Here is a 42,379-nt window from a genome sequence, read left to right as displayed (position 1 = left end):
GCCGCCCAACCTGCCGTGAAAAAATAAGCCTGACTCTGCCTGTATGCCGCCCTGCGGCCGAACCGTTTGCCGGTTGGGCCCGGGGCGGCTTTGTTTGGGGGCGGGAATAAAGCTTGAACCAGTGGGGGCTTCCGTTGAGTAAAGGAATAAACGGATAGAGTGCCTCTTGTTGGATAGGGATATAAAAGATAAAGGGAATAAGGATATGTACTTAAAAGCATTTGACGGAAAACGGAATGGGGCAACTGTGCAGAGGGGGTATTCTTTGGTCCAGCTGTTGGTGGTGGTGCTGCTGGTTTCGATCTTGGCGACGGCGGCCTTTACGGCCTATCGGGAATCGGTCCGCTCGGCCAACCTGCGTGCGGCGCATGCCGCGCTGCTGGAAAATGCGCGCTTTATGGAGCAGTTCTATGCGAAAAAGGGCAGCTTTAAGCTGACGTCGACGAAGTGGCCGGAATTGCCGGTGAAGGAGGCGGGCGGTTTCTGTATCAGGATGAGCGGTCAGGCTAAGGGCATCCTGGAGGGTAAGTTTACCTTGAAGGCGGTGGCGCTGGACAGGGAGGCGGAGCCGAGGGTGTTGCGCTTGAACGAGTCGCTGACGGCGGTGGTGTGCGGGAAGATGAAGGGGAAGGGCAGCTGTGCGGACGGTGAGGAGATATTTAGGGGTAATGATGCGGAGTGTAAGCCTTTTATGGGGTAGAAATCTGATAGAAAGGGGGGGAGGCGGATAAAGAAAAAAGGACGTGCGCGGGTACGTCCTTTGGGGAGAGGGGTTATTCGCTCCAGCTGACCCAGCCCAGCATCCAAGTAAGGAGAATCAGACCACCAAATACGATGCGGTAGTAGGCAAAAGGCACATAGTTTTTACTGGAGACAAATTTCAGCAAAGCTTTTACTGCCAATAAACCGGCGATAAATGCTGCGATAAAACCGATGGCAATTTGTCCGACATCTTGCAAGGTAAAGAGTTTGTAGTTTTTTAAGATGTCGTAACCTGTGGCCGCAATCATCATTGGTACAGCAAGGAAGAATGAAAATTCAGTAGCCGTTTTACGTTCCAGCCCCCACAGCATACCACCCATGATGGTACTGCCTGAACGTGATGTCCCAGGGATAAGGGCACAAATTTGGGCGCATCCTACAACAAATGCGTCAATTGGGCGCATATCATCGACATGGTTGACTTTAGGTTTTGCTGTTGCTTGGCGTTTTTCAACCCATAAAATGAAGAAGCCTCCCAGTACCAGCATGGTAGCAACGGTAATCGGGTTGAAAAGATGCAATTTAATTTGTTTACTGAATAAGAGGCCAACAATCGCAGCGGGGATGAATGCGATAAATAAATTCAGCACAAAGCGATTGGCTGTTCGCTCTTTGCCTAGTCCTTTTATGATATGGGTAAATCGTTGGCGATATTCGAATACGACGGCTAATACGGCACCGAGCTGGATGGCAATTTCGAATACTTTACCGTTACTTTGGAAATTCATTAAGTCGCCGAATACAATCAAGTGACCGGTACTTGAAATAGGGAGGAACTCGGTTAAACCTTCGATAATACCGAGAATAAGTGCTTTAAATAAAATCAGAATGTCCATAAGTTTTCAGACGGCCTTGAGGCCGTCTTTCTTTTGTTGAATAGTTAAAGTGGTTTTGAGGATTGTTCGCGACGGGCTTTGACGATGAGGTCATCTATGGTTTTCATACCGACTTTCCAGTCGCCACCATTGAAATTGACTTTGTATTTACCACCGACAATGACAGTTGGTGTGTTTTCAATTCGATAAGTTTCCGTCAATTGCTGCATTTTTGCAGCAGCCGACGCGGCAGCAGGGCTATTGTAGGCTTGAAGCAGTTTTTGACTGTCAAAACTTGTCTGTTTACCAACCCATGATCGGAATACATTTGCATCAGCCAGGTTGATTTTTTGTTCGTAAACTGCTTTGAAGATGACTGGATTGGCCTGATATTTTAAACCTGAAAGATTGACGGCAGCGGCTACTTTAGCCAAGCCTAACATTTCAGGCATCCAAACGACGTGTTCTGTCCGTAAGGAAACATCTTTGGCAAAGGTTTTGCTGTGTTGCAACAAAACTGGATCGAGATGGTAACAATGGACGCAGAAGTAGCCGAAAAATTCTAGCACTTCAATTTTTCCGGCTTGTTGCTGCGGAATAGGGCGACTGAGGACAGTATAGTCCACGCCCTCGGTAGCAGCCTGCGCACTCAGACTGAGCAGGCTCAGGCTGAGTGCGGAAATGGTTTGTTTTATATGCTGCTTCATCAGTGATTCCATTATTTGCTAGAACGAATCAAGCTGTTGATATTATGGCCTTGCAGGTTTTTTTGCAGTTTTACAGCGGCTTCCTGCGGCATGGTATTACTTTGAACTCGGTAAATGGTTTTGTCGCCGTTTTGCGATTCAACCACTTTGGAAGAAACACCTAAAATAGCTAGTTTTGCACGTTGTGAGTCTGCGCTGGAGCGGTCTGCATATGAACCAAGTTGCAGGAAGGCTTTTTTACCGCTGTTCACAGCTGCTTCGGCTTTTTCTGCTGACTGTTTACTTGCAGTGTTGCTGCTTTCTTTTGTTGTAGAGGCATTTGCTGCTTTACGTGCTTTTTCGATGCTGCCGCTGTTGAGGATTTGCTCAGGTGTCGGCTTGTTTTGTTTTTTGGCTTCGGCTGCTTTTTTCTCAGCCAATTTGCGCTCGGCACGCTCTTTTTGTTTGTCGGTCAGTTGGTCGGCTGCTTTTTTATCTTTTGCAGTTTTATCAGTAGCTTCTTTTTCAGCTTTGGCTTTTTCTGCGCGTTTTTTCTCTAATTCGGCTTTTTTCTCGGCCAGTTTTTTCTTGGCGGCTTCTTTTTCTGCTTCCGTTTTTGCGGCTTTTTCTTTGGCTTCGCGTTCGGCTTTATCGGCGGCAGTTTTGTCTGCTCTTTCTTTGGCTTCGCGTTCAGCTTTGTCGGCGGCGGCTTTTTCAGCTTTTTCTTTAGTTTCGCGTTCGGCTTTTTCTGCTTCAGCTTTATCCGCTTTTTCTTTGGCTTCACGTTCTGCTTGTTCAGCTTTTTCCTGAGTTTCTTTGGCAGCCTTTTCAGCCTCTTCTTTAGCTTTGGCTTCTTTCTCTGCTGCTTCTTTTTCAGCAGCTTCTTTTTCTGCTTTGGCTTTTTCTTCATCTGCTTGGGTAGATGAAGTGTCGGTAGCTGGGCGTTTCTCTGCTTTGTCCTGAGGTTTCAGGATTTCAGGTTCTTCGCTTTGTTTAGGCTGAGTCAGCTCTTTGAAAACGTTTTGGTTGCCTTGGTTCAAGAAGAACAAAATACCGGCAATAATACCTGTTGCCAGTATCAGGCCGAAAAAGAAACCGGCCAAGCCTTTGCCATATTGTGTAGATTTTTTCATGACTTACCTTGTAATAATGTGTTCAGACGGCCTGAGGGGAGACTGTCTGAGTTTAGATTCGATATTTTATCAATAACCGTTATGGACGGCAAAATCCTGATGCTTTGTTTACTCTAGTTTTACTTAAACATAAAGATTCAGGCCGTCTGAAAAGTTAAAGGGCGCGACGGAAGCCGATGGCTTTCATCACATGGGTTTTGCTGACTTCTTCGTCGCCTGCCAAATCAGCCAGCGTACGGGCAACGCGCATGATGCGGTGGAAGCTTCGAGCGGAAAGGGACAGTTTTTCGAGCATGGTTCCCAAGGCTTCTTGCGCTTCTTTTTGGATGCGGGCTTTACCATCGAGCTCGCTGATACTCAGTTCGGCATTGACTTTGCCTTGTCTGTTGTATTGGATTTTGCGTGCGGCGGTAACGCGTTCCAATACTGTGGCACTGGATTCGCCTGCTTCTTGTTGCATCAATTCGGCAGCAGAAAGGCTGGGTACTTCGATGGTTAAATCAATACGGTCGAGCAATGGCCCTGAAATTTTGTTGCGGTAGCGGGCAACACTTTCAGGCGTGCAACGGCAAGGTTTGGACGGATGGCCAAGATAGCCACAAGGGCAGGGGTTCATGGCGGCGACAAGTTGGAACTTGGCCGGATAAACTGCTTGGCGTGCGGCGCGGGAAATATGGATTTCGCCGTTTTCCAAAGGTTCGCGCAATACTTCTAATACTTTACGGTCAAACTCGGGTAATTCGTCTAAAAACAACACACCGTGATGCGCCAATGAGATTTCGCCCGGACGTGGGTCTGAACCACCGCCTACCATGGCTGCCGAGCTGGCGCTGTGATGAGGGCTACGGAAAGGACGGTTGCTGTCGAGTTGCTGTTGATGGTTGGGCAGGAGCGAACGCAATGCCCATACTTCGACCAATTCGTCTTCGGTCAAAGGCGGAAGGATACCGGGCAAACGTTGCGAAAGCATGGATTTGCCTGTACCCGGCGGACCCATCATCAGCAGGCTGTGTCCGCCTGCCGCTGCGATTTCCAAAGCGAGGCGGGCGGTATGCTGGCCTTTAACATCGGCTAAATCAGGAATTTTACTTTGTTCAGAGGGCCTTTGCGTCAGCTTGCATTCGGTTTGTGTCAACGGTTCGATGCCGTTTAAATGGGCGGCCACTTCGCCTAAAGAACGCGCTCCATAAACCGCGATACCGCGCATGACGGCAGCCTGTTCGGCATTTTCTTGCGGCAAGACGAATGAACGGCCGGCCTGCATTCCCTGCCATGCCATGGCCAGCGCGCCGCGCACGGGACGCAGCAGGCCGGACAGTGCCAATTCTCCGGCAAACTCATATTGCACGAGCTTTTCAGGATTGATTTGTCCCGATGCGGCAAGAATGCCTAAGGCAATAGGCAAATCGAAACGGCCGGATTCTTTTGGGAGGTCGGCCGGTGCGAGGTTGACGGTAATTTTCTTGGCGGGAAAGTTGAAGCCGCTTTGGATGATGGCGGCACGTACACGGTCGCGGCTTTCTTTGACTTCAGTATCGGGCAAACCGACGATATTGAAATGTGGCAAGCCGTTGGCAAGGTGGGCTTCCACTTCGACCAACGGCGCATTCATGCCGCTTAAGGCGCGGCTGTAAACCAAAGCAAGCGACATGTTTCAGACGGCCTTATTCGGCAGCTTCAGTTTGTTGTTTGATTTCGGCAACAGCTTCTTCCGCAGCAGCTTCGGCAGCTTTCAAAGCAGCTTCTTCAGGCTCTTGAGCGGCTTCGAGTTTGGCCAAACGGGCTTCCAATTCGGCCAGTTTGGTACGGGTTTTAATCAAAACCTGTTGTTGGATGTCGAATTCTTCGCGGGTCACCAAATCCATGCGGTTGAATGCGCTGCCGAGCATGGCTTTAACGTTTTTTTCCATGTCTTTGGCAGGGCTGTTGGCGATGGTTTCGCTGATTTTGGAGCTGACTTCTTCAAAAAGTTGTTTGCCGAACATAATCCGTATCCTTTATTCAGAATGTATATAGAAATTCAAGTGGCTATTGTATAAGGAAAAAGGCCGTCTGAAAACGGGAATTTTGAGACGGCCTTTGCTTTCTATCGTAAATATTCCGTGTATTTTAACGTTCAACACGGGCTTCAAAAATAGGCATCAGCCACGCGCCGCCTGTGAAGCCTTTGCATGAACCGGTGGTGTGTTCCTCACTGCGGACAAACGTTTTACCATCCCACACCGCTGCATTGCCAGACCAGCAGTCGCCGATCCCTCGGCCTTTGAAGCTGCCGCTAAGGGTGGCTGTTTTCTCATCGAATCCGCCGTGCCCGCCGTATGTCATTGGCGGCAGCACTTGTTCAATTTTGGTCAATTCTTTATCGGCAATGGCATAGTAGCCGCTGGTTTGATAAGCACCGCCGATACAGATGGCCGAAATCAAAACCTGACGATCGTTGAGCGGATGGACATACAGGCTGCGGTTCCAATCCATTTGCTCTTTATTGTGCAGGGCGTAACAGTAATTATCGTCGCCTTCGGAAACGCGGTTGCTGTCGCTCAAGAGTTTCATGACGGCGCTGTGGCGTGGTGTGCCTTGTTCCAGCATATCGCCCTCTTTTTTCGGCACGGCAACGGCGCGGATGACGGGTTTGGGCTGCGGGCTGAGGACTGCCTGACTGCTGCCGCCTTTGCGAATCAGCGCGGAAGGCGTATTCAGACGACCTTGGAATTCGTCCGCTTTCAACATCGCCGCCGCTGCGCCTTTGTCGGACAAGTGCCATTCATATTTTCCAGAACGGATGCTGATTTTGCTCTCTTTTTTCAATGCTTCGAGTAAGGCGCTGGTTTGCGCGCTGCTCAATTTGCCTGTGCCTTTTTTGTTCAACGCCAATTTGCCCAGTGATTTGCCGTTCAGCATCAATTCGCTACGGGCTGCCACGCAGGCGAGTTGGCGGTCATCGTCGTTAAATGGCAGCAGGGAAACTTCGCCAATTACTGCGGCATTCGCCCCTGCTTGTCGGGTAAACAGGATAGAAACCGGCGGTTCTATTTCATCTGCTTGGTATCCGGCAAGACGGCAGGTGCCGGTATTGTCGCAAGCAATGTCCCAGTCTTTGTAATTTTGATAAAAGCCTTGAGGCGGAGCAGCCAGTGCGGTGGCAGGCAAAACAGCCAGCAGCCATTTTTTCATGATGCATTCTTTCAATTTTATTTATGTAGATTCACAAAGACAGCATAGCAATCCAAGGTTTCGTTGCGCTGTTTTTGTGAAAATACGATGTGCCGTTCGTAAAAAGGTTTTGAATTTTTAGATGTAAAAAGGCCGTCTGAAACTCCCGTTCAGACGACCTTTATTATTTTTTTACACGCCTGCGGCTGCTTTTAATGCGGCTGCTTTGTCGGTGCGCTCCCAAGTAAATTCAGGCTCCTCGCGGCCGAAGTGGCCGTAGGCGGCGGATTTTCCGTAAATTGGGCGCAGCAGGTCGAGCATTTGGACGATGCCTTTAGGGCGCAGGTCGAAATGTTCGCGAACCAGGGCGATCAGTTTTTCTTCGCTGATTTTGCCGGTACCAAAGGTATCGATGGAAATCGAAGTTGGTTCGGCAACGCCGATGGCGTAGGAAACTTGGATTTGGCATTGGGTTGCCAAACCGGAGGCGACGATGTTTTTTGCAACGTAGCGGCAGGCGTAAGCGGCGGAACGGTCCACTTTGGACGGGTCTTTGCCGGAGAATGCGCCGCCGCCGTGCGGAGCTGCGCCGCCGTAGGTATCGACGATGATTTTGCGGCCGGTCAAACCGCAGTCGCCTTGCGGGCCGCCGATAACGAAGCGGCCGGTCGGGTTGATCAGGTATTTGGTTTCGTCGGTCAGCAGTTCAGACGGCAGAACCGGTTTGATGATGTGTTCGATCACGGCGTTTTTCAGCTCTTCGTAACCGATAGACGGATCGTGTTGAGTAGACAGGACGACGGTGTCGATGCGTTTTACTTTGCCGGTTTCGCTGTCGTAAACCACGGTCAGTTGGGCTTTGGCGTCAGGACGCAGCCAAGGCAGGCGGCCGTCTTTGCGCAATTCGCTTTGGCGTTGCATCAGGCGGTGGCTGTAATAGATGGCAAACGGCATCAGGGTAGGGGTTTCGTCGCAGGCATAGCCGAACATCAAACCTTGGTCGCCCGCGCCTTGATTCAAGTCGATGCCTTCGCCTTCGTTCACGCCTTGGGCGATGTCGGGGGATTGTTGGTCGTAGTACACGCCGACTGCGCAGCCGTTGGCGTCAAAGCCCAGCTCGGAGGAGTTGTAGCCGATGCGTTTGATGGTTTCGCGTGCGACTTTGATGTAGTCCACTTGGGCAGTAGTAGTAATTTCGCCTGCCAATACGCACAAGCCTGTGTTGACCAAGGTTTCAGCGGCAACACGCGCTTTGGGGTCTTGCGCCAAGATGGCATCCAAAATCGCATCGGATACTTGGTCGGCAACTTTATCCGGATGGCCTTCGGATACCGATTCGGAAGTAAACAGATATTCGCTCATTGCTATTCTTTCATTAAAAACAGGCTGCTGTGTTTTCAGACGGCCTTTTATTTCGGACAGCGGAAATCATAACAAAAACTCCGCTTTTTCTCTATACAAGTGAGAAACATTCGCACTTGCCTGCTGTTTCGGAATCCTGTTGCGCGTTTCTTACAGGCAAAAAAATTCCCGCATTAAGCGGGTTTGGATTGCTCTGGCGAGCCACATCGGTTTTTCAACCGTCCACCTTACCTTTCCGTTTGAAAAGCAGGTTGGCATGGAATTCCCAACTCTTAATGCAGCGCGGATAGTAGCAGAAAAGCAGGTGTGCCGCAATATATTTGCCCGAAGTCTGTTTTGTTCAGACGGCCTGTTTCGTTTACAATCTGTCCACTTCATTTTGGTAAAACCTTATGCAAACGCTTGTTACCTTTGTTTTTAAATTTTTGGCCGCGCTGCCTTTGGCTTGGTTGCACAAATTAGGCAACCTGCTGGGCGGTTTGGGTTTCCGCGTGCTGTCGAAAGATCGCCGGCGTGTTTTTGAAAACATGAAACTTGCCGGTTTGAACCCGACGGACGAGGCAGTGAAAAAAGTTTTCCGTGAAACGGCAAAAGGCGGCTTGGAATTGCCGGTGGCGTTTTTCAGACGGCCTGAGGAAATTGAAAACCTGTTTGTCAGTGTCAACGGTTGGGAACATGTTCAGACGGCCTTGAGTGCGGGCGAGGGTTTGCTGTTTATCACACCGCACATCGGCAGCTATGATTTGGCGGGCCGCTACATCAGCCAGCAGCTGCCGTTTCCGCTGACGGCGATGTACAAACCGCCGAAAATCAAGGCTTTTGATGCGGTGATGCAGGCAGGGCGTGTGCGCGGCAAGGGCAAGACTGCGCCGACCAGCATTCAGGGCGTCAAACAAATCATCAAGGCCCTGCGCGGCGGCGAAGCGACCATTGTGTTGCCGGACCATGTACCGTCTCCGGAAGAAGGCGGCGACGGCGTGTGGGTGGACTTTTTCGGCAAACCTGCCTACACCATGACGTTGGCGGGCAAGCTGGCGCAAGTTAAAGGCGTGAAGGCTTTGTTTTTCTGCGGCGAGCGTCTGCCCGACGGTAAAGGCTTTGTCTTGCACATCGAGCCTTTGCGCGGCGAGTTGAACGGCGATAAGGAGCACGATGCGCGCGTGATCAATGAAAATACCGAATATTGGATACGCCGTTTTCCGGAACAATATTTGTTTATGTACAACCGCTACAAACATCCCGAAGGTGCGCCTTTCCCTCCGCCGGAGGTATAGGCTTGCCGAATGTAAAAAACCTGCTTGGACTCAAGCAGGTTTTGTATTTGGTCGGAATGAGAGGATTCGAACCTCCGACCCCTTCGTCCCGAACGAAGTGCGCTACCGGGCTGCGCTACATTCCGAATGTGGGGAATTATAGGATAGGAGAATCCGGTTTGTACAGGGGTCGATAAATAATTAATAATTGGCTGCTGATGGGTTTGTTTTAGGTCGTCTGAAGCGATGTGTTTCAGACGACCTGTGTTTTTGTTTGCCGCTTCTGCTGAAGCATTTGTCCTAATGGCATTATAATGTGGGCAATTGTTTTTTAGATTGTCTGCTATGTTTTATCTTTATCAGTCTGACCGTTTGGAAGCGCTTGCCGAAATGTGCGCGCATATTCATCAGGCCTTGCCTTTGGATGCGGTATTGGCACAGGAAGAAGTGGTGGTGCAGAGCCAGGGGATGCGGCGTTATCTGAATGTGTTTTTCGCGCGCAAACTCGGCGTGGCGGCAAATTTGAAGTTCAGCCTGCCGGCCGGTTTGGCGTGGCAGCTGATGCGTAAATTGGTTCCCGATGTGCCGCCGCTCAGCCCGTTTTCTCCTGAGGTCATGCGTTGGCGTTTGCTGGATTTGTTCCGCAGCGAAGCGTTTCAGACGGCCCCGGAATACGAAAACGTGCGCTTGAAGCTGGAAAGTTATTTGCACAGCTCGGCATCGGCGGATTATCAGCTTGCCGGACAGATGGCGGATATTTTCGACCAATATTTGGTGTACCGTCCGGATTGGATTGATGCGTGGCAGGCTGGGAAACTGCTGGGTTTGGGCGATGATGAGGATTGGCAGGCGCGGCTGTGGCGCTATTTGGACGATGGCAGCCAATCTGCGCCGCACCGCGTGGCCTTGTGGGAAAAGCTGTTGGCGCAGTTGGATAAATCGGTCTTGCCGCAAAGGTTGTTTGTATTCGGTATTTCGACAATGGCGCCGATGTATCTGCAACTGCTGCACCAAATTTCCAAGCATTGCGATGTGTTTGTGTTTGCGCTCAACCCGAGCAGCCAATATTGGGGCGAGGTTATCGACGAGGCGCAGATTTTGAAAAGGGGTGATGAGGCGGACTTGTCGCAGGTAGGGCATCCGCTGTTGGCTTCTTTGGGCAAGCAGGGACGCGATTTCTTTGATTTTCTGTCGGAAGTGGAAACCGAGCAGGATATTCAGGTTTATGAAGAGGGAAAAGACGATACCTTATTGCATTGCCTGCAAAACGATATTCAAAACTTAATCATGCCGTCTGAACGCTTGTATCAACAGGAAGAAGGCGAAGTAGGCGCGCAGTCGGCTTTGGTTCAGGTCCACGATGCGGACGGCAATCCAGTGTGTGTCGAGCCGGATAAGCTGCTGAATGACGGCTCGGTCAAAATCGTCGCGGCGCACAGCCCTTTGCGCGAATTGCAGATTTTGAAAGAAGAGCTGTCGCTGGTGTTGCAAAAAAATCCCGACTGGCAGCCGCACGATATTGCCGTGTTGACACCAAACATCGAGCCGTACAGCCCGTTTATCGAAGCCGTTTTTGGACAAGAGCAGGCAGGCAGTCAGGCTTTGCCGTATTCGATTTCGGATGTGAAACTCAGCCGCCGCCAGCCGTTGCTGTATGCTTTGGCGCAAACTTTGGACTTGCTGGAGAGCCGGTTTGAGGTGGATAAAGTTTTGCCTTTGCTGGAAAGCCGGTTGGTACTGCAACGCTTCGGTTTGAGCGAGGAGGATGTGCCGCTGCTGCATGAGACTGTTGCCGGATTGAATGTGCATTGGGGTTTGGACCAAACCATGCGCGAGGGCAAAGACAACCTCTTTACTTGGCAGCAGGCGGTAGAGCGTTTGGCCTTGGGCTGGATGCTGCCTGAAGGCGGCAACGGTATGTGGCAGGGTGTGAGCGCGTGGCATAGTAATGTCAACCAGTTGGACGTGTTCAGCGGTTTTGCCGAATTTATCCGTACTTTGGCTGATATGGCGGCGCAATGGCAAGAGCCTGCCAATGTGGAAAGTTGGGTGCAGCGTTGCCACGAATTGCTGGAGAAACTGTTTGCTCCGGATACGGACGACCAATACGCCAAGCAGCAGTTTGAGCAGTCTTTGGCGAAATGGCAGGAAGAGGCGCAGTTGGCCGAATTTGACGGATTGTTGCCGTGTAAAACCGTTATCCGCCATATCCGCCGCTTTTTGGACAGCGAAAGCCAAGCCGGATTTTTGAGCGGCGGCATTACTTTTTGCAGTATGGTGCCGATGCGCAGCCTGCCGTTTAAAATGGTTTGCCTGTTGGGTTTGAATGACGGCGATTTCCCGCGCAATACCAAAGCGGCAGTGTTCGACCTGATTGCCAAACATCCGAAAAAAGGCGACCGCGCCCGCCGCGACGACGACCGTTATCTCTTCCTCGAAGCCTTAATCAGCGCACGCGAAATGCTGTATTTATCTTATATCGGCCGTGACATACGCAATGATGCCGAGTTTGCGCCGTCTTCGTTAATCAGTGAGCTGTTGGATACCATTGCCGCCATGACGGGAAAAAGCGGGCGCGAGTTGTCGGAGAAATGGGTGAAACATCATCCGTTGCAGGCGTTTTCACGCCGTTATTTCCAAAAGGACGTGCTTTCAGACGGCCTCTTCAGTACGCGCCAAGATTATGCCGATGCGTTGAACCAACCGCCAGCGGAAGCGCAGCCGTTTTTCCTTGAGGCTTTAAGTCAGGAAGAGCCGGGCAAAACCATTCAGCAGGGCGAGCTTATCAGTTTTTGGCGCAACCCTGTCAAAGTTTGGCTGAAGAGAAATTTAAGCTGGGATCAGCCGTATTTGGACGGCGCATGGGAATCTGCCGAACCGTTTGAGCCGCAACATGAAGGTCGGATTGCCGATGCCTATTTGGATGCGCGGCGAAAAGGGGAAGATTTTGAAGATACGGCCATTCGGCTGAATGCAGAAAATCTGATGCCGGTGGGCGAGTTGGGCGGTTTGTGGCAGAAGCAGTATCAAATATCTGCGAAAAACGTAGATGCCGAGTTGATACGCAGCGACAAAAGGCCGTCTGAACCTTATGAAGCACACTTTGACGACTTGGTGTTACAAGGCACCATCGGCAATCTTTATGAATGCGGTCGTATTGTGTTCCTAAACCAAAAAGACAATGCACCCAACCGCATTGCCCGTTTATTGGAGCATTTGATTTTTTGCGCCGTCGCCCCTAAATCCGTTGCCAACCGACAAACCTATATTGTCAGCTTGGGGCAGACCGAAACCTATGCCGCCATCGGGCAAGAGGCCGCGAGAGAGCTTTTGAAAGAATGGTTGGTATATTTCCGAATCGGACAAAATACCCCCTTGCCGTTTTTTGCCAAAACCAGCCTTGCCGCTGCGGAGGAGTACGGCAAGAAAGAGGATTGGGATGCCGCCTTGAGAAAAGCCCATGAGGTTTTTAACGGCAATAAAATGAACAAAGCGCAGAAAGAATATACCGAAGTGAAGCTGGTGTTTGGTCATTCGGACGAAGCGCCGCTTGAAGAGCCGCTATTTGAAAACCTCGTCGTCAATCTGCTTGTTCCGCTTTTGAACAGCGCGGCAGGGAAAAACAATGCAACAGAACAGGAGTAAAGCATGGCCACTTATACAGAATATTTGGATTTTGATACCGAAGAAGACAAATTGAAACAGCAGCAACTCTATCAGGCGACCGAGCTGTCGGCGCAAACGGCAGCGGCGGTCAAAAAGATCAGCCGTCCGCAAAACTGGCTGCTTGCCGCTGCGCCATATTGTCCCGATTGCCGCGTATTTGTGCCGTTTATTCAGAAAATGGCGGAGCTGAACCCCAATATCCGCGTCAACTATATTGCCCGCAGTGATTTTGACGACAGCAGCCGTTTCGATAATTCGCGCCAACAGGAAATCGTCCGCACCAACCAAAAAATCCCTGCGCTGTTTTTAATCGGACATGAAGAGGCAGGGCCTGTGTTTAGCGAGTTTCCGCAAGTGGTGTTAAATCAAATTGCGGCAGATGAAACCCGTCGCACGGAATTGCGCGATACATACCGTGCCGGCGAGTTTAATGCCGATATTGAGGCTCAGGTTGTAGCGGCCTTGGCATGGGCAGACCAGCGTTGTTGAGCAAATATTGCCGGTGTGTGAAGCCATATTTTGAACCGCTTTGATATTTTGTAATAAAAAGGCCGTCTGAAAAGATTTCAGACGGCCTTTTTCCATGCTTAACGCTTGATTAAATTTCGATTTTATTCGGCGTAAAGGTTTGCCATTTGTTGCAGGCCGGGCAGTGCCAGAAGAAGACTTGGGATTTGAAGTGGCAGTTGCGGCAGCGGTACATGACACTTTTTTGCAGCTGGCGGCCGATAATGGAACGAATCATATCGGTATCGGCTTTCCACTCCGGATTCATACTGCTGAGTTTCAAACCAAGCAGGCGGTACACGCCGTTGAGGTCGGGTTTTTGGCGGACAAGTTCGACAGCGATTTGCGCCGCTTCAGTTTCGCCTTTGAGCAGCAGGGCTTTCTCGTAGATGACGTTGATCAGGTCAAGATCGGGAAAGGTTTGCATATAGCCGATAAGGCGGTTGAGGCCTTCTTCCTGTTTGCCTTGCGCGGCATAGGCTTCATAGAGTTTCTCGCCGACCATGCTCAAATAGGCGTGGTTTTGCTGCTCGATGGCGGAATACGCTTCCACGGCGGCAGGGAAGTTGCCCTGACGGTATTCGATGTCGCCGAGAATGATGTTGGCGCGCGTACATTTTTTGTTGGCTTCGAGTGCTTTGCCGATGTTGTAGCGGGCGGCGTCGAAGTTGGATTTAAATAGCGCGGCTTGGGCGATTTCGCAATAGAACTGGGCGATTTCAAACTGGTAGGTTTGTTCGTCATGACTTAAGAGCTGTGCCATTTCGATGGCTTTTTCCCAGTCGCGGTCTTGTTGGTAAATACTCAAAAGGTGTTGGCGGGCTTCGCGTGCCATATCGCCTTCCTGCAAGCCGAGGAAGATTTGTTCGGCACGGTCCACCAAGCCTGCGCTTTGGTAGTTTTGCGCCAATTCAAAAAGCACGCGTGCGCGTTTTTCGTTGACGGTGTCGGGCGAATCGAGCAGGGCGCGGTGCATATTGATGGCTTTGTCGTTTTCGCCGCGTTGGCGGTAGAGCTTGCCTAAGGTCAGGTTCAAATCGTATGACTGCGGCTGCTGGTCGATGACTTCTGCCAATTCGCGCGCGGCGCGGCCGCTGTTGCGGTCAACGAGGGCGTCAAGGCTTTTGTAAAAGCCGGCAGGTATGCTTTTGGCCTGTTTCAGGACGGTCTTCATATCGACGCGCGCGGCAAACCAGCCCATGGCGAAGAAAACGGGGAGGAGGACGATGGGCAGTAAGATGACCCACAATTCGTTGTCCATGGTATTCCTTTATTGATTGGTGGCGTTACGCTTTGGGAGCGGTCTCGGAAGCCGTTGCCGGTGTTTCGGTTTTGACCGGAGTCAGGTCTTTTTCGGAAAGGTGGGCGTATTTTTTCACTTCGGCACGCAGGCGGTTGTTTTCGCTGCGCAGGGTCAGAAGACGGCCGAAGAGGGCAAACATACCAAATACGATGCCGATAATAAAGGCGCCGAAAAGCACGACAATCAGCGGCAGATTGACGTTTTGGCCGGGTAGGTAGAAGAAGGATACGGTGTGGGTATTGGTGATGGCCAGCAGGAGGAAAACAAGAAGAATCAGGATTTTGATGATGGTATAGATGAGTTTCATGGGTTGCTCCGGGTGGGCCGCGGTTGGTGCAGGCCGTCTGAAAAATGGTATCAGTTTAAACGATTTGCCGGATTTCGGATAGGACGGCATGTTTCAGACGGCATGGGAAGAGTACCTTTAATGCTGACGGGTACTTGTCAAACCCATATTGAAAGGCGTATTGTTCAGTCTTTAGTTATTATCTTACAAATCAGAATAAGAAAGGCAATCATCATGAGCAGACCAGTCCCAGCCGTATTCGGCAGCGTTTTCCACGCTGAAATGCCCGTTATCGCTTATCGTGAAGGTAAATGGCAACCGGTAGAATGGCAATCTTCCAAAGACCTGACACTCGCCCCGGGCGCACACGCCCTGCATTACGGCAGCGAATGTTTTGAAGGTTTGAAGGCATTCCGTCAGGCAAACGGCAAAATCGTGATGTTCCGCCCGACCGCCAACATCGCGCGTATGCAGCAAAGCGCAGATATTCTGCACCTGCCGCGTCCTGAAACGGAAGCTTATTTGAATGCTTTGATCGAATTGGTCAAACGCTCCGCCGAGGAAATCCCTGACGCGCCTGCCGCTTTGTACCTGCGTCCGACTTTGATCGGTACCGACCCTGTGATCGGTAAAGCCGGTTCTCCTTCCGAAACAGCCTTGCTGTACATTTTGGCTTCTCCTGTCGGCGACTATTTCAAAGCCGGTTCGCCTGTTAAAATCTTGGTGGAAACCGAACATATTCGTTGCGCTCCGCACATGGGCCGCGTGAAATGTGGCGGCAACTACGCTTCCGCCATGCCTTGGGTATTGAAAGCCAAAGCAGAGCACGGGGCAAACCAAGTGCTGTTCTGTCCGAATGGCGACGTTCAGGAAACCGGCGCGTCTAACTTTATCCTGATTAACGGCGATGAAATCATTACCAAACCGTTGACCGACGAATTCTTGCACGGCGTTACCCGCGATTCCGTACTGACTGTTGCCAAAGATTTGGGCTACACCGTTACCGAGCGCAACTTTACTGTCGATGAGCTGAAAGCAGCTGTGGAAAATGGCGCAGAGGCGATTCTGACCGGTACGGCTGCGGTTATTTCTCCGGTAACTTCTTTTGTGATTGACGGCAAAGAAATCGAAGTGAAGAGCCAAGAGCGCGGTTATGCAATCCGTAAGGCAATTACGGACATTCAATACGGTTTGACAGAAGATAAACACGGCTGGTTGGTCGAAGTTTGTTAAGTAGAACGCAGTGAATATAAAAGGCCGTCTGAAATATTTTTTCAGACGGCCTTTTTTTATTGGTTTTTTGATGGGGAAAACGATAATAAAATGCTAAATTTTTTAAACAAACGGTAGTATTTTTAGATAATCGGTATATAATGCGCAGGCATGTTGTAAAAATACATATTGGAAATATCGAATTTTATTGATTTTTAGAAGAAGTTAAAAACAGTTATAGATATTTATTCTGTATATTTTGTAAATTTAGTTAAATGGGGAATGCTAAAAACATATCGTGTTAGAATTTCCCTCCTTTTTGGTTTCGCGGGATTCACTCTGTCAAGCCAAAAAGGAAAACGATGCAAGATAAAACCATTTTTATTTTGCTATAAAAATCAAAAATAACTTAACTTTGGATGAACTAATCAATTAAAAAGGGACTCTGATACATTTCCGTCAAAAATAACCGGACACATGGTACGCGGACAGATTGCCTATATAAAGTCATCCGAGGGTTCTGTCTGACACCATGACCGTTTCCAATCAGAAAACCGGCAGAAGGGGAAACGCTGCCGAGTTTCTCAAAGCGGCCAACTTCAGTTTGGCTTTTATACAGGCAATTACTGTTACGACAGAATCCGTCTTACCTCTTTAATCAATCGACTTTTTTGTCGCACGTTTGTGCGGTGGGAAAGGCGATATTCGATACAAGGAAATACGCTGATTATGTCACATAAACTTGCTCCTCTTGGCCGTACCCACATTCGTCACGGCTCATCCACACCTGAAGCAAATTCCAAATCATCTTCTCCTCTAAAAGAATGGATACACACCCACAATTGGGGGGATATGCCGTCGGTTTCTCCTGAGCTTAAGCAATTAAGCGGTAAAAATACGGTAACGAGAGAAGTAGTGCATGTGGCGGAGGCAGCAAGATTTGACAGTTCTTCATCATCTTCAGACGGCCTTGTGACCAAAATGCATGTTGCACGGGCCAGCGTTGCTTCTGTAAGCAGCGTTTCCAGTAAACATACCATTGCGCCTAAAGTAGCGAGCAAACACGTTGTTTCAAAAGAACCGGTAAACAAGTCGGTTAATCAATCAATGGAAAAAGTCCTGGCTGAAAGGCAAAAAGTTTACGAAGAAGCCAAAGCAAAAAAAATAGCCGAGGCTGCTGCAGCCAAAGCAAAAGCTGTCGAGCGCGCAAAAGAAGCGCATAAAGCGGCAGTCGAAAAAGCGGTTGCAGAGCGTAAAGCCAAACTCGAAGCCGCACGCAAAGAAAAAGAGGCGGAAGACAGAGTTGCCGAAGAAAAAGAAACCGTTGAGATTGTCCATAAAAAGAATCTGAAGGATTCAGACGGCCATGACAAAATAGCGGGCGTTTCTTCCGGTAAAAAAGCAATCAATAGCCACGACGGCCACCTCAGTTCAGGTAAAGCAAACAAAATTGACGACCATGCCGAAGGCAGGGAAGGTTTATCCGGAAAATACCGCGTGTATGAATCCAAAGAGTATGGCAATTACGTTCGTGTGAATGATTTTGGTGCCGATGCGCAGGGTAAAAAAGACAGCCTTCAGGCATTTAAGGCAGCTTTAGAGGCGGCGCACAAAGAAAAAGCAATGGTCTTCTTGGATGGTACTTACTATATTTCCAATCAGATTGTGATGGATAAAACCGTCTCCGGCGCGCGCGGCTTGTTTGGTTCGGGCATGGGCAAAACCAAAGTAACGTTTGATAAGGCGCAAACAGGCGAATTCAATCCGGACACCAACCATGACGATATCCGCGAATTTGCCGGTATCTTGATCGATGGGCAAAACAATAAAACCATTGCCGATTTGTCGGTTCAATATACCAACCCTGATTTTTACCGCAAAGGCTTAAGCTATTTTGGCAAGGTAAACGGTATTTTGGTCAACGATGCGGACAATACTTTAATCAGCAAAGTTGAGGTTTCCGGTGCCAACCGCGCTGGTGTGATGTTTACCTCGACCGCTTCTTTGGAAACGGAAAAAGGTCAAAAGCTGACCTTTAAAGAGCGCGTGCAAAGCGGCGAAATCGATGAAAAATACGAAGCGCTGCCTTTGGGTGAAAACAACCGTATTGTCGATTCGTATCTACACCACAACCGCGTTGCCGGTGCGCTGATCGGTTTCCAACAAAACTTTATCGGCGAGGGCAACCGTTTGGATTGGAACGGCCACGAAGCGGATGGCGGGACAGGCTACGGTATGGCTGTGGCTGCCGGCAGCTACAATTACGGCATCACATACCGTAAAAATACGACCGACCACAACTACCGCAAGGGTTTGGATGTGCATGATGGTACAGGTATTGTCATTGAAAACAATGTGTTAACGGGTGACCGGCTATATGGTATTGTTGCCTACAACCGCCAGTTTTCTATGGATAAAGTCAAAATTACCGGCAATACCATTATTCAAGATCCGAGCTTCCGTTTGAATGTTGATGATGACTTAGGCAAGTACTACCACATGTATTCAGGTATTCAGGTGCAAACCAATACCCAATACAGAGATTTGCACTCGGCTGACAAAGGCTATTTTGATATCAGCGATAATGTCATTAAAAATCTGACGGTTTATCAAAATAATATTCAGACCTACGCGATTGAGTTCCGTAACCATGAAAGCAAAATGGATTACACGCTCAATATGGCAAACAACAAGATCAGCGGCGAATCCACTAAATATCTGATTGCCGTCATCAACGATACCTACGACCGCGTTTTATCTAAAAACGGCATGGGCAGCGGTACCATTACCATCAGCGGCAATGATGCCGATATCGGCAAGATTATGAAAGGCGCGGTACCGGTTTATGTGGAAGAACACCATGGCAATGTCGCTATGCATGGTGCGGTAACGATTCACAACAACAAAATTTCCGTGCGTGAAGAATCTGCCGGCTACGTCGAATTTGCTTATTTAAAGAGCAATGCCAAAGAATACAATATCACCAATAACACATTGAAACTTGGCGGTGATTTGAATGATGCTTTGATAGACGTACACAGTACCAACCCTAAGGGTAAGGCATCTTTAAATGTGGCCAACAACAAAATCCTGACGGACATTAAAGGCAAGTTGTATGATTCATGGCTGCGCTTTGAAAATGACATCAACACGTATTCTGAAGGCAATAGCCATAACGGCGCGGCACTGAAAAAGGTGAATACGACCGGCAGTAAAGTGGCATTGAGCGATATTTTGTCAGAAGCCAACCATATTGTTGAAACGACTAAAGAGACTGTGTATCACCATACTCAGAACGTGTATACATCAGGAGTGGAAGAACATCATACAACGACAGGTATTTTGTAAGTTGTTGAAGTCGTAATCTTTATGTTTTAAATATCGATAAATAAAAAAAGGCCGTCTGAAAATTTTCAGACGGCCTTTTCATCTAACTCACATTATTTAGCCAGTTCGGCACGCAATTTGTGGGTTACGTTCATCATCACTTGGAGTTGTTCCAGAGTTTCTTTCCAGCCACGGGTTTTCAGGCCGCAGTCCGGGTTAACCCACAGACGTTCAACCGGTACAACCTCGATGGCTTTGCGCAACAGGTGCTCAACTTCAGCTTCAGTCGGTACGCGCGGGCTGTGGATGTCGTAAACGCCCGGGCCGATGTCGTTCGGGTATTTGAATTCGCCGAACGCGGTCAAGAGTTCCATGTCGGAACGTGAAGTTTCGATGGTGATCACGTCAGCATCCATAGCGGCGATGGCCGGCAAGATGTCGTTGAACTCAGAGTAGCACATATGAGTGTGGATTTGGGTGCTGTCTTCGCAACCGGTAGAGGACAAGCGGAAAGATTCGCCGGCCCAGTTCAGGTAAGCATCCCAATCGGCACGTTTCAAAGGCAGACCTTCGCGGATGGCAGGTTCGTCAATTTGGATGACTTTGATGCCGGCTTTTTCCAAATCCAATACTTCGTCGTTCAGAGCCAGTGCGATTTGTTTGCACACGGTAGAACGTGGAATGTCGTTGCGTACGAAAGACCATTGCAGAATGGTTACAGGGCCGGTCAACATACCTTTCATCGGACGTTTGGTCAGGCTTTGTGCGTAAGTAGACCAAGCCACGGTCATGGCTTCAGGACGGCTTACGTCACCGAAGATGATAGGTGGTTTCACGCAGCGTGAGCCGTAGCTTTGTACCCAGCCGTATTGAGTGAATGCAAAACCGCTCAACAATTCGCCGAAGTATTCGACCATGTCGTTACGCTCGGCTTCGCCGTGTACCAGTACGTCCAAGTCCAGTTTTTCTTGCTCTTCAACCACCAAGGCGATTTCTTTTTTCATCGCAGCTTCGTAATCAGCGGCAGACAGTTCGCCTTTTTTGAAGGCGGCGCGTGCTTGGCGGATTTCGGTGGTTTGCGGGAAAGAACCGATGTTGGTAGTCGGCAGCAGAGGCAGGTTCAACCATGCTTGTTGCGCTTTGATACGGTCGGCAAATGGAGATTTGCGTTGGTCTGCGTTGGCAGGCAAATCGGCCAGGCGTTTGGCAACGTCTGCACGGTGGATTTCGCTGCTGTTGGCGCGTGAGTCGGCGGCAGCTTGGCTAGCGGCGAGTTCTTCGGCAACAGAGTCACGACCTTCGTTCAATGCGGCTTTCAGAACGCGCAATTCTTGGGTTTTTTGCAGGGTGAATGCCAACCAAGAGTACAGATCAGGTTTGTTGGCTTTCAGTTTTTCTTCCACTGACAAGTCAAATGGGGTGTGCAGCAGAGAGCAAGAGCTGGAAATCCACAAACGGTCGCCCAGTTTGGCTTGCAGAGGCTCAACAGTTTCCAAAACTTTGTTCAGGTTGGCGCGCCAAATATTGCGGCCGTCGATAACGCCGGCAGACAGAACTTTGTCGTAGTCGGCAAATGCGTCCAGTTGCTCAGGAGCGCGTACCAAGTCGATGTGCAGGCCGTCAACAGGCAGGGATTTCAGCAAAGCAGCGTGTTCGGCAACGGAACCGAAGTAAGTGCTCAACAGGATTTTGGCGTTTACTTTGCTCAAAGTGGCGTAAACGTCTTTGTAGGCTTCCACCCATTCTTTAGGCAGGTCGACAGCCAAAGCAGGCTCGTCGATTTGAATCCATTCGGCACCGGCCTCAACCAAAGCGTTCAGGATTTCAACGTAAACAGGCAACAGTTTAGGCAACAGGCTCAGACGGTCGAATTCGACAGCGCCTTTTTCTTTACCTACCCACAGGAAAGTCAATGGGCCGACGATGGTCGGTTTGGCTTTCAGGCCCAAAGCTTGGGCTTCTTGCAGTTGTTGAACGTAGTGTTTGGCGTTGGCTTTGAATTCGGTATCGGCGTGGAATTCAGGCACTAAGTAGTGGTAGTTGGTGTCGAACCATTTGGTCATTTCGATAGCGAATTGGTCTTTGTTACCGCGGGCCAGTTGGAAGAATTGTTCCAAAGACAGGTTTTGGCTGTCGAAGCCGAAACGGGCAGGGATGGCACCGGTGGCAACTTGCAGGTCGAGGATGTGGTCGTAGAAAGTGAAATCGCCTACGGCAACGTAATCAGCGTTGGCAGCGGCTTGGTGTTTCCAGTTTTTCTCGCGCAAGTCTTTAGCAACAGCCAGCAATTCTTGCTCGCTGATTTCTTTGCGCCAGTATTTTTCTTGTGCGAATTTCAATTCGCGGAAGGCACCGACGCGCGGGAAGCCTGAAAAATGCAATGTTGTCATGTTAACTCTCCTAGTTGGAATTTTGAATCAGGCCGATATGGCCTGAATGTTCGATATTGTAAATCAGAATGGGGAGGCCGTCTGTTTTATTAACGCGGACGCACGCCCAAAATATGGCAGATGGCGTAAGTCAGTTCGCTGCGGTTGAGGGTGTAGAAGTGGAAGTCTTTGACACCTTCGCGCGAGAGGACTTTGACCATGTCGATGGCGATGCTGGCGGCAACAAGGTTGCGCGTGCCTTGGTCGTCATCCAAACCTTCGTACATTTTAGACAGCCAGCTTGGGATTTTGACGTTGGTCACTTGGGCCATTTTGGTCAATTGTTTGAAATTGGTTACGGGCAGGATGCCGGGAACGATTTCAACGTCAATGCCCATCATCACGCAACGGTCGCGGAAGCGCAGATAGCTTTCCACGTCGAAGAAGAATTGGGTAATAACGTTGTTTGCACCCGCATCGATTTTGCGTTTTAGATTGATTAAGTCGGCTTGTGCGGATTTGGCTTCCGGGTGCACCTCTGGATAGGCCGCTACGGAAATATCAAAGTCGGCAACGGAGCGCAACAGCTTGACCAAATCTTCGGCATAGAAAGGTTTTTTCTCGTAGCCGGGCGGCTCGTCGCCACGCAGGGCGACAATGCGGCGGATGCCGCTGTCCCAATAATCTTTGGCGATTTGGCGCAACTCGTCAGGGCTGGCGTCGATACCGGTCAGGTGGGGGGCGGCGTCAAGGCCGGTTTCTTGTTTGATGCGTTTAACGATACTGTGTGTGCGGTCGCGTTCGCCGGAGTTTGCGCCGTAGGTTACGGAAACGAATTTCGGATGCAAGGTTTGCAGGCGATGGATGGAATCCCACAGCATGGTTTCCATTTGTTCGTTTTTCGGCGGGAAAAATTCGAACGAAACATTGATGTCGCCTTTCAAATCAGAAAGGCTGTTGTTTAAAGCAGCGATTTCTCGAGCGTGATTCATGGTTATGCACCTTCTGCATATCTTTTATTTGTTGTCAGACTGCATAATAAATTTGAGGTTGGTATGAGTCAATTTCGAAATTTTCCGAAATTGTATGAATAGATTTAATAAAGACCTCAGGCCGTCTGAAAAACAGCCTGAGGTTTTATTTGATGAAAAGGGAAAAGGTTATTCCGCTTCATCTATCCAGGCTTGTTGCACGGCTTCGAGAATGCGCTCGCCACAACGCGCCGGATCATCGTCAAATTCAGGCAGAGCCATAATCAAATCACGCAGTTGGGTAAAACGCACGGTTTTCGGGTCGATGCTGTCGCCGTGTAAATCGTAGAGTTCTTCGGCGATGCGTTGAGTATCTGTCCATTTCATGATGTGCTCCTTTATTGGGTTTCGACTATTGCCAATTATTTTAATCAAGAAGAAGTCGGACTGCCAGATTGTTTTACGGAAGATGGGCAGATAAATGATGGCGCTATTTTTTAACAAAATAGCATAGTTGCGTTAAAATACGGCAAGACACTTAAAACTCACGGCAATCTGCTGTTTTATACTTTCTATTCCGTTTTGAATGATTTGGTTTCCATGCAAAATTTACATTTCGCTATGCAACCAAATTTTTTGGAATGGCTCTTAAGACAATCCATCGCTTAAAAATAAAAGGAAAAAAGATGAATAACGCACTCAACGCCAAGCTGTCCAAACTGATTTACGCGCTCGCTTCCGATGATCCGGAATATCTGTCCAAAACAGGTGCATTCGACCGTTTGCTGTTGTTGGTTCGCGAATTTTATCGGATGCTGGACGAAACAGAAGGTTTGAAGCAGCTGGTGTTCCGTCTGTATTACGGCAAACACTATGGCTTGATTAAACTGGATGCTGCTTCACCCAATGACGATGCAGGCGCATTGAGGTTGAAACGTTGGATGGTTTATTCGCGCATCGCAGAGCGTATCGAAAATTGCGGCAAGCATTTGTCGGTCGTGCTTGAAGATGCGGTGTTGGAAAATGGCGTGGACAAATCGCGTTATATAGAGGAAGCCAATGCTATTATCGAGCGTTTCGGTTTGGCAAGGGATGAGGCTGCACTTTCAGCCATCGAGGCAGAGGAGGCGTTGAAGGCAGAGGCCGAACTGCCGACAGTCAACAAATCTCAGAACGCTGCTCCCCGTTATAACGGCAATCTACATCAAATCAGAATGCAAGAAAAAATTGAAAATTACTCCGCTACGCAGAAAGTGGCCTCCATGCAAATTTCGCGTATGCGTTTTATTTTTCCTCATATCAAATAGTTTGCCGCATAAGCAACAGGCCGTCTGAAAACCATGAATTTGTGGTTTCAGACGGCCTTTTTCATTAAGCCTTGTTTTAATGGTCTTCACGCGCGTGGTTGATGGTGTATTTGGGGATTTCTACGACCAAATCTTCATCGGCAACAACTGCCTGACAGCTCAAGCGTGAATCGGCTTCCAAACCCCATGCCTGGTCGAGCAGGTCTTCTTCCAGTTCACTCGGCTCTTCCAAGCTGTCAAAACCTTTGCGGATGATGACGTGACAGGTTGTGCAGGCGCAGGATTTTTCACAGGCGTGATCGACTTCGATATCGTGGTCGAGCAGTACGTCAAGGACGGTTTGACCTTCCGGTGCGTCTTCGATAACCGCGCCTTCGGGGCATAATGTCGCGTGTGGGAGTACGGTAATTTTTGGCATTTTTATTGTCTCGGTTGTTTAAGAGTGGTTGTGGTTAAAGTGGTTTCAGACGGCCTTGGGTATTCAATATTCAGGCCGTCTGAAAAATGGGTTTATAACATGATGCCTTTACTTTTTAAATTTTCCAGACATTCGTCCAAGTAAGCATCATCATGTTCAGCATAAATCGGCGAAGTAGCTGTTTCAGCCGCGTGCGAATGGTATGGGGCAATGGCTTTGCCGCGATATAGCGGGTCTTTCCATAAAACATCCGGTTTGTAACCACGCTTTTCCATCTCTTCCATAATCAACGCGTGATACAGGTAGAGTTTGTAGGGTGAGTGGATAAAAACGTAATTAACCGTCGCATGCGGCCTGCCCCAGCCCGCTCCGCGTAAAGCAGCGCATTCGCGGTGTTGCCCCAAAAGCTGGGCACGGGGGAGTAGGGGGATAAGGGTTTGGTGCCAGAGTCGCATAGAAGTAATCAGGTTGTTTGGGATATTAGATTTTCAGACGGCCTCTTTATCCAAGGCCGTCTGAAACCATTTGCCGTCAAATATTATCAACGCTTTGCCCTGTCAGCGCACGTTGGATGTTGCGGTTCATTCGTTTGGCGGCGAAGTTGTCGGTGCTGTGGCTGAGTTTGGCGACGGCGGCGCGGATGTCTTCGGCTTTGCCGTCTTTCAGACGGCCTTGTAAAGTGGCGATGTCTTGTTGAATCTGTTGCAATTCTTCGGCTTCCAATAAATCGCTGTCCAACTCAAGGGCGGCATTGACGGCGTCGGTCAGGCTTTCGGCTTCGACTACGGCTTCGGCGCGTGCGCGTGCAGCCATGTCTTCGGCAGCGTTGCTCATGCTGTCTTTGAGCATTTGGGTGATGGTGCTGTCGTCCAAGCCGTAGGAAGGTTTGACTTCGATTTGCGCCTGTACGCCGGTGCTTTGTTCTTGTGCGGAAACGGACAGCAAACCGTCGGCATCAACTTGGAAGGTAACGCGGATACGCGCTGCGCCTGCGGCCATGGGCGGAATGCCGCGCAGGGTAAATTTGGCCAGGCTGCGGCAGTCGGAAACAAGTTCGCGCTCGCCCTGTACGACGTGTATCGTCATGGCAGTTTGACCGTCTTTGAAAGTGGTGAAGTCCTGCGCGCGCGCGGTAGGAATGGTGGAGTTGCGCGGGATGATTTTCTCAGCAAGGCCGCCATAGGTTTCCAGGCCGAGTGATAAAGGTGTAACGTCAAGCAGCAGCCATTCGCCGTCGGTTTTGTTACCGGCAAGGACATTTGCCTGTATGGCGGCACCGAGTGCAACCACTTCGTCTGGGTTGAGGTTGTTCAACGGAGTTTGTCCAAAGAAGGTGGCGACCGCTTGTTGAACATGCAACATGCGGGTCGAACCGCCGACCATAATCACGCCTTTAATGTCGGCTTTGGTCACGCCTGCGTCTTTCAAAGCCTGTTTAACGGGTTCGATGGTTTTTTGTACCAAATTTTGGGTCAGATTGTGAAACTCTTGGCGGGTAATGACAGTATGGACTTTATGGCCGTCTGAAAGTGTGGTTTCGATGACGGCTTCGGTTTGGGTGGTCAGTTTTTCTTTGGCGGCACGGACAAGGGAAAGCAGAAGCTGACTGTCTTGTTCGTTGAGTTTGGAGAGGTCGTTTTGTTCCAGCAGGTGGCAGAATAAGCGATGGTCGAAGTCGTCGCCGCCCAATGCGCTGTTGCCGCCAGTGGCTTTGACTTCAAACAGCCCTTTGGTCAGTTGCAATACGGAGACGTCGAACGTACCGCCGCCCAAGTCGTAAACGACAAACGTGCCTTCCGAGGCATTGTCCAGCCCGTAGGCGATTGCGGCGGCGGTCGGCTCGTTGAGCAGGCGCAAGACATTCAAACCTGCCAAACGCGCGGCATCTTTGGTGGCTTGACGTTGGGCATCGTCGAAATAAGCGGGTACGGTAATGACGGCGCCGACCAAATCGCCGCCCAATGTTTCTTCTGCACGCGATTTGAGGGCTTTGAGGATTTCTGCCGATACTTCGATAGGCGTTTTCGCACCTTGACGGGTGTTTAATTCGACCACGCGCTCATTGGGGGTAAATTGATAGGGCAGGTATTGCGCGTCTTGTGTAAGGTCGGTAAGGGTGCGGCCGATCAGGCGTTTGGCGGAGCTGACCGTATTCAGAGGATCGGTTTTTTGTGCGAAAAGGGCATTTTTGCCGACTTCGACTCCGCCATCCAAATAACGGACAACCGAAGGCAGGGTGGTGCGGCCGTCTGAATCGGGCAGGCAGACTGCGCTGCCGCTGCGTACGGTAGCAACTAAGCTGTTGGTTGTGCCTAAATCAATGCCTACGGCGAGGCGGTGTTGATGGGGGGCGGCGGACATGCCGGGTTCGGAAATCTGCAAAAGAGCCATGATTGTGTGCCTTCTGATGCTGTATTTATTAGGATGGGGCAGATTTTAGCAGATTTTTGGCAGATAGTTGAGTGGTTTGCTAGGAAATAACCCTAAGGCCTAATGTTGTTTTTTAATTGAAAAGAAAGTGGATTTTGAATCCGGACTTGTATTTTTTAAGAAATGCGGATAAAATTCAGCCTCTTTGCCTTGCCTTTTACTTCGCATGGTGAAAGGCTGTTTTTAATCATCCATAAGGAGATAACATGCGTCATTACGAGATCGTGTTTATCGTTCATCCTGATCAAAGCGAGCAAGTGCCTGCTATGGTTGAGCGTTACAAAACCATGATTACTGAAGCCAACGGTAAAATCCACCGTTTGGAAGACTGGGGCCGTCGTCAATTGGCTTACCCAATCAACAAAATCCACAAAGCACACTATGTTTTGATGAATATCGAAACTACTCCTGAAGTGGTTGAAGAGTTGGAAACTGCTTTCCGCTTCAATGATGCCGTACTGCGTCACCTGACCATCAAAACAAAACACGCTGTAACTGAAGCTTCCCCAATGCTGGGCGGCGAAAAAGCAAAAAACTTGCTGAACGGTGCGGCTGAAGAAGTTGCAGCAGCCGAATAAGATTGAATAATCTGATTAAGCTTACCGCCCGTATCTTACAGGTTCAGCCTTTGAGATATACGCCGGCAGGAATTCCTGTTTTAGATATTGTGTTGCAACATGAATCTTGGCAGGAAGAAAACGGACAGAAATGTCTGGTCAAGTTTGAAATTTCCGCACGGATTTTAGGTAAGCAGGCTGAGGAATGGCAGTATCGGCAAGATGCCGTCATCGAGTCGGAAGGTTTTTTGGCGCAACGCAGCCAACGCTTCCCCAAGCCGGTACTACGCATACAGAACATTAAAGAATATAAAGGTTAAACGACAATGGCTCGTCAATCATTCAAACGTAGAAAATTCTGCCGCTTTACGGCTGAAAAAATCCAAGAAGTTGATTACAAACAAGTTGATTTGTTGAAAGACTTCATCTCTGAAAACGGCAAAATCATCCCTGCCCGCATTACTGGTACTAAAGCACACTACCAACGTCAGTTGGCTACTGCTGTGAAACGTGCCCGTTTCCTGGCTCTGTTGCCTTACACCGATCAACACAAATAATTTTGGAGTTTAAATCATGCAAATTATTCTGTTAGAAAAAATCGGCGGTCTGGGTAACTTGGGTGACATCGTTACTGTTAAAAACGGTTACGCACGCAACTTCCTGATCCCTGCCGGTAAAGCAAAACGTGCAACCGAAGCCAACATGAAAGAATTCGAAGCACGCCGCGCTGAATTGGAAGCCAAACAAGCTGAAATCTTGGCTGATGCTAAAGCCCGTCAAGAAAAACTGGAAGGCCAAACCATTACTGTTGCTCAAAAAGCCGGTGTTGATGGTCGTCTGTTCGGTTCTGTTACCAATGCTGACATCGCTGAAGCGATTGTTGCTGCCGGTATCCAAGCTGCTAAAGCAAACGTACGTCTGCCTAACGGTCCTTTGAAAGCTGTTGGCGAATACGAAGTTGAAGTGGCTCTGCACACTGACGCTGTTGCTAAAATTACCGTTGCTGTTGTTGCAGCCGCTGAGTAATTAATTCATTCAAGGCCGTCTGAAAATCAAGGGTTTCCTTGAATTTCAGACGGCCTTGTTTATCTGCTTGGGCCGAAGTAAGTAAATATCGATTTGTCTATATTTTTGGGTTTGTCTAGAAAAATAGAGCGGTTGATATGAAGAGATGATGTATATTGGCCGAATATTCATTCGTGTTCGGGTTTGTCGTATTATTTAGTAAAGAGATTATTTATGAATAAAATCAAAATCTTTGGGATAGGTCTGACTGCTTTGGCTTTAGCTTCATGCGGCACTCCGCAAAAGCCTGCTGTTGATACGGCAAAACCTGTCGAGCCTGTTTCCTCTGCAAAACGCCCTGTATTTGATGCAGCGGCTGAATCTGTTGCCAGCAGCGGTTTTAATGAGAACGTCAATGTTCAGCAGTTTATCCAATATGAAGTGAAAAACCGCCGTTTCAGTGCGGAAGAATTGCGTAACTTCTTCAATGGCGTGGTGTATAAAGGCAATATTATTACCATTATGTACCGCCCAAGCACTTCGCGTCCTTGGTATGAATTCCGCACCGGTAACTCCGGTGCAGTCAAATTTAACGGCGGCAGACAATTCTATGCGGCAAACCGTGCCGTAATTGATGATGTGGCACGCAAATACGGCGTACCTGCCGAATTGATCGTGGCGATTCTCGGTATTGAAACCAATTATGGCAAAAATACGGGCAGCTTCCGCGTTGCCGATGCTTTGAGTACATTAGCCTTTGATTATCCACGCCGTGCCGAATTTTTCCAAAACGAATTGAGCGAACTTTTGCTGATGGCAAAAGAAGAAAAAGAAAATATCTTTGACTTTAAAGGCAGCTATGCCGGCGCGATGGGCATGCCGCAATTTATGCCTTCCAGCTACCGTAAATGGGCGGTGGACTATGATGGTGACGGGCATCGCGATATTTGGAATAATGTCGGCGATGTGGCGGCTTCTGTCGCCAATTATATGAAACAACATGGCTGGCAGACCGGCGGTAAGATGGTTGTGCCGGTCAGTCTGACGATTACGCCGCACTTGCAGGCGATTATCGATGAGAAAACTGCTTTGACACGCACTGTCGCAGATTTCAAAGCCTTGGGTGTCGTGCCTCAAGCTGCTGTTGCCGATAATGAAAAAGCTGTGTTGTATGCTTTGGAAACCAGCCCGGGCGTATTTGAATACTATTTGGGCCTGAATAACTTCTACACCGTATGGCAATACAACCACAGCCGCATGTATGTAACAGCGGTACGCGATATTGCGAATGCAATCAATAACAATGGCCTGTAAGCCATAAGAAAACCACCCTTCGGGGTGGTTTTTAAATATCGAGAATTTGTAAAGGGGGTTAAGCCATCAGTCTGATTTTCATGGCGTAACGTTTTTTACTGTGCCCTGAAACAAATTGTCCGCCTCGGGCAGGGGATAAAAACGCATTGCCTTCTGCGGTTGGCTCTGCACAAGTATATTGGCCGTTTCGATCGCTCCAGAGTGCGTACACAGGCAGATTGTGGGTACGGATATCCAGTTTTAAGCCGTCAAATGCAACGTGTGCATCTTGGTCGGAGGAAACAAATTCGGTATGGGAGATATAGTCGGCATCGTATGGTGCGCCGTTGAAATCAAATTGTGTGCCAGCAGCGGTAAAGTAGGGGTGGAATCCTGGAGAAGTGCGGACGGGTGATTCGCCGTAATTGCAGACGGTTAGGATGGCGATGGCTTCATTTTCGTTAGGCAGGCTGTAATCGAGCAACCATTCGACGTGTTCATAGCCTTTTTCTGTGCTGATTAATTTCAAGCCGATATCTGATTCATTTTGATGGCGGATTTCCCAGTCTGATGTTCTGCCGAAACCATGTTGGGCCAGATGATTTTTGCTGTCAGGTCCGAATTGGGGTAAGCAGACGTGCATGCCGCCGCGTAATTTTGTGTCATCGCCGACTTGAACGCTGGTTTTCGGAAATAAGACTTCCCGTCCTTTTAGAATCAGGGAATCAATATATCCGCCCATTGTATTAACTTGCATAGTGGCTGATTGGTTGCGTAGTATGATTTCGGACATGATGTTTTAAACTTCAAATTACTTATCATTTGTGTAGCATTCTAACATTGCAATAACATGCTGTCGCCGTCGGCTGTATAGAAAATCCTTAATAAAAATCAAAAAAATGCTAGAATATATGCCATTTTCTGAGGTCGTCTGAAGAGCGGATCATTCTTTTCAGACGGCCTTCCGATTTATTTCCCGTAGAGAAACAACATGGCTTATCAAGTTCTTGCACGAAAATGGCGTCCGAAAACCTTTGCCGATTTGGTCGGTCAGGAACACGTCGTCAAAGCCCTGCGCAACGCGCTGGACGAAGGCCGTCTGCACCATGCGTATCTGCTGACAGGGACGCGAGGTGTGGGTAAGACTACGATTGCCAGGATTTTGGCCAAGAGCTTGAACTGCGAAAATGCCGTGCATGGCGAGCCGTGCGGTCAGTGTGAGAGCTGTACGCAAATCGACAGCGGTCGTTATGTGGATTTATTGGAAATCGACGCGGCATCAAATACCGGTATCGACAATATCCGCGAAGTGTTGGAAAACGCGCAATATGCGCCGACAGCGGGTAAATACAAAGTCTATATCATCGACGAAGTGCATATGCTTTCCAAAAGCGCGTTCAATGCCATGCTGAAGACTTTGGAAGAGCCGCCTGAACATGTCAAATTTATTTTAGCGACCACCGATCCGCACAAAGTCCCCATTACCGTATTGAGCCGCTGTTTGCAGTTTGTTTTGCGCAACATGACAACCCAGCAGGTTGCAGAGCATTTGGCACATGTTTTGGACCGTGAAAACGTTCCTTATCAGCCGCAGGCCTTGCAGCTTTTAGGGCGTGCCGCCGCCGGCTCGATGCGCGATGCGTTGAGCCTTTTGGATCAGGCGATTGCCATGGGTTCGGGTAAAGTGGCCGAACAAGATGTCCGCCAGATGATCGGAGCGGTCGATAAACAATACTTGTTTGAATTGCTTGAAGGAATCATCAATCAAAACGGTGAGGCCTTGCTGGAAAAAGCTCAGGAAATGTCCGCCAGAGCGATTGGTTTTGACAGCGCATTGGCAGAGTTGGCCATGCTGTTGCAGCGTTTGGCTTTGATTCAAACCATTCCTTCCGCCTTGGCAAATGACGACCCTGAACGTGAAACCTTGCTTCGTTTAAGTCAGGCCTTGAGTGGCGAGCAGATTCAGCTTTATTATCAATGTGCTATTCATGGCAAACAGGATTTGCCGCTGGCTCCGGACGAATATGCCGGTTTTGTCATGACGCTTTTGCGCATGCTTGCATTTGCGCCGTTGGCCGCTTCGGGTTGCGATACGCAAAGTCAGATTGAACACACGGATTTGCATTCCGACCATCAGAAAGCTGAGGCTGAAAAAAAGCCTTTTCAGCTGCCGAAATCTGAGCCGATAGCAGCATCGGCGGTTGAGAAAGAGGCTGTTCCGAGCAAACAAGATACCGTTGAAAGGCCGTCTGAAGAAACAGTTCAGCTTGTTCAGCAACAACAGGCGGATGTACCGCCTTGGGAGGAAATGCCGAGCCACGTATCGGCTGAGCCGCCTCAAATTCAAGCGACGCAGAAGCAAGAAACTGCGGAACCATTGCCTGTTGCAAAAGTTCAGACGCCCCCTGAGCCGGAAACATATCCGCACATGGATGAGGAAATTCCGCCTCCGTATTTTGATGAAGCATATGCATATGAAGATTCACACCGTGCTGATGTAATGGAAGTACCGCAGCCGGTTGCATCTGCTGAGTCTGAAGAAGAGGAGGGAGATGAAGAAGAGCTTCAGTTCGCTCCCTTGCCTGAGTTTAAAACAGAGAATTGGCATAGCATTATCGAACGCTTCGCCCGTAAATTAGGCGCGGCGCAGATGTTGGCGCAAAATGCGGCATGGACGAGTTATGATGCGGAAGCAGGTTTAATCATGCTGTCGTTGACGGATGAGGCCAAAGCCACTGCCAATAAAGAGCGCTTGGATAAAATCTGCCAGACGTTGAGCGAAGCCTATCATCTTAGTAGTTTAAGGTTGCAAACCGAGCCTTGGCAAGATGATAAAGGCTGGGAAACGCCGGTGATGCGCCGCAAACGTATTCAAGAAGAAGGGCGGCAGCAGGCGCAAGATTTGCTGGAAGCGGATACGACGGCGCAGAAAATCTTGCAAACCTTTGAGGCGCAATGGCTGCCGGATTCTTTAGAGTTGGCAGGACATTCTTAACATACTGATATACAAGGCCGTCTGAAAGGCAATAGCGTTTTCAGACGGCATGAGCGAAACCCATTTATTCAAACCCATAGGAGTAAAACATGTTTGGAAAAGCCGGATTAGGCGGCCTGATGAAACAGGCCCAACAAATGCAGGAAAACATGAAAAAGGCACAAGCCAAGCTGGCTGAAACCGAAGTTGAAGGTGAAGCAGGCAATGGTTTGGTGAAAGTCGTGATGACCTGTTCCCACGTTGTCCGCAAACTTGAAATCAGCCCTGATTTGATTCAAGAGGCTGCTGACGACAAAGAAATGCTGGAAGATTTGGTATTGGCCGCCATCAATGCCGCTTCTGAAAAAGCCGAAGAAACCACCAATAAAACCATGGGCGCATTCACCCAAGGCCTGCCAGCAGGCATGGGCGATTTCTTCCGCTAAACCCGCGCCGCAAAGCAAATAAAGGTCGTCTGAAACGCTGAAAAAGCAATTTTCAGACGGCCTTTGGATTATCTGTTTTGCAGATTGAAATCAACATATCGGCAGTTATGCCGCCGCAGGTATATTGAGTGCGCCATTGCATTCAAACCCGCTCAATCAATATTATTGGATTAACTTTAAACCAGTACGGCGTTGCCTCACCTTAGCTCAAAGAGAACGATTCTCTAAGGTGCTGAAGCACCAAGTGAATCGGTTCCGTACTATCTGTACTGTCTGCGGCTTCGTCGCCTTGTCCTGATTTAAATTTAATCCACTATAAAAACCAACCGACACACCAAATAAAATGCAACCGTCCCTTCTCATCCGCTCACTTCTTTTAAGCTGTATACTCGCAGCAGCAAGCGCAAACAGTCTTGCCGCTGAAACTGTCATTACTTCTCCGGATAAGCAGTTCAGCGTCAGAAAAATCTGCAACCATAAAACCCAAGAATGCTCTTTCTTTGCAGGCAAAAAAGCCATCGAAAAAAATCTCCCTGAAAACAGGATAAGCCATGAATGGCTTGGCAATACTTTCGCATTAAGAATCAGCTTCGGGTCGTATGATTCCTACACCACCTTCGCCGACCGCACCCACAAGCCCCATACGCTTTCCTCCGTCATTGCCGCCGACGGCAAAACGCAATGCGCAGTGACCGCAGATAATAAAGGCGTTTCTTTCTATTCGTTATTTCATGAAAAACCGGTCAAATTCATTGCCGCAAACGACAAAAAATTCGGCTTCACCCGAGATGTTGCCACGCTGGAATCCGTTGTCAAAGCAGAATTCAAAGGCAAGAAAGTCCACATGACGTATATGAACAAAGCCGAACGCAATGTCTCGGTCGTTTTGAACAATCCGTGTGTGAAATGATGTGTCAAGTTTAAGGCTGTCTGAAAAGACGCTGTCCATTTCAAAACGAAACAGCCCGAAACCTGACTGAAAAAGGTTTCGGGCTGTTTGCACTTGTTTGCCAGACGAAGCGGGTAGGGCGTAAGGTTGCCAGTTTGGCGGATAGAGACCTTGGCAAAGGTCTCATGAGGATTCATGGGCTTTCTTTGGGAAAGAACAAGCGTTCCTTATTGATGTAAAAAAGCCTGAACAGAAGTTCAGGCTTTTTAAATTTGGCTCCCCGACCTGGGCTCGAACCAGGGACCTGCGGATTAACAGTCCGTCGCTCTACCGACTGAGCTATCGGGGAATGGGGCGTATTATAATGGCTGGAAAAAATGTGTCAATCAATATTTTTAAGAAAATGGTGCAAAATATTTCAAATATTTGAATGTTAAAAATATTTTGTAATCAAGTTTCACATACTCCCCAGCCGTTTCAAACGGCCTTTAGTATTTGGCGTTAACCAATTTGCCGTTTTGGAATACTTGTTGCTGCATCACCGTGCCGTTGTAAGCGTAAGTGGTTAACGAGCCGTTGCTTGGCGTGGCACGGAACTGCATCAGCTGGTTACGGCTGAGGACATAGGGGTCCGTGCGTTTTTGGCTGTTGTCGCTGTAAAAGTCTTGGACGACATATTCGTTGTTGCGTTTGCTGATCAGTTGGCGATGAAAGCCGCCTTTGACTGCGCTGTTGCTGGGTGTGCCGTGTGCATCGAAATAGGTCACGATTTGTTCTTCTGAGATACGGATGCTGTCTGAATCTGTGCCTTTGGTGGTTTTGGTTTTATCCAAGCCGACAGGGATGTTGATGGATGTACCCAAGCCGACATGGCGGCCGATGCTGGTGCCGACGCCTAAGCCGACGGAAACGCCGGGTGTGCCGACTGTACATGCGCTGAGTGAAGCAGCCAAAAGGGCAGGTAAGAGAACTTTTTTCATAATGTGTATCCTTGTAATAAGAAATGTTTGTAATGTGGGAAGTATAGTATTTTTGCGGGGTGGCTGGTGTTAGTATTGGTAAAAGGGAGCAAGGCTGTCTGAAAAACAAGATAGAAACGGATATATCATTCTGGTGTAGAATGTGCCGAAATAATGATTTAATAAGAATGTGAATGAATAATGAAAACTTTGAAATTTACGAAGATGCACGGCTTGGGCAATGATTTTATGGTGGTTAATGCCATTGAACAGGACTTTGATCCGTTGACTGCGCCGCTTGCCCAATGGGCAGACCGCTATCGCGGCGTGGGTTTTGATCAGTTTTTGGTAGTGGAGAAGCCTTCTTCTGATGCGGTCGATTTTCGGTACCGCATTTTCAATGCCGATGGTCGGGAAGTAGAGCAGTGCGGTAATGGCGCGCGTTGTTTTGCGCGTTTTGTCGCGGATAAGGGTTTGACGGATAAAACGGAAATTTTAGTCGAAACGGCCAAAGGAATTATTGTGCCTAAGCTGTTGGATAACGGTTTGGTTACCGTCAATATGGGTAAACCGCGTTTCATGCCGTCTGAAATTCCGTTTGTGCCTGCACATGGTGAAAATGAAGATGCGTTGACACATATTGTCTTAGTCGGTTTGGAGTCTGTACCGGTAAGTTGCGTGAATATGGGTAATCCTCATGCGGTAATTTTGGTTGATAATGTTGAAACAGCACCGGTGGAGCATTGGGGCGGCGCTATTGAATCGCACGAGCAGTTTCCTGAACGGGTCAATGTCGGCTTTTTGCAGGTTGAAGATGAATTATCAGTCCGCCTGCGCGTGTTTGAACGCGGGGTGGGGGAAACTCAGGCTTGCGGCACTGGAGCGTGTGCGGCCGTGGTGGCAGGCGTGCGCAATGGCTTGCTGAAAGCGGGTGCGCCTGTGCGTGTTACTTTGCCTGGTGGCGAATTGTTTATCAGTTGGGAAGAGGGTGGCGATGTGCAAATGACTGGCCCTGCGGAAACCGTTTTTGAAGGCGAGTTGCAGTATTCATGATGGTTTCTTTGGATTTTTGGTTTGCCATTGCGTATGCTGCGGTATCGTTGGCATTTATTTTTCGCGCGCAGCGGTTTCAATGGCTTTGGGCTGCGGTGTTGTTGTGGCTGGGGATTTCGGCACTGGGCGCGCGCTTGTTGCCCGGAATGTGGGGCTTTACGCATACAGGCCCTTTGTTTATCCCTCATTTTTATCTGACAATCGCCAGTATTTTTTTCTTTATCGATGACTGCAGTAAAACGGAAGACAAAAAGTTTTGGTCGGCAGGCGAGTATGCCGGTTTGACCTTATTTGCGGTTTCCAATGTTGTCATGACTTTGGCTTTTGTTTTCTTGGCAGGCGTGGTTTATTTCATCTTGCCGCTGGCAGGCTCGGTTTTTGCATGGGTGGCCTTACTGAAAATTTATGCTTTGAAACCCATTTATTGGTTTGCATTGCAGGGCGTCCTGATGTTGGTGTTTTATCTGCACAGAGTGGTTGTTTGCAAGCAGCCTGCCTCTCTTTTCAGTATGCGGCAGATGTGGGCAGGCTGGATGGTTGCCGTCGTGATGCAGGCTGTGGTTGCCGTTGCATTGATTTTTGAGCGCAGTGGATATTGACCGCGCTTGAACCAAAAGTTATAAAGAAAGAAATTTTCGATATTGGTTTTTCAGACGGCCTGAGTTTAATATGCAGGCTGTATTACATCTAAATCAGGAGCAGGAAATGAAAATTGCAAATAATATTACCGAGCTGATCGGCAACACACCTCTGGTGAAACTGAACCGCCTGACCGAAGGTTTAAAAGCGCAAATCGCCGTTAAACTTGAATTCTTTAATCCGGGCAGCAGCGTGAAAGACCGTATTGCCGAATCTATGATTGAAGCGGCCGAGCAAGCCGGTAAAATCAATAAAGATACCGTTATCGTTGAGGCGACCAGCGGCAATACCGGTATCGGTTTGGCCATGGTGTGTGCGGCCCGGGGGTATAAATTGGCCATCACCATGCCTGAAAGCATGAGTAAAGAACGCAAAATGCTGCTGCGTGCGTTTGGTGCAGAATTGATTTTGACCCCAGCTGCCGAAGGCATGGCAGGTGCTATCGCCAAAGCCCAATCTTTGGTGGACGAGCATCCGGGCACTTATTTCATGCCGCGCCAATTTGATAACGAGGCCAATCCTGAAGTTCACCGTAAAACCACTGCCGAAGAAATTTGGCGCGATACAGACGGTAAAGTGGATATTTTCGTGGCTGGTGTGGGTACGGGCGGTACGATTACCGGCGTGGGCGAAGTGTTGAAAAAATACAAACCCGAAGTTCAAATCGTGGCTGTCGAGCCTGAAGCTTCCCCGGTATTGAGTGGTGGCGAAAAAGGCCCTCATCCGATTCAAGGTTTGGGTGCAGGCTTTATCCCCAGCGTTTTGAATACGACTGTTTACGACAGCATTTCCAAAGTACCTAACGAGGCAGCGTTTGAAACTGCACGCGCTATGGCCGAAAAAGAAGGCATTTTGGTGGGTATTTCTTCAGGTGCGGCAGTATGGAGCGCTTTGCAACTGGCCAAAAAACCTGAAAACGAAGGCAAGCTGATCGTTGTCTTGTTGCCGTCATATGGCGAGCGCTATCTTTCTACACCTCTGTTTGCCGATTTGGCATAATATAGGATTGTTGTTAAAAGGCCGTTTTCAGACGGCCTTTTTTGCGTATGGGCTTGAGATATCGTATGAAATCTGTTGTAATTCAGTAAATGAGCTTTGAATACCGTTATTCAAAAGTTGGTTTCTTCAACGAATCATGCTTATAATGCGCATTATGAAAAAATACATTCTTCCTATCCTTGCCGTAGCGGCACTTGCCGGTTGTGAATCGATTTATGTTCCAACATTGAAAGAAGTGCCAGTTCGACCAACCAATGTTAAAAAGCCTAAGGCTGATTCACAAGTTTCAGCTACCGGTTATCATTTGGCTCCTTCGCATTGGGCAGATGTTTCCAAGATTCATGATGAAGCACGTCGCTTGAGTACCCAAGTGAGCCAAGGTAGTCTGACCAAAGTTCAGGCTGCCCAATATTTGAACCGCTTCCGAATCCAACAAGTGGGACGCAACTCTGTCGATGACAGTATGTACGAAGTTTATCTGCGTTCTGCCGTTGACAGCCAACGTGGTGAAATTACTACCGAGCAATCCAAACAGTACATCCAAGGTGCTTTGCGCGGTTGGCAACAACGCTGGAAAAACATGGATACTAAGCCAAGCAATCCTGCGTTTACCAACTTCTTGATGGAAGTTATGGGTATGCAGCCTTTGAAATAAAAAAGTCATAAACCGAGAAGGCCGTCTGAATATTCAGACGGCCTTCTTTTTGCATTTTATATCGGTATTGTTGAACTCTATCTAATCAAGAGCCAAACAGCTTGTCAGCCGCTTGACGGGCTTTTTCTTTGATGTCTTCGGTCAGGTAGTTTTTCATTTGAGAATAAACCAACGCAATGACGGCAATGTCATCACTGAAGCCAAATGGAATCAGAAGATCGGGAATGCTGTCGATAGGGCTGAGGAAGTAAACCAGTGCGCCGACAATAATCATTTTGGCGCGTTTGGGTGTATGTTCGGATTCCCAGAGATAATAAAGCGCATAAAGCTGGCGGACGACAGGTTTGCCCAAGCGGCCGGCAAAACGTCCAAGTTTTTTCATGAAGCCGGATGTGTCTAAGTTTCGACGGCGGAAGGAGGGGATGTAGTCTTCCGGATCGGGTGTGTTTTGATGAGGGGAGTGTGCCATGATTGAGCTTCCTTTTTAAGGTATGGAAACATGGTGGGTGTTGCGTTGTATTTTAGTCTATTTGGGGGCGGATAAAATGCTTATGAATGTATAACTATGTAATAGTGATACCAATGCTGCAATAGTAATAAGTTAAGAAAGGCATATGCCTTTGTAAAAATGGCGTTTAAGAATGAGAATTTATCTTGCAGTTGATATGATTCTCAAGTCATGATGATGTTATCGTCAGTGTTGCGGCGGGCAGGGTGGCTTAATTGCAGGAAAGTCACAAAAAGACCAATCATACAAAAAAAAATTTAGAAATGATTATTTGATTTTATTGGTATTTTGGTAAAAACCATTGGAGTACTCATAAATTACACTGTTCAAAATGAGATAAAACAGGTAAATTATGGTTTATGTAGCTTATTGTAGTCTTGAGCTATAGGTTTTGAGCTGATAATAAATCATAGAGGAACTGACCATGTCCGCCAAATCACGCCCGGTATTTTTGGAAATTCCCAATATCCGATTGCCCATACCGGGGATTGTATCTATTCTTCACCGTATCAGCGGCGTCGGCTTGTTTTTGATGCTGCCTGTTCTTTTATACCTCTTCTCAGGAACATTGGATCGCGAATCGTCGTTTGAAGCATATCGTTCCGTTATTTCTAATCCGTTTGTGAAGTTGATCCTCATCGGTCTGCTGTGGGCGTATCTGCACCATTTCTTTGCCGGCATCCGCTTTCTGTTTTTGGATGCGCATAAAGGCTTGGAGCTGAATACCGCGCGCAATACCGCTAAAGCCGTATTTGCTTCTGCATTGGTTTTGACTGTCGTTTTGGGAGCTTTATTATGGTAGATCGTAAATTGACAGGTGCGCATTACGGTTTGCGCGATTGGGCAATGCAGCGTGCAACTGCGGTTATCATGTTGGTGTACACCGTAGTTCTTTTGGTTGTTTTGTTCACGTTGCCTAAAGAATATTCGGCATGGCAGGCATTTTTTGATCAAACTTGGGTGAAAGTGTTTACCCAAGTGAGCTTCTTGGCCGTATTTTTGCATGCGTGGGTAGGTATCCGTGATTTGTGGATGGACTACATTAAGCCTTTCGGCGTGCGTTTGTTTTTACAAGTCGCCACCATCGTTTGGTTGGTAGGTTGCTTGGTGTATTCAGTTAAAGTAATTTGGGGGTAAATATGAGTTTTCCTGTTCGTAAGTTTGATGCCGTGATTGTTGGCGGTGGTGGTGCAGGTTTACGCGCAGCCTTCCAATTGTCTAAATCTGGTTTGAATTGTGCTGTTTTGTCTAAAGTGTTCCCGACCCGTTCTCATACCGTGGCGGCTCAGGGCGGTATTTCTGCTTCATTGGGTAATGTGCAGGAAGACCGTTGGGATTGGCACATGTACGATACCGTGAAAGGTTCCGACTGGCTGGGCGACCAAGATGCGATTGAGTTTATGTGTCGCGCCGCGCCTGAGGCAGTGATTGAATTGGAACACATGGGTATGCCTTTTGACCGCGTAGAAAGCGGCAAAATTTACCAACGTCCTTTCGGCGGCCATACTGCCGAGCACGGTAAACGTGCGGTAGAACGTGCTTGCGCGGTTGCCGACCGTACCGGTCATGCGATGTTGCATACGTTGTACCAACAAAACGTCCGTGCCAATACACAATTCTTTGTGGAATGGACGGCGCAAGATTTGATTCGTGATGAAAACGGCGACGTCGTCGGTGTAACCGCCATGGAAATGGAAACCGGCGAAGTTTATATTTTCCACGCTAAAGCTGTGATGTTTGCTACCGGCGGTGGCGGCCGTATTTATGCGTCTTCTACCAATGCCTATATGAATACCGGCGATGGTTTGGGTATTTGTGCCCGTGCAGGTATTCCGTTGGAAGACATGGAATTCTGGCAATTCCACCCGACTGGTGTGGCCGGTGCGGGTGTGTTGATTACCGAGGGTGTGCGTGGTGAAGGCGGCATTTTGTTGAACGCCAACGGCGAACGCTTTATGGAACGTTATGCCCCGACCGTAAAAGACTTGGCTTCCCGTGACGTGGTTTCCCGTGCAATGGCAATGGAAATCTACGAAGGTCGTGGCTGTGGTAAAAACAAAGACCACGTATTGCTGAAAATCGACCATATCGGTGCAGAAAAAATTATGGAAAAACTGCCGGGCATCCGCGAGATTTCCATTCAGTTTGCCGGTATCGACCCGATTAAAGACCCGATTCCTGTCGTGCCGACTACCCACTACATGATGGGCGGTATTCCGACCAATTATCATGGCGAAGTTGTCGTTCCTCAAGGCGACGAATACGAAGTGCCTGTAAAAGGCCTGTATGCCGCAGGTGAGTGCGCCTGTGCTTCCGTACACGGTGCAAACCGCTTGGGTACCAACTCTTTGCTGGACTTGGTGGTATTTGGTAAAGCTGCCGGCGACAGCATGATTAAATTCATCAAAGAGCAAAGCGGTTGGAAACCTCTGCCTGCTAATGCCGGCGAATTGACCCGTCAACGTATCGAGCGTTTGGACAACCAAACCGGCGGTGAAAACGTTGATGCTTTGCGTCGTGAGCTGCAACGTTCTGTTCAGTTGCACGCCGGCGTGTTCCGTACCGATGAGATTCTGAGCAAAGGCGTTCGAGAAATCATGGCGATTGCCGAGCGTGTGAAACGTACTGAAATCAAAGATAAGAGCAAAGTGTGGAATACCGCGCGTATCGAAGCCTTGGAATTGGATAATCTGATTGAAGTAGCGAAAGCGACTTTGGTGTCCGCCGAAGCACGTAAAGAATCGCGCGGCGCGCACGCTTCAGACGACCATCCTGAGCGTGATGACGAAAACTGGATGAAACATACCCTGTATCATTCAGATACCAACACCTTGTCTTACAAACCGGTACATACCAAGCCTTTGAGCGTGGAATACATCAAACCGGCCAAACGCGTTTATTGATGAGTTTTCAGACGGCCTTTATCTTGGAGGCCGTCTGAAACCTAACCATACCCACATTGAACTGCCTGAATCCATAATACAAAATCATTGGGCAGTTTATGAGAAAAGGAACACTTCTCATGGAAAAAATGAGTTTTGAAATTTACCGTTACAACCCGGACGTTGATGCCAAACCTTATATGCAACGTTACGAGTTGGAATTGGAACCAACCGACGTTAAACTTTTGGACGCTTTGGTGCGCCTGAAAGCACAAGACGATACATTGTCTTTCCGCCGTTCTTGCCGCGAAGGTATTTGCGGTTCTGACGGTATGAACATCAACGGCAAAAACGGCTTGGCATGTCTGACTGATTTGCGTAGCCTGAAACAGCCGGTCAAAATCCGTCCTCTGCCGGGTCTGCCTGTTATCCGCGACCTGATTGTGGACATGACCCAATTCTTCAAACAATATCATTCCATCAAACCTTATGTTGTCAATGACAATCCGATTGATGCGGACAAAGAGCGGTTGCAAACTCAGGAAGAGCGTAAAGAGTTG

41 protein-coding genes, 2 tRNA genes and 1 riboswitch (1 of these 44 only partly in view) are annotated in these 42,379 nt (G+C 48.7%); of the genes, 23 read left to right on the top strand and 20 right to left on the bottom strand.

Annotated elements, in window-relative coordinates; translation table 11 throughout:
• Nucleotides 1–205 precede the first annotated feature (205 nt).
• Complete coding sequence (locus tag ACTHUF_RS03740) at nt 206–700, top strand: type IV pilin protein (protein WP_440407106.1); 495 nt, start codon at nt 206–208, stop codon at nt 698–700.
• Between the two features lie 73 nt (nt 701–773).
• Here the strand turns inward: ACTHUF_RS03740 and ACTHUF_RS03735 are convergent, their stop codons facing one another.
• From ACTHUF_RS03735 to metK, 7 genes are all read right to left on the bottom strand, one after another.
• Entirely contained in the window at nt 774–1,598 is an 825-nt protein-coding gene (locus tag ACTHUF_RS03735; protein ID WP_070608078.1) for an undecaprenyl-diphosphate phosphatase, read from the bottom strand.
• 44 nt (nt 1,599–1,642) lie between these two features.
• The gene (locus tag ACTHUF_RS03730; protein WP_070608096.1) at nt 1,643–2,284 is read right to left on the bottom strand and encodes a thiol:disulfide interchange protein DsbA/DsbL; all 642 of its coding nucleotides are present in this window, start codon (nt 2,282–2,284) and stop codon (nt 1,643–1,645) included.
• A gap of 11 nt (nt 2,285–2,295) precedes the next feature.
• Nucleotides 2,296–3,396 carry an SPOR domain-containing protein gene (locus ACTHUF_RS03725; protein WP_315094652.1) on the bottom strand — a complete coding sequence of 367 codons (1,101 nt, stop codon included), beginning with the start codon at nt 3,394–3,396 and terminating at the stop codon, nt 2,296–2,298.
• Between the two features lie 154 nt (nt 3,397–3,550).
• A complete protein-coding gene (locus tag ACTHUF_RS03720; RefSeq protein ID WP_128581483.1) occupies nt 3,551–5,047 on the bottom strand; it encodes a YifB family Mg chelatase-like AAA ATPase in 1,497 nt (498 codons plus the stop codon).
• A 13-nt stretch (nt 5,048–5,060) separates the two neighbouring features.
• Nucleotides 5,061–5,381, bottom strand: coding sequence for an accessory factor UbiK family protein (locus ACTHUF_RS03715; RefSeq protein WP_003684455.1), 321 nt, complete (start codon nt 5,379–5,381; stop codon nt 5,061–5,063).
• A gap of 124 nt (nt 5,382–5,505) precedes the next feature.
• Nucleotides 5,506–6,570: a DUF1176 domain-containing protein gene (locus tag ACTHUF_RS03710; protein ID WP_070608075.1), complete on the bottom strand. Its 1,065-nt coding sequence runs from the start codon at nt 6,568–6,570 to the stop codon at nt 5,506–5,508.
• 171 nt (nt 6,571–6,741) lie between these two features.
• Complete coding sequence (metK, locus tag ACTHUF_RS03705) at nt 6,742–7,911, bottom strand: methionine adenosyltransferase (RefSeq protein WP_440407102.1); 1,170 nt, start codon at nt 7,909–7,911, stop codon at nt 6,742–6,744.
• Nucleotides 7,912–8,084: 173 nt separating this feature from the next.
• Nucleotides 8,085–8,195, bottom strand: a riboswitch (SAM-I-IV-variant riboswitch).
• Between the two features lie 108 nt (nt 8,196–8,303).
• Between metK and ACTHUF_RS03700 the strand changes: the two genes are divergently transcribed.
• Nucleotides 8,304–9,185 carry a lysophospholipid acyltransferase family protein gene (locus ACTHUF_RS03700; RefSeq protein WP_440407100.1) on the top strand — a complete coding sequence of 294 codons (882 nt, stop codon included), beginning with the start codon at nt 8,304–8,306 and terminating at the stop codon, nt 9,183–9,185.
• A gap of 48 nt (nt 9,186–9,233) precedes the next feature.
• Here the strand turns inward: ACTHUF_RS03700 and ACTHUF_RS03695 are convergent.
• A tRNA-Pro gene (locus ACTHUF_RS03695) sits at nt 9,234–9,310 on the bottom strand.
• A 199-nt stretch (nt 9,311–9,509) separates the two neighbouring features.
• Between ACTHUF_RS03695 and recC the strand changes: the two genes are divergently transcribed.
• Entirely contained in the window at nt 9,510–12,809 is a 3,300-nt protein-coding gene (gene recC / locus ACTHUF_RS03690) for an exodeoxyribonuclease V subunit gamma (RefSeq protein ID WP_440407099.1), read from the top strand.
• 3 nt (nt 12,810–12,812) lie between these two features.
• On the top strand, nt 12,813–13,319 hold the full coding sequence (locus ACTHUF_RS03685; protein WP_315094663.1) for a thioredoxin family protein: 507 nt from the start codon (nt 12,813–12,815) through the stop codon (nt 13,317–13,319).
• 109 nt (nt 13,320–13,428) lie between these two features.
• Here the strand turns inward: ACTHUF_RS03685 and lapB are convergent, their stop codons facing one another.
• The gene (gene lapB, locus ACTHUF_RS03680; protein ID WP_003684462.1) at nt 13,429–14,598 is read right to left on the bottom strand and encodes a lipopolysaccharide assembly protein LapB; all 1,170 of its coding nucleotides are present in this window, start codon (nt 14,596–14,598) and stop codon (nt 13,429–13,431) included.
• A gap of 25 nt (nt 14,599–14,623) precedes the next feature.
• Complete coding sequence (locus ACTHUF_RS03675; protein ID WP_036490154.1) at nt 14,624–14,947, bottom strand: LapA family protein; 324 nt, start codon at nt 14,945–14,947, stop codon at nt 14,624–14,626.
• A gap of 213 nt (nt 14,948–15,160) precedes the next feature.
• On the opposite strand from ACTHUF_RS03675, the gene ilvE reads away from it, so the two are divergent.
• Nucleotides 15,161–16,159 (top strand): branched-chain-amino-acid transaminase, encoded by a 999-nt coding sequence (ilvE, locus tag ACTHUF_RS03670; RefSeq protein ID WP_101755255.1) that lies wholly within the window; start codon nt 15,161–15,163, stop codon nt 16,157–16,159.
• A gap of 1,086 nt (nt 16,160–17,245) precedes the next feature.
• Nucleotides 17,246–19,486 (top strand): right-handed parallel beta-helix repeat-containing protein, encoded by a 2,241-nt coding sequence (locus ACTHUF_RS03665; protein WP_440407124.1) that lies wholly within the window; start codon nt 17,246–17,248, stop codon nt 19,484–19,486.
• A 92-nt stretch (nt 19,487–19,578) separates the two neighbouring features.
• On the opposite strand, the gene metE is transcribed toward ACTHUF_RS03665, so the two are convergent.
• The 3 genes from metE to iscX all read right to left on the bottom strand — a co-directional run bounded on the left by metE (nt 19,579) and on the right by iscX (nt 23,192).
• Entirely contained in the window at nt 19,579–21,855 is a 2,277-nt protein-coding gene (gene metE / locus ACTHUF_RS03660) for a 5-methyltetrahydropteroyltriglutamate--homocysteine S-methyltransferase (protein WP_003745555.1), read from the bottom strand.
• 89 nt (nt 21,856–21,944) lie between these two features.
• The gene (gene metF / locus ACTHUF_RS03655; protein ID WP_003745556.1) at nt 21,945–22,826 is read right to left on the bottom strand and encodes a methylenetetrahydrofolate reductase; all 882 of its coding nucleotides are present in this window, start codon (nt 22,824–22,826) and stop codon (nt 21,945–21,947) included.
• A 168-nt stretch (nt 22,827–22,994) separates the two neighbouring features.
• On the bottom strand, nt 22,995–23,192 hold the full coding sequence (iscX, locus tag ACTHUF_RS03650; protein WP_003682097.1) for a Fe-S cluster assembly protein IscX: 198 nt from the start codon (nt 23,190–23,192) through the stop codon (nt 22,995–22,997).
• Between the two features lie 299 nt (nt 23,193–23,491).
• On the opposite strand from iscX, the gene ACTHUF_RS03645 reads away from it, so the two are divergent.
• Nucleotides 23,492–24,112: a hypothetical protein gene (locus tag ACTHUF_RS03645; RefSeq protein ID WP_315094668.1), complete on the top strand. Its 621-nt coding sequence runs from the start codon at nt 23,492–23,494 to the stop codon at nt 24,110–24,112.
• A 76-nt stretch (nt 24,113–24,188) separates the two neighbouring features.
• Here ACTHUF_RS03645 and fdx read toward each other — a convergent pair whose 3' ends face one another.
• The 3 genes from fdx to hscA form a co-directional block, all read right to left on the bottom strand.
• Nucleotides 24,189–24,530 carry an ISC system 2Fe-2S type ferredoxin gene (gene fdx / locus ACTHUF_RS03640; protein WP_003745561.1) on the bottom strand — a complete coding sequence of 114 codons (342 nt, stop codon included), beginning with the start codon at nt 24,528–24,530 and terminating at the stop codon, nt 24,189–24,191.
• A 92-nt stretch (nt 24,531–24,622) separates the two neighbouring features.
• Nucleotides 24,623–24,985, bottom strand: coding sequence for a TIGR02328 family protein (locus ACTHUF_RS03635; protein ID WP_315094671.1), 363 nt, complete (start codon nt 24,983–24,985; stop codon nt 24,623–24,625).
• A gap of 76 nt (nt 24,986–25,061) precedes the next feature.
• Nucleotides 25,062–26,921: a Fe-S protein assembly chaperone HscA gene (gene hscA, locus ACTHUF_RS03630; protein ID WP_440407095.1), complete on the bottom strand. Its 1,860-nt coding sequence runs from the start codon at nt 26,919–26,921 to the stop codon at nt 25,062–25,064.
• Between the two features lie 245 nt (nt 26,922–27,166).
• Here hscA and rpsF point away from each other — a divergent pair, with 245 nt between their 5' ends.
• The 5 genes from rpsF to mltB all read left to right on the top strand — a co-directional run bounded on the left by rpsF (nt 27,167) and on the right by mltB (nt 29,836).
• Entirely contained in the window at nt 27,167–27,538 is a 372-nt protein-coding gene (rpsF, locus tag ACTHUF_RS03625) for a 30S ribosomal protein S6 (protein WP_004519252.1), read from the top strand.
• On the top strand, nt 27,535–27,837 hold the full coding sequence (gene priB / locus ACTHUF_RS03620) for a primosomal replication protein N (RefSeq protein ID WP_440407122.1): 303 nt from the start codon (nt 27,535–27,537) through the stop codon (nt 27,835–27,837). The genes rpsF and priB overlap by 4 nt, the downstream gene beginning before the upstream one ends.
• A 6-nt stretch (nt 27,838–27,843) precedes the next feature.
• Entirely contained in the window at nt 27,844–28,074 is a 231-nt protein-coding gene (rpsR, locus tag ACTHUF_RS03615) for a 30S ribosomal protein S18 (protein WP_003678863.1), read from the top strand.
• A 16-nt stretch (nt 28,075–28,090) separates the two neighbouring features.
• Nucleotides 28,091–28,543: a 50S ribosomal protein L9 gene (gene rplI / locus ACTHUF_RS03610; protein ID WP_003678862.1), complete on the top strand. Its 453-nt coding sequence runs from the start codon at nt 28,091–28,093 to the stop codon at nt 28,541–28,543.
• Nucleotides 28,544–28,756: 213 nt separating this feature from the next.
• Nucleotides 28,757–29,836: a lytic murein transglycosylase B gene (gene mltB, locus ACTHUF_RS03605; RefSeq protein ID WP_049349683.1), complete on the top strand. Its 1,080-nt coding sequence runs from the start codon at nt 28,757–28,759 to the stop codon at nt 29,834–29,836.
• A gap of 58 nt (nt 29,837–29,894) precedes the next feature.
• On the opposite strand, the gene ACTHUF_RS03600 is transcribed toward mltB, so the two are convergent.
• Nucleotides 29,895–30,608 carry an aldose epimerase family protein gene (locus ACTHUF_RS03600; protein WP_049323827.1) on the bottom strand — a complete coding sequence of 238 codons (714 nt, stop codon included), beginning with the start codon at nt 30,606–30,608 and terminating at the stop codon, nt 29,895–29,897.
• A 198-nt stretch (nt 30,609–30,806) separates the two neighbouring features.
• On the opposite strand from ACTHUF_RS03600, the gene dnaX reads away from it, so the two are divergent.
• The 3 genes from dnaX (at nt 30,807) to ACTHUF_RS03585 (ending at nt 34,145) form a co-directional block, all read left to right on the top strand.
• Nucleotides 30,807–32,810: a DNA polymerase III subunit gamma/tau gene (dnaX, locus tag ACTHUF_RS03595; RefSeq protein ID WP_440407093.1), complete on the top strand. Its 2,004-nt coding sequence runs from the start codon at nt 30,807–30,809 to the stop codon at nt 32,808–32,810.
• A gap of 89 nt (nt 32,811–32,899) precedes the next feature.
• Complete coding sequence (locus ACTHUF_RS03590; RefSeq protein ID WP_003678854.1) at nt 32,900–33,235, top strand: YbaB/EbfC family nucleoid-associated protein; 336 nt, start codon at nt 32,900–32,902, stop codon at nt 33,233–33,235.
• 343 nt (nt 33,236–33,578) lie between these two features.
• Nucleotides 33,579–34,145: a hypothetical protein gene (locus ACTHUF_RS03585; protein ID WP_440407091.1), complete on the top strand. Its 567-nt coding sequence runs from the start codon at nt 33,579–33,581 to the stop codon at nt 34,143–34,145.
• A gap of 252 nt (nt 34,146–34,397) precedes the next feature.
• Here the strand turns inward: ACTHUF_RS03585 and ACTHUF_RS03580 are convergent.
• Together ACTHUF_RS03580 and ACTHUF_RS03575 are read right to left on the bottom strand one after the other, a co-directional pair.
• Nucleotides 34,398–34,473 (bottom strand) — tRNA-Asn (locus ACTHUF_RS03580).
• A 139-nt stretch (nt 34,474–34,612) separates the two neighbouring features.
• Complete coding sequence (locus ACTHUF_RS03575; RefSeq protein WP_315094679.1) at nt 34,613–35,104, bottom strand: NemA protein; 492 nt, start codon at nt 35,102–35,104, stop codon at nt 34,613–34,615.
• Nucleotides 35,105–35,284: 180 nt separating this feature from the next.
• Between ACTHUF_RS03575 and dapF the strand changes: the two genes are divergently transcribed.
• The 4 genes from dapF (at nt 35,285) to ACTHUF_RS03555 (ending at nt 38,429) form a co-directional block, all read left to right on the top strand.
• Nucleotides 35,285–36,136: a diaminopimelate epimerase gene (gene dapF, locus ACTHUF_RS03570; RefSeq protein ID WP_063068033.1), complete on the top strand. Its 852-nt coding sequence runs from the start codon at nt 35,285–35,287 to the stop codon at nt 36,134–36,136.
• Nucleotides 36,133–36,735: a hypothetical protein gene (locus ACTHUF_RS03565; protein WP_315094682.1), complete on the top strand. Its 603-nt coding sequence runs from the start codon at nt 36,133–36,135 to the stop codon at nt 36,733–36,735. Before dapF ends, ACTHUF_RS03565 begins: the two co-directional genes overlap by 4 nt.
• Nucleotides 36,736–36,841: 106 nt before the next feature.
• Complete coding sequence (gene cysK / locus ACTHUF_RS03560) at nt 36,842–37,774, top strand: cysteine synthase A (protein ID WP_094192812.1); 933 nt, start codon at nt 36,842–36,844, stop codon at nt 37,772–37,774.
• A 154-nt stretch (nt 37,775–37,928) separates the two neighbouring features.
• Nucleotides 37,929–38,429, top strand: coding sequence for a membrane lipoprotein lipid attachment site-containing protein (locus ACTHUF_RS03555; protein ID WP_371444493.1), 501 nt, complete (start codon nt 37,929–37,931; stop codon nt 38,427–38,429).
• Nucleotides 38,430–38,514: 85 nt separating this feature from the next.
• Here ACTHUF_RS03555 and ACTHUF_RS03550 read toward each other — a convergent pair whose 3' ends face one another.
• Complete coding sequence (locus ACTHUF_RS03550) at nt 38,515–38,898, bottom strand: YkvA family protein (protein WP_049349066.1); 384 nt, start codon at nt 38,896–38,898, stop codon at nt 38,515–38,517.
• A 463-nt stretch (nt 38,899–39,361) separates the two neighbouring features.
• On the opposite strand from ACTHUF_RS03550, the gene sdhC reads away from it, so the two are divergent.
• The 4 genes from sdhC to ACTHUF_RS03530 all read left to right on the top strand — a co-directional run.
• Nucleotides 39,362–39,739: a succinate dehydrogenase, cytochrome b556 subunit gene (gene sdhC, locus ACTHUF_RS03545; RefSeq protein WP_049349064.1), complete on the top strand. Its 378-nt coding sequence runs from the start codon at nt 39,362–39,364 to the stop codon at nt 39,737–39,739.
• Complete coding sequence (sdhD, locus tag ACTHUF_RS03540) at nt 39,733–40,074, top strand: succinate dehydrogenase, hydrophobic membrane anchor protein (protein WP_003745591.1); 342 nt, start codon at nt 39,733–39,735, stop codon at nt 40,072–40,074. The genes sdhC and sdhD overlap by 7 nt, the downstream gene beginning before the upstream one ends.
• A gap of 2 nt (nt 40,075–40,076) precedes the next feature.
• Nucleotides 40,077–41,840, top strand: a complete 1,764-nt coding sequence (gene sdhA, locus ACTHUF_RS03535; RefSeq protein WP_440407087.1) for a succinate dehydrogenase flavoprotein subunit — start codon at nt 40,077–40,079, stop codon at nt 41,838–41,840.
• 119 nt (nt 41,841–41,959) lie between these two features.
• Nucleotides 41,960–42,379 carry the 5' portion of a succinate dehydrogenase iron-sulfur subunit gene (locus tag ACTHUF_RS03530; protein ID WP_003678833.1) on the top strand. Its footprint extends 288 nt past the window's final position, so the window shows 420 of its 708 coding nt (coding positions 1–420); the start codon lies at nt 41,960–41,962; its stop codon lies beyond the right edge, outside the window.

It is taken from the genome of Neisseria sp. P0024.S006 (assembly GCF_051956595.1).
In the GTDB taxonomy this organism is placed as follows: Bacteria; Pseudomonadota; Gammaproteobacteria; order Burkholderiales; family Neisseriaceae; genus Neisseria.
The sequence above is the reverse complement of the archived record's forward strand: the minus strand, read 5'-3'. Positions and strand labels throughout refer to the sequence as shown.

Excerpts from the sequence above, each read along its gene's own strand:
- lapB (WP_003684462.1), bottom strand. The coding sequence starts at position 14,598 with ATGGACAACGAATTGTGGGTCATCTTACTGCCCATCGTCCTCCTCCCC.
- ACTHUF_RS03585 (WP_440407091.1), top strand. The coding sequence starts at position 33,579 with ATGCAACCGTCCCTTCTCATCCGCTCACTTCTTTTAAGCTGTATACTC.
- metF (WP_003745556.1), bottom strand. The coding sequence starts at position 22,826 with ATGAATCACGCTCGAGAAATCGCTGCTTTAAACAACAGCCTTTCTGAT.
- fdx (WP_003745561.1), bottom strand. The coding sequence starts at position 24,530 with ATGCCAAAAATTACCGTACTCCCACACGCGACATTATGCCCCGAAGGC.
- ACTHUF_RS03665 (WP_440407124.1), top strand. The coding sequence starts at position 17,246 with ATGGAAAAAGTCCTGGCTGAAAGGCAAAAAGTTTACGAAGAAGCCAAA.
- metE (WP_003745555.1), bottom strand. The coding sequence starts at position 21,855 with ATGACAACATTGCATTTTTCAGGCTTCCCGCGCGTCGGTGCCTTCCGC.
- iscX (WP_003682097.1), bottom strand. The coding sequence starts at position 23,192 with ATGAAATGGACAGATACTCAACGCATCGCCGAAGAACTCTACGATTTA.
- ACTHUF_RS03575 (WP_315094679.1), bottom strand. The coding sequence starts at position 35,104 with ATGAAAAAAGTTCTCTTACCTGCCCTTTTGGCTGCTTCACTCAGCGCA.
- ACTHUF_RS03555 (WP_371444493.1), top strand. The coding sequence starts at position 37,929 with ATGAAAAAATACATTCTTCCTATCCTTGCCGTAGCGGCACTTGCCGGT.
- ACTHUF_RS03685 (WP_315094663.1), top strand. The coding sequence starts at position 12,813 with ATGGCCACTTATACAGAATATTTGGATTTTGATACCGAAGAAGACAAA.
- ACTHUF_RS03710 (WP_070608075.1), bottom strand. The coding sequence starts at position 6,570 with ATGAAAAAATGGCTGCTGGCTGTTTTGCCTGCCACCGCACTGGCTGCT.
- hscA (WP_440407095.1), bottom strand. The coding sequence starts at position 26,921 with ATGGCTCTTTTGCAGATTTCCGAACCCGGCATGTCCGCCGCCCCCCAT.
- dapF (WP_063068033.1), top strand. The coding sequence starts at position 35,285 with ATGAAAACTTTGAAATTTACGAAGATGCACGGCTTGGGCAATGATTTT.
- rpsR (WP_003678863.1), top strand. The coding sequence starts at position 27,844 with ATGGCTCGTCAATCATTCAAACGTAGAAAATTCTGCCGCTTTACGGCT.
- metK (WP_440407102.1), bottom strand. The coding sequence starts at position 7,911 with ATGAGCGAATATCTGTTTACTTCCGAATCGGTATCCGAAGGCCATCCG.
- cysK (WP_094192812.1), top strand. The coding sequence starts at position 36,842 with ATGAAAATTGCAAATAATATTACCGAGCTGATCGGCAACACACCTCTG.
- ACTHUF_RS03720 (WP_128581483.1), bottom strand. The coding sequence starts at position 5,047 with ATGTCGCTTGCTTTGGTTTACAGCCGCGCCTTAAGCGGCATGAATGCG.
- mltB (WP_049349683.1), top strand. The coding sequence starts at position 28,757 with ATGAATAAAATCAAAATCTTTGGGATAGGTCTGACTGCTTTGGCTTTA.
- ACTHUF_RS03700 (WP_440407100.1), top strand. The coding sequence starts at position 8,304 with ATGCAAACGCTTGTTACCTTTGTTTTTAAATTTTTGGCCGCGCTGCCT.
- ACTHUF_RS03645 (WP_315094668.1), top strand. The coding sequence starts at position 23,492 with ATGAATAACGCACTCAACGCCAAGCTGTCCAAACTGATTTACGCGCTC.
- ACTHUF_RS03565 (WP_315094682.1), top strand. The coding sequence starts at position 36,133 with ATGATGGTTTCTTTGGATTTTTGGTTTGCCATTGCGTATGCTGCGGTA.
- rplI (WP_003678862.1), top strand. The coding sequence starts at position 28,091 with ATGCAAATTATTCTGTTAGAAAAAATCGGCGGTCTGGGTAACTTGGGT.
- recC (WP_440407099.1), top strand. The coding sequence starts at position 9,510 with ATGTTTTATCTTTATCAGTCTGACCGTTTGGAAGCGCTTGCCGAAATG.
- ACTHUF_RS03730 (WP_070608096.1), bottom strand. The coding sequence starts at position 2,284 with ATGAAGCAGCATATAAAACAAACCATTTCCGCACTCAGCCTGAGCCTG.
- ACTHUF_RS03740 (WP_440407106.1), top strand. The coding sequence starts at position 206 with ATGTACTTAAAAGCATTTGACGGAAAACGGAATGGGGCAACTGTGCAG.
- sdhC (WP_049349064.1), top strand. The coding sequence starts at position 39,362 with ATGTCCGCCAAATCACGCCCGGTATTTTTGGAAATTCCCAATATCCGA.
- ACTHUF_RS03590 (WP_003678854.1), top strand. The coding sequence starts at position 32,900 with ATGTTTGGAAAAGCCGGATTAGGCGGCCTGATGAAACAGGCCCAACAA.
- sdhA (WP_440407087.1), top strand. The coding sequence starts at position 40,077 with ATGAGTTTTCCTGTTCGTAAGTTTGATGCCGTGATTGTTGGCGGTGGT.
- ilvE (WP_101755255.1), top strand. The coding sequence starts at position 15,161 with ATGAGCAGACCAGTCCCAGCCGTATTCGGCAGCGTTTTCCACGCTGAA.
- ACTHUF_RS03735 (WP_070608078.1), bottom strand. The coding sequence starts at position 1,598 with ATGGACATTCTGATTTTATTTAAAGCACTTATTCTCGGTATTATCGAA.
- sdhD (WP_003745591.1), top strand. The coding sequence starts at position 39,733 with ATGGTAGATCGTAAATTGACAGGTGCGCATTACGGTTTGCGCGATTGG.
- dnaX (WP_440407093.1), top strand. The coding sequence starts at position 30,807 with ATGGCTTATCAAGTTCTTGCACGAAAATGGCGTCCGAAAACCTTTGCC.
- ACTHUF_RS03725 (WP_315094652.1), bottom strand. The coding sequence starts at position 3,396 with ATGAAAAAATCTACACAATATGGCAAAGGCTTGGCCGGTTTCTTTTTC.
- rpsF (WP_004519252.1), top strand. The coding sequence starts at position 27,167 with ATGCGTCATTACGAGATCGTGTTTATCGTTCATCCTGATCAAAGCGAG.
- ACTHUF_RS03550 (WP_049349066.1), bottom strand. The coding sequence starts at position 38,898 with ATGGCACACTCCCCTCATCAAAACACACCCGATCCGGAAGACTACATC.
- ACTHUF_RS03715 (WP_003684455.1), bottom strand. The coding sequence starts at position 5,381 with ATGTTCGGCAAACAACTTTTTGAAGAAGTCAGCTCCAAAATCAGCGAA.
- ACTHUF_RS03675 (WP_036490154.1), bottom strand. The coding sequence starts at position 14,947 with ATGAAACTCATCTATACCATCATCAAAATCCTGATTCTTCTTGTTTTC.
- ACTHUF_RS03635 (WP_315094671.1), bottom strand. The coding sequence starts at position 24,985 with ATGCGACTCTGGCACCAAACCCTTATCCCCCTACTCCCCCGTGCCCAG.
- ACTHUF_RS03600 (WP_049323827.1), bottom strand. The coding sequence starts at position 30,608 with ATGTCCGAAATCATACTACGCAACCAATCAGCCACTATGCAAGTTAAT.